We start from the raw sequence: 55207 nt of genomic DNA, 5'->3' as shown, positions 1-55207 counted from the left end.
AATTAATTTTTTTTGAGAGTGCCTTCAGGTATAAGCAACCTTTTTAGCAGCGCTTGTTCTCGTGTATGTTACGCGAACAAATAATTCTTTACTCCACTACCTATTTTCCCTTAACCGAGCAGTATTGGGACAAATCTGGTAGATATACTCAGCAATTTGTTCAGCATGAGCATTTTTACTTTTTACAATTTGATACAAATATTTTTAGCTTCCAAAGTGACCTAAAAGAGGTTAAATCTGCATAAATTGGTAAATTTACATCTTGCACGTAATAAGGTGAAGCGACTATAATTCACGCTTATTACCATCCATTCTCCAACCTCCTTGAAGTCCAAACCCTCCGAAACTTCCTCCAAATTGGGGAGAAAGCATCTTAGTTTTCTTAAACAGGGAAACTATGGAGGATTCAGGACAAAATCTGCTCATCTCCTCAAAGGAGAGTTATGCAAAGCAAAAAGGAGTCAAGAAGTAGTTATATTTATCCAAGACCAAACAGAGAATATTTTCCGGAATATGGCTCGGCTGACTTGGGTAGTATATCAGTAGGATTAGGTGCAAGATATCAGAGCAGAAAAAGTCCACACTTCGGATGTGGGCAATATGTCAAACACTTGTTATCTTTCGTAATACGGAGGAACAAATGTTGGACAGATATAAGTCCAATTATTATCCCATTTGGACTTCTGTGAGCGATATCACCTTTACGCGTTCTTTTTTCGGAGTTAATTATGAACCAGCCAATGAAACTATCCTTGGAACAGCAATTCAGTATCTGCTCATTTGCTACTCAGGTGCAAAATATGAGCCACGATCAAGCTAAAGACTTTTTGGTCAAGCTCTATGAGCAAATGGTCGTGCGTGAGGCAACTTATCAAGAGCTTCTTAAGCACCAGTGGGGCTTAGATTCCGGTTCCACTATGGCATAGAGTCGTTCTACTGTCGCAGTGGACGACCTCCTTCTCTTGCTTGGTTCCAAGGAGGAAAAGAGCTGGGGATGTCGGGGCGTCAACTTCGATAACCAATTCTGCAAAAGTTGGGCAAAAATTCAATTCAAAAAACTAACAATCAATGAGTAAGCTTTTCGACGACACATCTGCTAGAGTCTAGACTTACTTTACTTTGTAGTACAAATCTACTGTTTGCTTTAGCCAGACTTCCTTTTGATTCGTCTAGTGTGGAAATTAACCTGCGTAAATTTACAATCTCCCGGAATATATCAGGAAGACTGAGAGAGAATTTAGATAACCGTGATTTGGCAGCTAGTTTTTTCACTCTTTATACATATAACTAGAACTTACATCTTTATATATATTTTGTTTATAAAAGTTTACATTCTTCAAAAAACTACCCCTTAGTTACATCTAATACATGTAATATGAATAAATTATTCCTAGCTGGAAAGATCGTATGGAGAATCTGTATCAATACTTTGCAGTTTTGCGAGAATTTGAGGCTTAATCTTTTCGTACTCACTTTTGAGTAAGCTTTTACTAATTTGCGGGTCGGCAGAAGAGATCAATGTGTTGCTCATTGCGACCCACTCTTGCAGCCGTTGGCGCTGGGCAGAAGCGACACTGGAAAGTAAGATATGGGTACAGCGATTTGGTGTCTCTCGCGCAAAGAACAACAGACGGTAGTAACCTGTGTGCTGTAGTAACCGGGTAATCTCTTGACCAAGACTGGTTTTGAGATCAAGGTAATAAGGTAACCATTTAGCGCCATGTTTGCGGTTGTAGATGACAGTAATCCATAGCAGCATGGGATGGGGAATAGAGATAAAAAGAAATTGGTTATAGCGGGTACAGAGTAAGCGCTTTTGAATTTCCTCTTGCGGTAGCATCACCCACAGAGCTGGTAAAAGCTCCCCATTGCTATGAATCGGCTGGGGAAACACAATATCGGCAACTGGTTTATTTTGGGGCCAGGAAATGACACGAGCAATTTCATCGTTTGACCAGGATACACGCAAATCGCCTTTTGTCTTTTGTTCAACCTCATTGCTCACTGTAATAGCAGGAACTAGGGCATGGCTGTCTTGCTTAATTTTGCGTGAATGCTCAGGCTTTTCTAGAGATGCTAAAACTCTGAGGATTTCAGTGATACTTTGGGGGCGATCGCGTGGTACTTTAGCTAGACAACTCATCACCAAATTTTCGATTTCTTTTGGTAATTCTAATCCGGGCACAACCTCAGCAAAAGAACGTGGCTTTTGATAGTGATGTGTTTTATACCATGCTCCAAAAGAGTGAGTTGGTGCCACCAGTGGCATTTTGCCTGTGAGCATCTCAAACATCATGACACCCAAACTATAAATATCAGCACGATTGTCTAATTCTTTACCCTCCATCTGTTCGGGAGAAGAATAAGCCAATGTCCCCAAATAGAATTTTGTATGGTCGCCATCTGACTGTAATAATTTAGCAATACCAAAATCTAGAACCTTGACCAATTCTCCGAAACTGGGATCTTGAATCACCAACATATTACTTGGCTTGATATCGCGATGGATAATTGGGCAAATATTGCCCTCAACTGGGATGCCATCATGAGCGCACTGTAACCCCAGGCTGAGTTGACGCGCCATACTCAGGAATCTTGGTAAAGGCAGTCGTTGCTTGCGAATAATATTGTTCAGGCTTTGTCCCTGTAGGTATTCCATGACATAGAACGGAGTGTTATTGTCATCTACGCCATAGTCCATGACTCGGACAATGTGGATGCTTTTTTGCCCTAGTAAAGCACAGGTTTTTGCTTCTCGCTCAAAGCGGTCTTGCAATCGCATCTTTTCATTTTGAATTGATAGCGCCAGAAACTTAACCGCAACAGGTACACCTCCCAACAAAGTATCTTTAGCACGATAAACCCGACCCATTGCTCCAGTACCGATTAACTCCTGGAGTTGGTAGCGTTTGCTAAGTAAGCGACCAATGTTGTGGTCTGACATAGAGAATTTGAATCCAAAAGCAGGTTGTAAGTGTTTAGGAGGAAAAGTGCATTGAAAAAGAGGCAAGGGAGCAGTTCTTGCTGGGAGCTAGGGGGATAGAACAGGAAAGGGATTCGACACTTCGACGTTGCTCAGTGACCACCCCGCGTGTTGCGTTAGCTTCCCGCTCTTTACGAGAACCACGCTTGGTTGTTGTGGGGACTCAAACCTATGTGCCCCCTTCATTCCACAGACAGAAGAAGAATTGGGTCATTTCCCCCTGCCTTTTCGTTCAAACTGATATCTTATTGCGCCCAAAAATGACTTTTCAGGCTCATACCGCAAGGCAGAAATGGAAGCCAAAAGCTAAAAAGCTTATATACTAGCCTTTTTGGCGATTTCCAATCGTTGGTCTTTTTACGGGCTGCTGTAGTAGTACAGCGCGGCGGAAATCAAGCTACCATTTTAAATAAGCAAAAGCCTTGATATACAAAACTTTTGACTTTTTACTTCCGCCTTGCGGTACTAGCTTTTTTCAGTCCTCTTTTAGAAGATTGAAAGCATGATCTAGCGGTTTGCAACCGAGATGGTTGTTACAACTGGTGCAACATGTCAGATCAAACAAGCAGAAAGGGTAGATTTATAATGAGATTTTGTACCATTTTGCACTTTCATTGTGGTCTAATTTTAGTTTGCCCAATTTTGACTAAATAGATAACTCTAGGAGCTGCCAAAAACCTTAATTAGGTAGTACCATACTCACCACAGAGTTCTAATAACTGAGTAATGAGTGCGGAGTTTTGAATATCATTGAAGAAGGCAACTATGCTGAGGGCAGAGGGCAGAAGGCAGAAGGTTCTATTCACTTATAGGATTCAGACCCCTCCTGAATAGAGCCACCAAATTTTTAATTTGGTGGGGGTCTTAAACCCTTGTTCCCTACGGTCACGGGCTTCAGTGCTGGAATCAGAATTCCATAAAAGCCTTCAGCAAGAACTGCCCTCTGCCTTTCTCGATAAAGCCTGAGGAGGCGACATGAAGCCGTGCAGGTCAGATTTTTTAAGGGTCGGGTTCAGTACCTACTCAAGCAAGAACCGCTATACTACCCAAAACCGTCCCTCTCCGAGTGGGAGAAGGACGACTTGAACTAAAATTCAAGGCAGGGAGAGGTTCGTCACACTCAGGTTATTTTAATTTTAGTGAGCAATGGTCTACAACTAAGGTTTTGCTTAATTAGTACTTTCCTCTTACCTCCAGCAAGGCTATCCCCTACGTTTATTTTGTAAGTAGGGATAATTAAAGATACTTATTGCCTTACCACGTTTTTAACCTTCAGGCTCATTCTGACTACGTAAGAATGGATTATTTATTGAGAAAAATGTGATAGTACTAATTGGTAGTTTTGCGTTCTCTCTGGATGTTATAAGAAATGTCAAAAACTGATTTATTACCCATCACATAGTATTGAATTCGACGTTCGATAATATTGTTCAATCTGGAAATAAAATCATAAAAGAAGTATGGGTTTTTGCCCATTTCTGTCAATGCTGTTAACCATTTTCCTTCCTTTAGAGGCTCTACAACTTTAAGGTAAGCTAGATGTTTTTTATAGACTGAATTATTATAAGACAAAGCACGCATTAAAGCTGGATTTTTTTTCACAACTTCTTGTTGCATGAAAGAATTACTAGCATTCAAGTATTGATTTAGACGTGACAATTGGCTTTTATGTACAAGAGATCCGGGGCGTGAGCGGTAGAAATAATAGGGTTTTGGCTCAAGGAAAAAGCGAGCTCCTTTGATTAAGCATTTCATATCAATCCAAAAATCTTGACCCATCCTGATGGCATCATCATACTCGATGCCGTGCCTAACCAGAAACTCTCGTTTGAATAGAGGCTTGCTTATACCAAGATGCAATCCTGGTTGTCCATAGACATCAGTTTCTACAAAATAAACGATATCAATTTGGAGAATTTTATCTATACGTTCTTCACTTTCTTGAATCAATGTGCTCCAAGGAGATGTTTCGCCATCTTCGATTAAATAAAGATCGTCAGCAATCATGTCTGCATTTCTTTCGTTTGCCAGTGACACAAGCTTGGACAATCTTTCGGGAGCATACCAATCATCTGAATCAAGCACAGCAATCCATTCTCCTTGGGCTGCTCTAAGGGCACGATTACGGGCAGCAGCAGCCCCAAGGTTTTGTTGATTAACTATTACTTTGAGACGTGGGTCAGTAAAACTTTTAGCGACTTCTACAGTTTTATCACTTGAAGCATCATCGACTATGATAACTTCAATATCTGTGAGCGTTTGCTCTAAAACTGACTCTATTGCCTTCGCAATATAAGCTTCAGTATTGTAAGCAGGGATAATGACAGAGACTTTAAGATTCATGAAACTGGACTCCAGACTACACGGTTCGGTAAAAATACTAAAAGTCTAACGATAATTTGATAATTTCTTATTTAGTATACAACTCAGTAGGTCAGTGAGAATAAACGATGACTCTTTAAGATCAGGCATGAGAGATTGGACGTTAGAAAGCAGTGCCTTGCCAGAGTTGTTTGAGCCAGAGGCTTCCAGCCTAGAGGCATAGCAGTGAGGCAGCGCTACCCTTAGGTTGACTGACGCTCTAGGCTAGCTTCCATTGTGTTAGTTAAAAAATGACCAGCCAACATGCCACTGCTGAGGTAATATCTATCTTCCGAAATTCGGTGCAGGGTTTCAAAGCCACTACGACGTTGACGATCGCCTATTACCCAATAACGCTGCACAATAGTATCTAAACCAATCCAGCCTTCACCTTCAATCTGCCCCAAAATATTATGCTGGAGTAAAAAAGTGTACTGACGCTCTCCCTCATGCAGCCGCCCCTTGTATTGCAGAGAGATTTCTGAGCGATCGCTACCAGGAAATATCAGTTTTGTAGCCATAGTGAACCAGTTATCTCGATTCCAAGCTACCAAGGTCATACCCTTGACGCTGATTGGCATACCATTACGTTCCAGCCAATTTCCTTGCATTGTCCAGCGTCCTGGTTCCAATAAAAAAGTATGAGCCACCTTCTATATTCCCTGTCTTGATCGAGTGCCGCCAAGACTATAGTTATAGCAGTGCTAAGTTGCGTTAGCGATAGCGGGGCGTTGAATCAGTGCTGAATGAAGAAATTTTTATCTTGTTTATTGTTCCTGTCTCAGCACTGAGTACTGATTTTGGTGAATTTCTCCCAAAAGCACTTCAAGAGGTGCCCCAGTCGCAGTAGGTAGGTTGCCAGGAATACCCAAAAGTCGCCAGTAGGCTAAAACTGCAAAGGCGATCGCTTCTTTAAAATCTGCACTCAAACCAACTTCATCTGTAGTCAAGACTGGTATTGATGGCAACAACAACTCTAATCGACTTTTCAAATACAGATTGCGACTACCACCGCCACATAATAGTACTCGTTGTGGCATTTCCGGCAAAAAAGTGCGGTAACTATGAACAATTGAACCAGCTGTAAGTTCCGTGAGAGTTGCCAGTATGTCGGCAGGGTTGAGTTGGTATGCTTGGGCATCTTCTAAACACTCATGCAGGTAAGTCACACCAAATAACTCTCGACCAGTGGATTTGGGCGGCGGCAGATGAAAATAGTCTTGGTTGAGCCATTGTTCTACCAATGGATGGCAAGGAGTACCACTGGCTGCCCAATTGCCATCTTCATCGTAAGTTTTAGCACCAGCGCTTAAATGCTCCACCGCTAGATCCAACAGACTATTTCCTGGGCCAGTATCCCAAGCGCGAATTTTTGAGAGCCAGTCGCCATGCCGAGACGGAACATAAGCAACATTACCAATACCACCAATGTTTTGAATACAACGCCCTTCTTCAGGATGACTGAGTAAATAGGCATCTACTCTAGGCACGAGAGGCGCACCATGACCACCAATAGCGATATCAGCAACGCGAAAGTTGCTCACCGTTGTAATGCTCGTAAGATGGGCAATTAATGCACCGCGCCCTAGTTGGAGACTGTAGCCTAGTGGGGAGTGGGCAGAGACGCGATTAATTGCGTTTGTACTAGGGAGTGGGCTTGCCGTGAGCGTAGCCGAACGGGAGTAGGGAGTGGTTTTGTTTTCCATTTCCCTATCCGCAGGTGGTCGATGATAAACTGTCTGACCGTGGGAGCCAATGAGAGTAGCTGGCTGATGACCAATTTGAATATTTTGGGCGGCTTGGGCAAAGACAATAGCGATCGCATCATCTATTTCTGCCAATTCTGCCATTGAGATGGCAACGCCTGCACCAACTGCCAATATTCTTTCTCTGAGTTCATCTGGATAAGGATATGTTGCCCCAGCTACCAACTCAACTTTGAGATCCAATTCTGTACCGGAAATCTCTACCAACGCAGCGTCTATGCCATCTACGGATGTGCCACTAATTAAACCAATAACGCGAGTAGGAACAGCAGCTTCTTCAGTCGGATGCATTGATAAAGATTCTTTTGTTGATTGCAAGAGGTAGTTTAATTCATGTTACTACCGATGTCAAAAAAACTCAGGTGGCATAGTTGACTGGAGAAACAGGAGTAGGCAGAGCAAGGGAAGAATGTCAAAACCAATAGCAATGACCACGTATCTATTTCTATTGAGCAGGAAACAGCCTTCTCCAAGACTGTCCGTGATCTTTATTAGTCCTTAATAATCACAACATCCGAAGATACAAATTCTTAATATATATAATCTAAATTTACAACTTTTTTATCTTCAGATAAAGAACAGATAGTTTATCCATTCTTTTGCCAAGTGAAATTACTTATTTAGATCCTAAAACACAGCAAAATATTTGCCAGATATATGAATTAACGAGTAAGTGAAAATCCAGTGATTTCATCATGTTGTTTCTTATGTAAGGCATTCCATAATGAATTCAAGTCGCAAACGAATTGATCAACAAATAGAAATACAGAATCTCAAAATTATGTCTTTTAAAAAAATTGCTTGCATTGCTGCTCTATCTTTATCTGCAATCTCTTCATTTATGTATGCAGGTTCTGCCCAGGCTATTTCCTTCCAGATAACTACAGGGATTGCAGGCCCTAATGGAGAAACTAACCAAGGTGCTTTTTCTGAGTTTACTAAGCTTCCCGGTACGACAACTGTTAACTTCAATGATGGTCAAGCGCCAACCACTGGTTTCGCTAAGTACTCATTTGAAACTGGTCAAAACAGCAGTGTTAAGTTAGATCAATGGGCACCAGCTGGGGCAAACGGTGAAGTCAATAATAATGGTAATTATTTGGCAGTTTTCAACGGTGATAAAGTCACAATTAACCTTGACAATTACCTCAATTATTTTGGTATTGACTGGGGAGCTATCAGTTCTGGTAACGTTTTTTCCTTCTACAATCGCAATACTCTGATCAAATCATTTACAACTGCGGATGTGAACCCAGTTGCTCCAATTAAGGTTTCACAGCATAACGGTGAAGGAAATGGCTACCTTCACTTCTACTCAGATAGTAGCAGCGATATTTTCAACAAGATTGTCATTACCCAAGCAGGTGGTGGAGGATTTGAAAGCGACAACCATTCTTTCCATCTAGGAACTGACAGATTTACAGGTTTTGACCCTAAAGCTGTTCCTGAGCCTAGTGTTATCTTGGGTATGCTGACTGTAGGTGGTATGTTTCTTCGCAAGCGCAAGAACGAGAAGTTGCAAAGCGTCAGCCAATCTCATTAAATCTTGGCTCAGTAAGATTTTCCTGATTTTATCTATACCCTAACTCCAGGCTCCACATTCGCGTAGTGTGCCGTAAGCTGGATTTAAAAACTTCCGACGACAATTTAATCTTAAATACAAATTAGGGCGAGCTTACTTAGGTAAACTCGCCCTAATCCTTTTGCAATTGATGATCAGATTTTCTCCTACGGACAACGTAACCCACAGCAAGCTTTCAGAGTAGGACTGACACAAAGCCCACATCCTAAGAATCGATATGATAGAAAAGTAGATAAAACTTAAAAAATATTTATCGAATGGTGCTTCAATCATCTGGCTTGTCCAAGGTCAAAGACTCATTAACACAAAAAATCTTCTTGGGTAATGAACCTAATGCAGAGTTAATTGCAATTCTCACCGTTTATTTTGTCCAAGGAATTTTAGGATTATCCCGTCTAGCCGTTAGCTTTTTCCTCAAAGATGAACTGCTGCTGAGTCCAGTCCAGGTGTCAGCGCTGTTGGGAATTGTCTTCCTACCTTGGATGATAAAGCCGGTGTTTGGTTTCATCTCTGATGGCTTACCTATATTTGGCTATCGTCGGCGTCCTTATTTGATTTTATCCGGGATACTGGGAACTGCTTCTTGGGCGAGTCTGGCCACAATAGTTCATACTAGCTGGGCAGCTACATTAGCGATCGCTCTTGGTTCTCTTAGTGTCGCCATGAGTGATGTCATAGTTGACTCGCTGGTTGTGGAACGAGCTAGAGGCGAATCCCAAGCAAAAGCCGGTTCATTACAATCTCTGTGCTGGGGTGCTTCTGCGATCGGAGGTTTGATAACAGCATACTTTAGCGGTCTGCTGCTCCAATACTTTACTACCCGTACTGTCTTTGGAATTACCGCCTTATTCCCTCTCATCGTTTCAGGGGTAGCTTGGTTAATTGCTGAGTCCCCCGTTAGCAAAGATTCTCAAGATAGTAATCAGACCAACTCTTTACCAATCAAACATCAACTGGGGCAGCTACGCCAAGCCATTACCCAAAAAAGAATTTGGCTACCAACGGCGTTTATCTTCATCTGGCAAGCTACCCCAAATGCTGACTCAGCCTTTTTCTACTTCGCTACCAACGAACTCCACTTTGAACCAGAATTTTTGGGGCGAGTCCACTTGGTGACAAGTTTCGCTTCTTTAGCAGGTGTTTGGATTTTTCAACGTTTCCTCAAAAACATCCCTTTTCGCGTGATTTTTGCTTGGAGTACTGTCCTTTCGTCAATTTTGGGGATGACGATGCTGTTGTTAGTGACTCACGCAAACAGGCGGTTAGGTATAGATGACCACTGGTTTAGTTTGGGTGATAGCCTTATTCTCACTGTGATGGGGAAAATTGCTTTTATGCAAGTGATGGTTTTAGCAGCAAGGCTTTGTCCCTCTGGTGTGGAAGCGACATTATTTGCCTTGTTAATGTCGGTGTTTAATTCAGCAGGAACGGTTTCCCACGCATTCGGGGCATTAATCACCTATTGGCTGGGGATTACCGCAACGAACTTTGAATCACTTTGGCTATTGGTAGTAATTACTAACCTCAGCACGCTGTTACCCCTACCATTTATCAACTGGCTACCTGCTGCTGAAGAAGAAACTGAAACATCCATTGATGGGGAACAAGCGTTTTTGCCAGATTTGATGTCTGAGTTGATACTGAGAGAACCAGAGTCGGAAAAAAATTCTTTTTAGCGGCTAAATATTTTCGTGCAAAGTAACAATAATAGGACTAGTACAGCGCGGCGTAAATCAAGCTACCATTTTAAAACTTGCAAAAGCCTTAATATACAAAATTTTTGACTTTTGAGAGCCAGTTGCTAAAGAGCGGGAACGCTAAGAGCGTAGCTAGCTTCCCCGTAGGGGTACAAATCGGCAGAGCCGACGCCAGTCGCTCATGGGGGAAACCCCTTAGCGCTGCCTTGTAAATAGTCTTTTGTCGGGTAAGGGGGACACGTCGCCGTGTTCCCTTAGCCAAGAGGAAAAGTATCCTTGAATCTGCCTTGTGATGTCAGGACTTTCTTAAGTTGACAACGTTCTTATACCAAACTGACTTCTAGGGTATAAGAAAGATCAGGTATAGAGGTGCTACCAGAGAAAATTCCGCCATTTTCAGGCAAGAAACCAAATTTACTCACTGAAATGGAGTACGTACCTGCACCCAGGAAACTAGTGATTAATGATCCCTGGTCTAAGCCACTATCGTCGTCACTTTGTAATAAAGTTCCAGTACTGTCAAACAGACCGAGAACTGTATCTCCCGATGTCACCGTACTAATAGTGACAGTTCCTGGATTTGCTAAAGAAAATGTAAAAAAGTCGAAATCAGAATTATCCCCTGGTTGAACTGTTGTTAACTGGGCCAAGAGATTAACGTCTGAGCCTGATGATAAGGAACCTAAACCTTCAGCGCTGTCTAGTGAGTTGTTTGTAGCTTCTCCAGCATTTTCCCGCTCATAGAAAAGGAAGTCATCACTATCAAGTCTAAGATTGGTTTTCCCTTGCAGAATACCTATGATTTCATCTTGCTCTGCTCCCGATTTGTCTAACAATATTCGTGTGTTGCTTCCAACAACTTGCAGGCGGTAGTCTTGTAGAGGTCCTTTGAGTTCAATTTGATCTTGGCTAGAGTCGAAGTCAATAATAGTAGCCAAGTCCCCAAAACCAGGACTGGTAGTGTTGTTATCGTCGTAGAAAACATTTACAGCGTCCCCCAGGATAAATCTATCTACCCCAGCCCCGCCAGTGAAGTTATCAGTTTCCCCTATTCCAGGTGGAAGCGGACTACCAGGGAAAACACCGATGAGGATGTCGTCTCCAGACCCGCCATTGAGTACGTCATTGCCGGGTCCGCCTTGTAGACTATCATTGCCATCACCACCATTGAGGATATCATTGCCATTATTACCATCTAGAGTGTCATTGCCTCCTACGCCATTCAAAGTGTTGTTAGAAGTATTACCAAAAAGGAAGTTGCTAACACTGTTACCTGTGCCGTTGATGTCGCTACCTTCCCTCAACCTCAAGTTTTCCAAATTGGAGCCTAGTGCGTAGGTGACAGAAGACCGGACGCTATCTGTGCCTGAATTCGCAGCCTCTGTAATCCTATCAAGAGTAGTGTCAACGAAGTAAGTGTCGTCGCCTGCACCACCTATTAGAGTGTCAGTACCCAAGCCCCCATCAAGTGTGTCATCGCCATTATTACCGGATAATCGGTTATCTTGCGTGTCGCCAACAATGCTGTCATTTCCATTTGTGCCGATGATATTATCAAAGTTGACTGCTGTAAATGACAATGTTCCCAAGCCAGGAACGTTATTGGCAACCAAACTTTGGGTTCGCAGGTTAACGGTGATAGCTACCCCAGCCAAAGATTGGGATGTATCTATGGTGTTGTTGGCAACATTAGCATTAGCAATAACCTTTTCTACTCTAAAGAGTTGGTCTTGCCCAAATCCGCCAGCTTTTTCAATGGTTCCAACACCTGACAAGGTAATGCTCTGACCTAGTTGACTGTAGTCTACGGTATCTATGCCATCTCCGCCATTAATGCTGTCGTTACCCTGACTGCCTCTAAAGGTGTCACTGCCTGCACCACCTAGTAGAGTGTCAGTACCCAAGCCCCCATCAAGTGTGTCATTGCCATCCCCACCGATTAGACTGTCGTTTGCCGTCCCACCTGCGAGGGAATCGTTACCAGCCAAACCATTTAAAGTGTCGTTACCGGAGGGACTATTGGCATTACCACCACTAGCCCAACCAACTATCGTGTCATTTCCCGAAGTCCCAGAAAGATTGTCAGCAGTTGTTTTGCCGAAAATAAATGCCATGTTATTTCTCCTGAATTTCTCACTAATACGTAAGTTCAGCCTCAGTCAAAAAACTATTCATCAGTTCAATGTAGATTACTTGCCATTTGTGTAATCTAAATTAAAAACCACTAAATTATTTGGTTAATAACTTCTAAAGAAAAAAATATCCAGCTATTTATTGTAGGGTGACCCTAAAAGCCCGCCTTTGCTTGTGCACGAGCGAGACGCCTACTCTAAAAAATTAGATAATTTCTTTTTTAAAAGTCCCTTAATTTATGACCCAAATAGTAAGTAATTTGAGCAAATATTTTGGTTCTTTTTCCAAACTTTTTTTTAACCGACGCTGTAATTATTTCATTATAATGAAGTACGAGGTTACATCAACTACTTTATCAAAACTTTAAGATTTCAATAAGTATGATTAATAAGACATTTATATATAAATGTAAATTTTAATTAATTATTGTTTGAATATACTGATTTATCAAGAAAGGCAGAGGGCAGGAGGCAGGAGGCTCAGTTGGAATACTGCCTCCTGCCCGTGACCGTAGCGAACTTGGGTTTAAAACCCAATACGCTTGGGTTAAGGCTAAAACCCTTTGTGAAATCAAATTTTTTAACGAACCTTATTAGGCGCAGAGAAGCCAGTGCGTTGGGCGGGTTCCCCGACTTGTTCGCGCAGCGTCTCCCCTTGGGAGAAGCAACTGGCGCGACACAGAGAGAAGGAAAAAATGCTTAACTGAACTGTATTGGTTTAAAACCCCCACCAAATTTTCAATTTTGCAATAACTATGGGAATCATAATTAATTACCCGGACATGATATAAGACTTAGAAAAAGCATCTACTCAATCTTCAAGTTGAAAGGTAAGCGGGCGTAAACCCCTTGTGGATCGTTCATCTTTTGCAGAATTCCGATTTCCTGTTGCAACTTTTGGAATTCATGGGTAAGGGGATTGGATTGTTTGAGTTGCGTCTCCTCAATTCCTAAAGCAGTCCGCACCTCTTCAGTTGCACGTCCAAAAAATCGTTCTCCGAAACTGCTAGTGCGAGGATATTCTTGCACTTCCCAGTCTTCTCCTAGTTTCGCCTGCTTGGCAGCATACGCGATCGCAGTATTCAAACCGCCAATTTCATCCACCAAACCAATTTCCTTCGCTGCCACACCAGACCAAACCCGCCCTTGGGCAATTTCTGCCACTTTTTGTTCTGGGAGTTTGCGACCTTGAGAAACTTTATTCAGAAACATATTATAAATTCGGTTAACACTGCGTTGATAAAGTGCCAACTCTTGGGGCGATTTCGGACGCGAAACTGTTTGACTATCAGCATAGGTTCCAGTTTTTACCGAATCCCAGGTGATGCCATTATCATTAGCCAGCTTTTCACCATTGAACAACACCCCAAACACACCTATTGAACCTGTAATGGTATTTGGTTCGGCAAAAATGCGATTAGAGTCGCTAGCAATCCAGTAACCACCAGAGGCGGCTACATCACCCATTGACACTACAACCGGTTTTGCCTCACGAGTTAATTTCACTTCTCGCTGCATGACTTCAGATGCGGTAGCGCTACCACCAGGACTATTAATCCGTAGTACAACAGCTTTCACATCTTTATCTTGTCGTAGTTTGTTGAAGATTTTGGCAAAGCGATCGCCTCCTACTTGCCCATCTTCTCCTTTACCATCGACAATCTCGCCCTCAGCATAAACAATGGCAATTTGATTTTTTGAGCTACGTTCTACACCCAAAGATTTGCCAGAAACTTCTGCATAGCTATTCAGGCTAATTTGTCGGAATGTTTTGTCGTCTTTATCGCTATCTGTCAACTTTTTCAGGTCAGTTACCACTTCATCGGGGTATGCTACTCGATCGACTAAACGGGTGGTTTTGGCTTGCCTGGCTTCCAGTAGTGCCTGATTATCTGCGATCGCTTGCAACTGGTTAGGTTCAATTTTCCGACTTGCGCCTACAGTAGTGCGCCACTCTCCCCAAACATCATCCAACAATTTCTGAGTTTGTTCGCGGTTTTCTGGACTCAATTTTGTGAGGATAAACGGTTCAACTGCCCCCTTAAACTTCCCCACCCGCACGACTTGAATACCAATGCCATATTTCTGCAATGCTCCCGCTAAGAACATCGGTTGCGAACTCAAACCGTTGATTTCCATCATTCCTAGAGGATTCAGTACAATGGAATCTGCCACTGAACTAAGGTAATATTCCTTTTCACTCCAATCACTGCCATAAGCGACAATCTTTTTCCCCGCAGCGCGAAACTCTTCCAGCGCTTTCCGAATTTCTTTCAGGGAGGCATAGCCAACGTTACCACCTTGGCTTGTGCTTGTTGCATCCAAGTAGATTCCGACAATTCGCGGATCGCGCCGCGCCTTTTCCAAAGTTTCCACAATTTTGCGGAGTGCCATCCTTTCGTCATCCACACCTGATATTGTGTTTTGAAACAGTTCGTCTGAACTAGGTTTGTTATCAGTAATTTTCATCGACAAGTCAAAAACCAACACTGACTTATCTTTCACATTTGGCCCAGTATCTTTAGAGGAGCTAGCAGCCAATATCAGCAAGAACAATCCAGTGGTTCCCAGACCACCAAAAATAATTAGTCCTAGTAAGGTGCCAATTAAACTAGCAAAAGTTTGTTTGATAAAATTACGCATTAGTTATTAGTTATTGGGCATTGGGCATTGGGCATGGGGCATTGGGCATTGGGCATTGGGCATTGGGCATGGGTATTGGAAAAACAACTAACTAATGACTAATGACTAATGACTAATGACCTATTTACCTATTCTATGCGCTGTAAACTACCAGAGTGTTTTAACTGAGACAAGGTGGCGTTGCCAGTGCAAAATAAAACTGTGGTGATTTCAGCGATTAATACTTCAGCGAGTTCGGCTACTGCTGTCTCTGATGTTGCTGCTGCTTGCAAAAAAGGCATTGCTAAACCAGCTATATCTGCTCCCAAGGCGATCGCTGCTGCAATATCCAATCCATGACGCAAACCTCCCGAAGCAATTAAGGGCACATCTGGAGCGATCGCTCTAATAGTTGTAATACACTCTGCCGTCGGTAAACCCCAATCGGCAAACGTCCTCCCTAAGCGACGTTGTAAGGGATTTTCTGCCCGTTCACTTTCTACTTTTGCCCAAGAAGTACCCCCCGCACCAGCTACATCAATTGCTGCTACCCCGGCGGCAATGAGTTTGTTAGCGATCGCTGCTGAAATGCCGTTACCAACTTCCTTCGCAATTACTGGCACTGGCAGTTTACTGCACAATTTAGATATTTTGTCAAGCAAACCCCGGAAGTTAGTATCACCTTTGGGTTGAATGCACTCTTGTAGAGGGTTAATGTGTAAAATCAGGGCATCAGCTTCTAGGATATCAACTACGCGCAAACATTCATCTAAGCCGTACTTATAGTTAAGTTGCACAGCGCCCAAGTTCGCAAATAGCAGAACATCGGGGGCATACTTGCGGACAGCAAAAGTATCAGCTACCTGGGGTTTTTCTACTGCTACGCGCTGGGAACCGACACCCATTGCAATTTTGTAGTGTTGCGCGACTTGGGCCAAACGTTGGTTAATGATTGCGGCTTGTTCCGTTCCGCCAGTCATGGAAGAAATTAACAAAGGTGCGCCAAGGTGTTTCCCCAGGAAAGTTGTACTGATATCAATATCGTTGTGGTTGAGTTCGGGTAAGCAAGAATGGGTAAAGCGATAACGTTCCAGTCCATTGGTGATTTGATGAGACTGAACATCTTCCTCTAAACAGATGCGAATGTGATCGGCTTTGCGATTTTGAGTTTGTGCAGAGATGTTGGTAGGGGCGTTCACTGGTAGGTATGGCTAAAAGTATTGGCTTGCGATCGCTATTGTTACATTGTCTGCAACCGACTTTTGATAACAAAAATATTTATTTTCGCTATCTTTAGGGTACGTTAGGCTATTGATAACATACCCATTCCCTCATTTTGTGAGTTAATTAATATGGTTTTACAAACAGAAAAGCGCTACTACACCCCAGAAGAATATTTGGAATTAGAAGAGAAGGCTGAATATAAAAATGAATACAAAGATGGAGAAATTATACCAATCATAGGAGAGACAACTAATCACAATAAAATTGCCGGAAATTTTTGTCGAAAATTCCCTTTCACAGTGCAAGGACAAGATTATGACATCTACATAGGCCATATTAAAGTATGGATACCTTTGTATCGTCTCTATACTTATCCTGATGTTATAGTCATCAAAGGTAAGCCTATTTATGAGGGAACAGGTACAACAACTATTACTAATCCCTTGTTAATTATTGAAGTCTTATCAAATTCAACTAAAAATTCTGACAAAACAGATAAGTTTAAATACTATCGTTCAATTCCTGGTTTTCAAGAATATATTATGATTGACCAGTATAGTTTTGCTGTGGAACAATTTGCCAAGCAAGCAGAAGGTCAATGGATTTTTAAGGAATATGAAGGTGAAGAAGCAGTTTTAGTCTTAGATTCTATCGATTTTCAAATTGCCTTGCGTGATATTTACGAACGGGTTAATTTTGAGTTGATTGAGGAATAATCTCATGTCTGGTTGATTGCTTATTAAATCCGAAGAACCCCACCCCGCCAAAGCTATTCTTTGTCTCCCCTCCTGCTTGCGGGGAGGGGTTGGGGGTGCAATACTGTTCGGTTAAGCTTAAAAATAACTCCAATGTAGTAGCGTGTCAAGGCTAAAGTTGTGCATTATAAAATGGGCTTTGAACTTTTAAATTCAATGTTTTTAGCGCTAATTTATTGCAACATTTTAGCCTTGACACGCTAGTAGTAGCGTGGCAAGCTTAAAATAGTGCATTAAACGTAGACGTAGGTTGGGTGGAGCGGAGCGCAACCCAACATATATCAGGATGTTGGGTTACGCAAAGCCTCCACCCAACCTACATTATTTTTGCAACATTTTAGCCTTGCCACGCCAGTAGGTTGGGTTGAGGAACGAAACCCAACATTTTCAGAGCTTTGTTGGGTTTCACGACCTTCAACGTAAATTATGATCGATCAGAAGCTTCATGCTTGCGATTCAAGCTTAGTTCGTTCTGCTCGAAGCTTTGCTCGAATTGCTTCTGTACCTGGTCTTGGAGGTTTTGCAGCAATGCGAGCAATCAGCTCGCGATTTTGCTCCTCGTAATATTGCCGCAGCTCCTCAGTTTCCTTAAGAACTAATTGATACTCTGCTTCAATTTCGGCACGATGTGCATCAATGTAAGATAGCGCACAATGTACTTGTTCATCTGTGAGGTTGAGCATGGCACGGATAAACTTGGGCGGGTACTGCTCTGTCACATAGTCCATCACGTCATACAAAGTGATGCGTGTGCCTGAAATCGTTAGTCCACGCTCGGTACGAATAATTGAAACTTGCCCATTTGATCCTGGAGTCATATTTGTACTCCTTAAGAATCTAGCAGTCCGCCAAGTCAACAATGCTTGGTTTGTAGTGAGCGCTTCAGCGCTCAAATCAAGGACTAAAGTCCTTACTACGAACTTATTCACCTATCAAAGTTAGTGTGGTGGACTACTAGCTTTATGGTATCTCACAGACAAGTGCAATTGCCAAACATGGGCATCATTCACGGTGAATGATGCCTACTTGTTGCTCATTACGCCGTCTGTGTAGAAGCCGCTTTTAACTCTGCGGTGGATTTTATCCGCGTAATGCTGGCTTTACGAATGCGATCGCTTTTGCGTACCCCGCCTGTCATCTCGTATTCCCGGCTATCTTTACCATACTTCAATGCTACACCACTGACTAAGCGTTCTGAAGTTTCCCGAATGGTCTTTTCAAGGGTTTCTATTTTTGCCCTTGCTGAGTCAATGGCAGTTAGCATCATATTATACTCGTCGATCTGGTTGCGGAGTTGCCCGATTAACTGGGTTAAATGGTTTAAACTGATGGAATCACCAAAGTCGAGGCTGGAATTAATCGATTTAAATCCGATTACTCTCTGTTCGGTTTTTTCTAGCACGGGAGAGGTTCTTTTTTGGCGTGGCATCAATGCATACTTTTTACTAAACTTATCTTTCTAGAGTGTCTCAATGGGACAGTATAGTGGTTCAGTAAAACTTGCAAAAAAAGGTGTTTTTTGTAAGAAGATTGGATTGTTAGCTCAGTAATTACACGACAATAGACTTGTGTTCTGAACGAATGGACTTGTGTTCTGAACGAATGGACTTGTGTTCTGAACGAATGGACTTGTGTTCTGGACGAATGGACTTGTGTTCTGGACGAATGGACTTGTGTTCTGGACGAATGGACTTGTGTTCTGGACGAATGGACTTGTGTTCTGGACGAATGGACTTGTGTTCTGGACGAATGGACTTGTGTTCTGAACGCACCTTAGAGAATGTTTGAAAAGTCCCCTGATTGCTAGCAAAACGTTTTAGATCCCCCTAAATCCCCCTTAAAAAGGGGGACTTTGAAAGGTTTTGCCCCCCTTAAAAAGGGGGACTTTGAAAGGTTTTGCCCCCCTTAAAAAGGGGGGTTGGGGGGATCTAAAGCCCGTGGGGCAACTCTAGAAGACTTGTGTGTACATCGTAAGCTTGCAAAGAGGGGCTTGTGATATTATTGATCCTCAGAACGGCGATGTTTGGGTAACAGGCTCTTTTTCTGTTTTTCTTGGAAACTGCTGGCTTGTTTCAGGACTGGAATACACTGGTTAATCATCCACATTAAAACCTCGATTGGTGAGTCTCCTTGCTGAATACGGTTTTCGGCATTTACGCCAATTAGCATTGTTTGCAGAATTAGTAAGAAAGCGATCGCTCTTTGACTTACACTTTTATCAGGTTTTTTAGCAGACATCTCATTCACCTTGTTTTTTGGTTGACAAGATGAATTATTTTTTTGGGTATTTCCCCAGACACATCCCCCACGCAACGTCTATAATGCTTGTATCGTCAGCTTTTGCGGTTTGGGGAAGCGTGTTTGTTTGGGTAACTCAAATTTCTTAAGATTTTCTTGATATTTAACTGATGCCGAGGCATATTCGTTGGGATAAATTAACTTTAGAGAATGTATTAAGTCTGGTAGAAGCATTGCTGCAACTGTCGGAAAAGCCAGACTGTGAGTCAAAACTTCCACTTTGCGTTGTCTGGAATGCTGATAAGCTGCGAATCACAGGATATGAAATCAAAAAGACAACAGGAAACAGAACTAAAACAACTGAAGTTGGTACAAAGAAGGAAGATTTACTCCAACAGATTAAAAATGCTGGCAAAACTGTAAAACTTCTCCGGCAAAAAGCAGAATCTAGCGTTTCTCACAAAGAAAGAGAATTACAAGAACTTCAAGCTGCACTCGACTGCTTGAAAGAGTTGGGAGTGCGAGAAGACGAACCAGCTAGAAAGAATCAAGGTTATTGGAAATTTACCTTGACGCTAAAACATCAGACAGCGACGATAAAAGAAAATCTCGAAGTTGTTAACCAGAAGTGGAACCAACACCCAAAGACAAATTCTTCAACAGTATCTCAGATACAAACAGCAGATAAAAGCATTGACTGGCAAGAAATCTGCGGCACTATGCTGGAAAAGCACAAGCGTCTCACCACAAATGAGTTGCTGTTTGCTGATGATGACAATAAATTTGATGATTTTAAGGCAATTCATGTACCTTTAGCATTGGTGGAGCGTAACAAACCGAAGAAGTGCAGCGAGGATATTTCCCCAGAACAAGGTTCGCGGCTTTACGAACCGAGTTATGAAGAGAAGCAGCGATTTGAACATGAGGCTTTTTTAGAGAAAATTATCCGTGATGGTGTTGGTAAAACTCAAGGACACCGCATTGCTCTAATTGGAGAACCGGGTGCGGGAAAAACTACTCAGTTGCAAACTATAGCTTTCTGGATATTAAACAGCAATCTGGGTTTACCAATTTGGATTTCTTTGGCAGACTTGCAAGGAAAGAGTGTAGAAAATTATCTGCTGCAAGATTGGCTGAAGAATGCTTTAGAAGTGGTGCGTGTAGAAGAACAGGAAAACGCTTTCGCAGATTTATTCAAGAATAATCGTGTGTGGTTGTTGTTGGATGCAGCAGATGAAATGTCTTCACTCCAACCATTAACTGAGATTTCCCAGCAGTTGACGGGATGGGTGAAAAATGCGCGGGTTGTGCTGACTTGTCGGGTGAATGTTTGGGAAGCAAACGCCAACGCTTTAGAAAATTTTGAGACGTATCGGTTACTCAATTTTGAATATCCGCAACAAAGAGTTTATTGGGCGTTGGTTTCACAACAAGGATGCAGACAAAGGGGAAAAATTATGGCAGGAATTAGATAAAGCAGAACGTCAGCGCATCCAAGATTTAGTTAAAAATCCTTTGCGGTTAGCGCTGTTGTGTAGCACTTGGCAAGGTTCCGACAAAGGTTTACCGGAAACTAAAGCCGGACTTTATCAGCAGTTTGTGGAAGAGTTTTACAAATGGAAAGAAAATGGCAACCAAAAAGCGATCGCTGCCTTGGTGGAGTTAATCGGCAAACCACAACTGAATAATTATACCCGAAGGCGAGCGGCAATTAGCTTAAAGGAAATTGGCTCTGGCAACCAAAAAGCGATTGATGCTTTGGTGGAGTTAATCGGCAATCCACAACTGGATGATGATACCCGAAGCCAAGCGGCAGATAGCTTAGAGAAAATTATGTTAGAGGAACAGATGCCGAGTGTTGTCACCGTGTTGAAGGATTACTTATCACCTGAAACTTACAAAAATGACTTTAAGCGATTTGATAATTGCTACAAAGTTATCTGGAAGTGCGCCCAAAGTATGCCCTACCCCGTTTTTTATCAAGCTTGGCATCAACAAGAGAAAGTGAAAGATGGAGAGTAGGAAAGAAAAATACTTCCTCCAGCCAAAACATAAGCGAAATGTAGAAGCAGCAATCCCTTGTAAAGACGCGATTCATCGCATCTCGTAAACGTCTCGTAAATCTATCGCGTCCGATATTTCCGCAATCCAGGGAATGCGTAGGCGTAGCCCGTCGCAGACATCGCCCCTAATAAAACAGATATTGTACACAGAATGGGAATGCGATCGTTTTTGCGATCGCCCCTTGTAGAGACGCGATTCATCGCGTCTTCTTCCTTTCCGTCATTTACATAGCGGGAATAATTCCGAGTTTTTTGGGTTGGCAATTACATCAATACAAAGCAATAATTGCATAAATTTTTGTATCAATCAAAGATGTAATCATGAATCATTACGATCCTCAACCAGAAAACAACAAACCCAAATACAAAGGTAAATATCGAATTGACTCAACCCGTTTGCCAGCATGGAGTTATGCCAGTAATGCTGGATATTTCGTTACTATTTGCACCGACGGGAAGAAATGCTTTTTTGGTGAGGTTGTGCAGGGTGGAATGCAGCTATCACCAATTGGAGAAATTGCTCATAAATTGTGGTACGAGATTCCTAATCATTTTTCTAATTGCCAGATAGATTCGTTTTGCGTCATGCCTAATCATATTCATGGGATTTTGATTATTAATCAAATACGAGAAGAAGGCGTGATGAATCAAACACAGGAAGAAGACGCGATGAATCAAATACGAGAAGAAGGCGTGATGAATCAAACACAGGAAGAAGACGCGATGAATCGCGTCTCTACAAGGGGGGATGGGCAACGGGGTGGGGTTACTGGGTTGTTTAACCCAATGTTGTCTAAAAATTCTCTTTCTAAAATTGTTAGGTGGTACAAAGGACGATGTACATTTGAAATTAATCAAATCTATCAAGGTTTTAGATGGCAAGGAAGGTTCCATGACAACATAATTCGTAATGAATTCGCCCTCGATAAAATTAGACAATATATTATCAATAACCCAATCAATTGGGAACGCGATCGCAAACAACCACCCCATTCCCCCTTGTAGAGACGCGATTCATCGCGTCTTATACTTGTGCATTTTGTAAATTTATCCAAATCCAAGAAATACGATCGCCCCTAGTAAAACAGATATTGTAAACAGAATGGGAATGCCTATTGACGGGTATAACGATGTTTCACCCCAATAGGGAAATATTCAAAATCACCCATTGGCGCTAATGTAACCTGTGGTATTTGATATTCTACCGGAACATAATTAGCAAACTCGCTATTTAGGCGTAGCAGTTGTGAAAGAATAGAAGATGCGATCGCTTCTCTTCGATCTTCACTACCCTCTACCCCTGCTCCTAATTCCACAACCACAGATAAAAATCGGTTTTTGTCAGCATCTTCCTTCACTTGCAACACAAATTTACCTGTCACCCATTCTTGAATTACTGGTTGTTCTAATCCCACCGTCACATTTTCGGGATAGATATTTGCACCAAAGTAAGAAACTGTAAAGTTAGAACGCCCAAAGACATAAACAAAAGGTAGCTGATGAATACCTCTAGGGGAGTGGGGAGTGGGGAGTGGGGAGTGGGGAGTGCTGTTAGCGATAGCGGGGCGTTGAGCCAGTGCTGAGTTCTCTAACGCTGCAACAGGATTAAATCCCCATTCAGCTAAAAATTGCAGCATGGCATCATAACTAATTATCCCGCCAGTATCCAAGATGTCATAACGCACTAAGGGAATACCGTTATCTCCCGAAAACAGCAATCCGCCATCTTCAACTTCAAAAAAGCGACTGCAAGGATCATACTGTACTAACGTGGGTAAACGCGATTCCCCCAATAAAGCTCTAGCTGCATCAGGATTTTCTGCCAAAAAACGGCGAATACAGATACTTAACGGTGTTTCATTACCCAAAACTCCGGCATCCGCAGTGCCGTAAAGTGATGCAAAATCATAGCAAGGATTTTGTGAACCAACTCTTTCGCCAACCAAACTCCGCCATTCTTCACTAAATACTTCTCCCGCCATCACTAATTTAATCTGATATTGCTGCCACTCCACCCCACGAGCGATACCAGTATCAATCACATCTTTTAAAAATGGCGGGTATCCCAATAACACCACTTGCTCAAATTCTGAACCTAATTCCTGAACAACTCGCAAGATTTCTTCTTTGTTGTTACCAGGAGTAATTACAGTGATGGGATAACCTTTGCTAGCAAGATAACGACAGCAATTGGTGGTAAAGATTCCACCTACCCAAGTGCCTAAAGTGAAACAAATCACTGCTAGGGTACGTCTGGTATCTGTATAGAAACTATCGTGAAAAATCTGTTCAAAACGTGTGGCGATTTGGAGTTCATCTGTGAAAAAACGAGGCCAAAATGTCGGTTTACCACTGGAACCTGAAGAAGCAGCTATCATATCGCACCCTTGGAGTTGCCCATTGCGGCACAAGTCAGCCAAAGGATAACGCAGTATATAATTTTGTTTAGCGATCGCTGGTAGTTTTTGAAATTCCTCTAAGGTTTGAATAGTCGCGGGATTAATTTCCCTTTCTGCTAAAAAAGCCTTGTAGGCAGGTACATTAGCCGCCACATCGTGAAATAAACTCAAAGCTGCCGAAGTTTGAGTGTTGAGATGCCGTTGCAGTATCGTTTCTAGGGGGGTAGACAAAAAATCTTCAAATGCTTTAATTACTTGCTGCTGTCTTGATTTCCAGTTCATGATAATTCGTAATTCGTAATTCGTAATTCGTAATTCGTAATGACGCTCTCTACGAGACTCTGCGCGTAGCAAGATCCCTGCAAGAGTACGCGGATACGAGAAAGCGCGTCGCTAACGTAATTCGTAGGATATCCGAAAATGAGGGTATGCGCGTTGTAGTCATTCAATAAAACCTTAATTTATCCTTGGGCACCATGCAGCTCTATTGCAGTAAACAACACACAAATAATGGTGGGAACCGCTTTTGCACCCATTGTGGTGAACCATTACCTCTTGCTGTGGGACAGATGGTGGATAATCGCTATCAAATTATCCGTCAATTAGGACAAGGGGGCTTTGGACGCACCTATTTGGCGGAGGATAGAACTAAATCTCATCAAACCTGTGTGCTGAAGGAATTTGCACCCCAAGTAGAAGAAAAGCAAGATTTACAAAAAGCTAAAGAGTTGTTTGAACGAGAAGCAAATGTCCTGAAAACACTCCAGCATTCACAAATTCCCCGTTTTCACGCCTCGCTACAAGTGAAGATAGGCACTAAAGATTTTTTCTTTCTAGTGCAAGATTATGTGGATGGTGATAATTATTACCAATTATTAGAACAGCGTCAGAGTCAAGGAAAAACCTTTAGTGAAGAGGAAGTAATCACCTTACTGCAACAGATTTTACCGGTGTTATCTTACATCCACTCACGAGATGTAGTTCATCGTGATATCTCTCCTGATAATCTAATTTGGCGGCGTTCTGATAATCTCCCAGTGCTGATTGATTTTGGTGGTGTCAAGCAATTGCCGGCTTCTCAAGGTTTTTGGCGGACTAAGTTGGTTGGAAATAACACTTTGCTAGGTAAAAAAGGCTACGCACCAGAAGAACAGTTACGGCAAGGAAAAGCATTTTTTAGTAGTGATTTATATTCTTTAGCGGTGACATCACTGGTGTTGCTCACAGGGAAAGAGCCGCAAAAATTATACGACAGCTATCAGGGAATTTGGGGATGGGGAAAGGAAATCCGAGTTAGTCCGCAACTGGAAGCGGTGTTAAAAAAGATGTTGGCTTATAAACCGAGCGATCGCTATCAACAAGCCGAGCAAATCCTCAAAGATTTACCATCGCCAACTGCGACTAAATCCCCAGGTAATTATATTACCACCAAGATTAAGACGATGGTAGTTGCTCCGGGAAGACAACGCGCCAGTGCTGTTGTGAGTAGATTCCAGAACAAAACGCAAGCAATAGCGAAACCGATATCTTGGCCTGTATGGATTCGCCCTTTTGTCATGAGTTTAGGGGGAACAGCTTTAATTGTTTTAACTGGTGCAGGTACTTTGGCGGTGGTAAATGCAGTTATTCGGAGCGTAACTTCAATCACCATTCCATCAATTTCATTACCGCAAATTCCACAATTACCAAATCCAATCGGTAAACCAGTCAGCGACAAAGGAAAAAATCGCAATCTTCAGGAAATTATCAGTCGTCGTCAACAGCTAGAAATTACCGAAGGATTTTTTACTCCTTTTGTAGATGATTTATTTTATACAAAAAAACCAGAACTAAAGGGACGTAGCCTAACATCTAAATCTGAAGACGCTGGTTTACGAGATGAATGGTCTGGTATTGCTGACGATTTGTTGGATAAACTAGAACAGGCTGACCTCAGTACAACAGCTCGTCGGAAATTGGGTAAATATAGTCAAAAAGATTATGTAACATGGAGACGACTTGCGCGATCGCGGCAATTTGGGAACTATACAATTGATCAGTTGACCAAAGACGCAAATGAAAAATTTGATCGGTTGTTTCCCGATCAGGATCGTGGGAAACTCAATCAACAGACTTTCGGTCAAATTTGGTATGCGATCGCAGCCGATCAAGTCAGTAAAGTACAATCTGGCAATTAAGGGGACTGGGGATTGGGGACTGGGGACTGGGGAAGAGTCACTAATAACAAATGACAAATGACAAATGACAAATGACAAATAACTAATGACTAAAATATATTGTTCTCAAGGACATGAAAATTCCCCAGGTAGTCGCTTTTGTCTCCAGTGTGGTGAAAAATTGTTGGATACGCCCATGAATTATAGTATCCAACCGGGACTAACTTTAGGCGATCGCTATGTGATTGTGCGTCAAATTGGCCAGGGTGGTTTCGGACGCACTTATTTAGCTGAAGATGTCAACCGTTTCCGCGAACTTTGTGTTTTAAAAGAATTTTCCCCCCAAGTTCAAACCGCCTACGTTGTCCAAAAAGCTGAAGAACTGTTTGAGAGAGAAGCCAGTGTTCTTTATAAACTGCAACATCCCCAAATTCCCCGCTTCCGGGAACTGCTTCGGATGAACTTAGGGGGGAAAGAATATCTGTTTTTGGTGCAAGATTATGTAGAAGGGGAAACTTACAATTCTTTGTTAAATACCCGCTTACAACAGGGTTTGCGCTTTACAGAGGCGGAAGTGCGCCAATTGTTGCTTTCAATTTTGCCAGTATTGGAGTATATCCACTCCATAGGCGTTATTCATCGAGATATATCTCCAGATAACTTAATGCTTCGCACTGTTGACAAACTGCCAGTGTTAATTGATTTTGGCGGTGTCAAACAAGTAGTAGCAACCGTTGCTTCCCAATATTATCAACCCGGCATAGTTGCATCTTCCCCATCACCAACCCTATTGGGTAAGGTAGGATTTGCACCCCCAGAACAGATGCAAACTGGGTTAGTATCTCCCCACAGCGACTTGTATGCAATGGGCGCAACAATGTTGGTTTTACTGACAGGGAAACAACCCCAAGAATTAATTGATACCTACAACCTTACCTGGCAATGGCGACGGGAAGTAAGCCTGAGTCCAATTTTGGCCCAGGTATTAGATAAAATGTTATCTGCCAGACCAAGCGATCGCTATCAATCAGCCAGTCAAGTACTCCAAGCTATCAACCCGCCCCCAGCTAATCCCCCAACTCAATACCCCGCCCCACCACAACCCACATCCGCCACCGTCGCCGTCTCTCCACCTCCCCCATCGGAAGCTAAAGCTACATACCCCTCATCTCCCCCATACCCTCAGCCCACAAGCTGGTGGACACCAACAAAAACCTTCCTAGTGGCGGCGGTAGTAGCTGGTACTGTTGGATTACTTTGGTGGGGAGTGAATAGCAGCCGAGATATAGGGGACAAACCTAATCCTACAGCCAGCCCAACCCCAACCAGTGATCAAGCAACCGATCCTTTAGCGCAATATTCACCAGCTGAACGGCAGCGTAAAGAAAGATTAAGCGATCGCCGTCAACAGTTGGGTATTAATTCTAACTTTTACGTGAACTTGGTGAATCAAGTTTTTTGGGACAGAAATCCCAGTTTACGAGGACGCACTCTCAGCGATGGCCCTCTTGATGAGGGTTTGCGGGCAGAATGGGATAAAACAGCTTCAGAATTGTTGGAAAAGCTAGCGCCACTGAGTTATAATACACGCCGACAACTGGGAACTTATACAACAGCTGAACGCGATCGCTGGAAAGTGGAAGTCAACAAAATCAACGTTGGTAGTCGTTCTTTGTATGATTTGGGAGATGCCGCTTTTTTAAGTGTATTCCCCCAACAGCGTGGTAAAGATTTTCAAGATCAGCCCATTGGACAAGTTTGGTATGGATTTGTTAGCGATCAACTCAGTGCTATCCTCGCCGGTAGCGCTTTCCAAAAACTTGTCTTTGATCCGGGCGCTATCAGCAAAACAGTCAGTGGTACTCTCCAACCTGGTGATGGTAAAGTATTCATTGCTGGACTTGCCAAAGAGCAATCTCTGGAATTGAAGTTACAAGCAAATTCCCAAGTTTTGTTATCAGTCTATTCACCCTCTGGCAAAATCAAATTTTTAGAAGATTCTAAAGAGCGAAGTTTGTCAACTAAATTACCAGAAAACGGATTTTACGAGTTTGTTGTGGTTTCCACAGCATCGAAACCAGTAGATTATCAACTCAGCATCACAGCAGAAAATCCCACCCCTCCCCCATCGCCAACACCAACGCCCACGGAAACACCAACGCCCACGGAAACACCCACGCCAACTCCTACACCAACTCCCACAGAAACCCCCACTCCTACACCGACACCAACGCAGCAGACAGAACCTCAGTAGGAAACGAACGTAGAGATGCAGAGTTGCAATTGTTTATATAATTTAGACGCATATCAGCTTATCCAGAACCCAATACTCTTGGGTTAAGGATTTTTTTCTCTTCTCTCTGTTTCGCGCCAGTTGCTTCAAGTCGGGGAACCCGCCCAACGCACTGGCTTCTCTGCGCCTCTGCGGTTCGTTAAAAATTTGACTTTGATAAAGAGTTTTAGCCTTAACCCAAGCGTATTGATCCAGAACCTTTGTAGAGATGTAGCAGTACTACGCCTCTACATTCTTTTTCACCCATATCTCTAATGAAATAGCCCTTGATAAGCTGTTCCACATTTAACTTGCATATATTGGGCGGGCGAGACGCCCACCCCACAGGAAATGTACAATTTCAAATTATACAAACTAGATGTGGTTTAGCTTATCATGTCCGCATAAATAGTTATGCTAACCACAGCCATTACACCCCACCCCCAGCCCCTCCCCGCCTGCGGGGAGGGGAGACAAAGCGTAGCTTTGGCGGGGTGGGGTTCTTCGGGTTTAATAAGCAATCAAGCGGACATTATATGAGAGCGATGATTTCAAATTTTTCGGTTAATACTGTACTAATGGCTTGATTAGCAAAGCGAATTTTTGCTTCTTCTAGGCTACCAATGGCACTTAATATAAACCCTGCTTTGATGTCTTTGTGTTTGACAAAATTTTTAAGCTTTATCTTAAATCGTCATGGGGTTTTAATCTGATAGCAAAAATTTTCATTAGTCAATAGTCATTAATTAGCCGTTTAAGTAATATACAGCAAATCAACAAGATTAATTTTATCAGTGATTTTTCTGAGCCATATCCACAATAAATATTACTAATATATACAAAAATATTATCAGGATGCTGAATATGTCAGATTTACCCCTTCAGTGCAAAAATTTGAAAGAGCAGGTTGAGTCTATATTACAACTTTTACAGCAAGAGCCAACACTACGTTTCCAAGATATTACACTTGTACAAACTTCTCTAAGTAAGGCGATTTCTCCAAAGTTTGAGATTGTGTTTGCGGGTGCGTTTAGCGCTGGTAAATCAATGCTAATCAATGCACTATTGGAGAGGGAATTACTCTACAGTGCAGAGGGACACGCTACAGGTACAGAATGCAAAATCGAGTATGCAGAAGTAGATAAAGAACGTGTTGTTTTGACATTTTTAAGTGAAGTAGAGATTCGGGAACAAGCAGTTTCTTTGTGTCAGCAGCTAGGATTTAAGACAGTAGCGAATATTAACCAAGCTGATGTAATTAACTTACTACGCCAAGGTTCTGAAGCGATTATTCAGCAGGAGGGTGGTGAGAATAAATCAGAACGTGCAAAACAGGCGAAGGCGTTAATGTTGTTGCTAGAGGGATATATAGCAAACCGCGATCGCATCAGCACGGTTAATAATGCTACATATTCAATGGAGCAATTTAACTTTTCCAATCTCAAGGAAGCGGCTGGATATGCCCGTCGTGGTAGAAACAGTGCAGTATTGAAGCGAATAGAATATTACTGTAATCATCCTTTGCTACAAGATGGTAATGTAATTATTGACACGCCGGGTATAGATGCACCAGTAGAGAAAGATGCACAGCTAACTTATGCAAAAATTCAACATCCTGATACTTCGGCGGTGGTGTGTGTGCTAAAACCTGCTTCGGCAGGTGAGATGACAAAAGAAGAAACAGAACTTTTGGAATTAATGCGGGAGAATGGGGGAGTACGCGATCGCGTTTTCTATATCTTCAACCGCATCGATGAAACTTGGTATAATACTCAGCTACGGCAACGATTAGATGATTTAATTAGTGGGCAATTTGGCAATTCAAGCAAGGTTTATAAAACAAGTGGATTATTAGGATTTTACGGCAGTCAGATTAAACAGACAAACCACCAAGATAGATTTGGTTTAGATTCTGTTTTTGCAGAAAGTATTAAAGGTTTAGATGGTAAAGAAGAAACACCACAATTTGTCTATGCTTTTAACAACTACTGTGTAAATTCAAGAAAGCTGTCTTCCAGTAAATTTCGTGTCTCTGTTAACGGCTTTGAAACCCCAAATCAAAATTATGTGCGGATTCTGGGAGATTGGGGAAATGAAATTATAGAACAGCTAATTAAAGATAGTGGAACTGAAGAATTTCGCACAGCAATTACTCGCTATCTTACAGAAGAAAAGCGTCCCCAATTATTTAAAAATCTTGCTGATGATTTGGAAAATGTTTGTATTAAGCTGAAAAAACATTATCAGAGTGTACAACGGAATTTAGATAGTCAGCCCCAAGAAATTGAGACGATGAAGGCGCAAGAGTTGCAACACCTAAATCAGCAACTCCAGCAAATTGGTAGAGACTTTCATGAGCATATCACAGAAGAAGTTAACCAAATAATTAATAATTCCTGTGATGCTTTTGAAGCAGATTTTAAGCAATTGCAATCACGAATGATTCGCCGTTTAGATGAATTGCTAGATACTTTTTCTGTAGCTTATGCTTACCGACGTGCAACCATTAGCCATCCTCGCAACGCTACCGCACCTTTAATTGCTATTTTAGTAGAGGCGTTTTATTACTTAGCAAATCAATTAGAAGATATTTTGGTTGAATCTTCTCAGCAAGTAGTGGCGAATTATTTTCAGAGGTTGATTGAAAAGATTCGCAAGTCAGAATATTATCGCCAGTTGTATCGTTTGTTAGATAATGATGGTGGTATTGAACAAGAGATGAGAATTTTAGAAAAAGGAGTTGCTCAAGCATTATTTAGTGCAGCTAGTGTAGAGTGCGATCGCTTCGTGCGAGAAAGTCCGAGATTTTACGATGAAGGCACTTTTTCTATATATCAATTTCGCCAAACTTTATCACAAACTTCTCAAGGTTACGACGCTGAAAGTATTGTGGAAGCGGAACCAGCAATTAGGCAATTATTGAAGTTAGATTTTGAACCAAAAGTTTCCCACACTATTCGTAAATCTTTCCGTCAAACCATCAACCAAACCCTTAAAACTCACTTATTACCAATGGCAAATCAGCAAGCAGATGAAATTTTGCAGCAATATCCACAGGCGCGTGCTTATTTAGAGAAAACATTGGAACAAGAAGCTGAAGAAAAAATTGCGAATAATCGACGATTATTAAATGTTGTTGAAGAAAATATTGCCGCATATAATTCAGCAGCTTCTAGTATTAATACTTGTTTACAGGCAATGCAATTATATGACAATTTTTTGCCTGTAATTGGTGAATCATTTGATACTTTAGGTAAGTTTGCTAATAAGGAGTTTTTGGTTTCAGAGATGGTATAAAAGGTTTAATTTTAATCTCAAAGATGATTTGAGATAATTGTAGCTTTTAGTGAGTGCTAAAACACTCACTAATTACAGTTTTGCCTAAAGTATAAATTTAAAAAATTGAGGTTGATATGCAAGATGAATTCAAGCCAATACAGTGTAACGATGGTGATGTTTTGGACTTCGGAGGCAACACATATAAAATTGCTAAATTTAAACAAGCAATGGATACCTCATTTAACTCCACGTTAGAATCTATATTGAATCAAGAATTAAGTAGGCAAGGAATAAATAGAAAACAGTCTCCGAATGGGAATTGGTTTCAGAAAGGCACAGATTGCGAAATTTTAACACTAGGTTCTCCAAGCTGGAAAAAGGGGAAAGTTAAAATTAAAATAAGCGTTGAATTTTATATTGAAGAGGAAGATATACAAATAACTAACAGCAACAATTCAGAAATCACCGAACCAGAGTCGCCTCTTGATGATCTTCGCCGCATGATTCACGAGTAAAATTAGTCAATCAAAATTTACATATAGCAATCTTATTTGATTTGTGAAAATTCGCGGTGTCCAGATCCCCGATTTCTTTTAGAAGTCGGGGATCTAACTTTTTATGAATGATTTAGGCGTTGCTATAACCTATTACAATTCGTCATACCATTTCACTTTAATAATGATACAAATACGCTGCTGTTTGGGCATGGCATTGCCCATTGGTGTCAACTTAACGTAAAAGTTATGTCCCGCAAGGAACTGAAGTTCCTTGCTAATAGAAAAATTGTAGGTTGGGTTAAGCAAAGCGCAACCCAACAAAGCCCCGCAAATGTTGGGTTTCGTTCCTCAACCCAACCTACGCAGTTTAAGATTTTTGGCGCTAACTGAACTGTATTGTGCTATAACTACTTTTTACAAAACTGGGTACTAGGTATTAGAAAAACAGTCTCTAGTCCCCAACTAAATGGTTATGAATATCAAACGTCGGGAATTTATCACAACCTGTGGACTAGCTACCTTAGCCACCCAGATACCATCATTTACCGCCCAAGGTAAGCCATCTCTCAACACCAGCAGCAAGCCGCCCCACCTGAAAGCTGGCGATACCGTAGGATTGATTTCCCCTGCGGGTATCGTTGACGCTAAAGACATCGAAGCAGCGCAGCAATCGGTTTCACAGTTAGGGTTAAAAGTCAAGCTGGGGAAGCATATTTTAGACCGTTATGGCTATTTAGCGGGTAAAGATGCCGATCGCGCCCAGGATGTAAACTTGATGTTTAGCGATCGCTCCATAAAAGCAATCATTCCCATGCGTGGTGGTTGGGGTTGTAATCGCATTTTACCCCTACTCAACTACTCGCTAATCCGCTCCCATCCGAAAATTATCATCGGTTACAGCGATATTACGACGCTATTGTTGGCAATTAATGCCCGTAGTCAAGTAATTACTTTTCATGGGCCAGTTGCTACGTCTACCTGGAATCAATTTACAGTCGATTACTTCAAGCGCATCCTATTTAATGCTGAAGCTGTGACTATGCAAAATCTCAACCCTAGCGAAGTGCGGATGGAGATAATAGCACCAGGAAAGGCGAGGGGTAAACTTGTGGGTGGAAACTTGTCAGTGTTATCAGCGATGGTAGGTTCACCTTACCTACCTTCTTGGAACAAAAATATTTTGTTTGTGGAAGAAGTTGGCGAGGATGTTTATCGTATAGATAGGATGCTGACGCAGTTAAAAACTGCTGGGATACTTAATCAAATTGCTGGCTTTATCTTTGGGCAATGCACTAAATGTAGTCTTGGAGATGAACCGCCATTTACATTAATGCAAGTATTACAACAACACATACTTCCTTTAGGTATTCCTGCTTGGTACGGTTCAATGATTGGTCATATTAAGGATAAATTTACTTTGCCAATCGGTGTGGAAGTGGAAATAAATGCTGAACTTGGGACAATACGAATGTTACAGGCGGCTGTTAGTCTTGTTTGAGCCACGAAAATCAGCCGCGTCATAGTGATTTTGATTACAGGACTTACGCAACTGGCACATACTTTCTAAAAAAGTGAAGGCTAAACCAGTACAAAATTACTGTTATACAGATGAGACTAGTGCTCTTCCATCACTCTAGTCAAAGAAAAATCTCAGTCAACTTTTAAACAAGAGACAGAAACTGGGTTTCGAGCTTTATTTTCTAACATTATGGCTAGAATCATGTGTTTTGCCTGAAAGTCTTGTGTAGCAAGGATTATTGTTTTTTTATCTGGAGAGAGTGATGGAAGAGCGCTAGGCTGAGAGCAAAAAGGTACATTCCTCAAGTAAAAGGAATTTATTTAAGAAAGAAAGCGTCTGGATGAGAAATCCGGGAATAATGGTTTTTTATCTAGCAATGAAGTTTACTAAGCTTGACTATTGTCAATATTTATTGAGTAGTCAAATTAATTACACAATTACAAATCTAGCTGAACATCTAACTCAAATAAGTCACGATAAAATCAATCGTTATTTAAAAAATGAAAAGTTGGCATCACATATACTCTGGGAGAATGTTAAAGATTCAATTGAGATTGCTGATGATTCAAGCTCATGTTGGGGTAATGCAGCGTACAGGCGATTTTACCCAAGCGCTGGGTAGTATAAAGAACATTTGCATGGTTTAACTAATATCATCCTCTTAGTAAGGATTATGAACGTCTTCCCGTGCAGGAGTGAAGCTGCCATATTGTTATGACTCGTATTATGTTGCGTCGTTTTGTTTTCTAAAGATTTACTTTATAAATGGTCTCTTAGCTTTTATTTACAAATTCGCTTTAAAGCGCAATTGTATTGATGGTATTATTATTTTATTTTGAATGCCTATGTAAAAACTCGGCGTTATATATTTCACAATTATGATTTAAAAGATGATATCTCTGTTGTACTCAAAGTTGCAGTACAGCAAGGCTATTGATCAAAGTCTGATGATACCAATGCCGTAGCCCAAAAATTCAGCATCCCAAACTATACAGCTAAGAAAACCAGTATGTTTCTCAACTCACCAAATCCTTTCTTCCCTGGAGATAGTGTCCCATCAGAAAAATTTATAGGTAGAAACTCTATCATTCAAACAGCTTTTGACCAGATATATAACCGCGGTCATTTAGCAGTGTGGGGTGGGCTGGGAACAGGAAAAACGTCGCTATTAGCAAAACTAGCTGCTGCTCAAACGTGGGAACAGAACAGGCAAGATATATCATTCGCAGTGATAGTTCGTTTTAGTTGTGAAGAGATAAGCCCTTTTACTGACTCTGGTTTTTGGACAAAATTACTGTGTTTAGTAAGAAATAATCTAGATACTGAAGCAGAATTACAAGAGCAAGTAAATACTCTGATAGAAGAAGGTAGGGCATCTCAAGACAGTTTACGCCAAATATTAAGGGAACTAGACACCAAAGGCAAATACTTGGTATTGCTGATAGATGATTACGATTTCGCTCTTTCACCCAATCAGCAATACTCTGAGGAGAATATGCAGCAATTTTTGGGTGAATTTCGCAGCTTGGCTGTTTATACTGGTACTGGGCAAAGGCGAAATTTATCTGTGATTGTCACTTCACAAAAACGTCTAAATGATATTAGACCAAGTACCAATCCTAATCAGTCACCCTGGTATAACCATTATTTATTTCGACAATTAAAACCTTTTGACAATAATGAAGTTGATCAGTTACTACAATTCTTTAATCGAGCAATTACACCGCAATTAAGAGAAGCACTAGAACAAATTGCTGGTGGGCATCCAAAGCTGCTACAAACTGCTTGTTTTTTACTATATCAAGAACTCAGGAATGAAAACCAACCTTCTATTGAAGAGTATGTTAAAAATTTTATTAGAGAATTTGAAAGCAGCACTGATCCATTTTTCGATAGTCTTTGGAGAAGATGTGATAAGAAAGAGCAATATTTATTAATGTTGATGGTTTTGTCAAAATTGAGGGGTCGCCTGAGTCAAGATAGACAATATGATATCACAAACATTGAATCAATTTTTAGCCAATACGACAAAATACTAAGAAATTTACAAGAACAGTGCATCATTAAAAATTCTGCAAATACCGGAGATAATTCTTTTATTTTTATCTCTTCAATAATGGAGAACTGGGTAATTCAAGAAATTTGGAATTCTAATGACGAATCACTGCAAGAAAGACAGAAAGCATTTTTGAATTTGATGAGTCATCAACAAATAGAGGATGTGAAAGGTGCTATTGTTTGGGTAAAAAGAAATCAACCATCTATTACTTTGTCTTTTAAGTTTGTTTATCCTATTGTTGAGAGAATCATCAGATTTTTACTCGGTAGCTAATTGTTAAATATTTAATGGCAATGAAAGTGGTATGAGTTTTAACACTATAATGAATCCTTATATCATTGGTACTCCGATCGAAAATCCAGAGATGCTTTTTGGTAGAGATTCTCTATTTGAAAACATAAGAGATCATTTACAAAATAATGAAAAATTTATTCTTTTGCATGGTCAAAGACGTATAGGTAAATCTTCTGTCTTAAGAATTCTCCCCTATATTGTAGCTAGAGATGACTTTTTATTTGTTTCTTATGATTTACAAAGAGACATTCATTCTCAAAATAATAAAATTTTATATAACATTATCAGTAGAATACTGCATGAGATTGGCACGGAGAGAGACATAGACATCAGCTATTTGTTAGAGTCAGATAGTAATTTAGAAGATGTAAGAATACGGAGAAATATCTATAATATTAGTTATGAGTTAGATACTAGAGGGTTAAAATTAATTCTATTATTAGATGAGTTTGATGTAATTGAAACTGATAGTGATATAAACAGAGCTGTTAATTTTTTAGAATATTTAAATAATTTAATTATAGAGGTAAAAGAAATATATCTGATTGCAGTAGTTGGCAGATATATTAATTACATGCCAAATTTACTAAGAATATTTAGACAAGCGCCATTTGTAGAAATTGGTTTCTTGAATAGTGAGAGTGCTAAAAAATTAATTAGACAACCTGCTATTAATAGCCTGCAATACAGAGACGAAACTATAGAAAGAATTTTAAATTTTTCATCAGGACATCCTTTATATACGCAGGTTTTATGTTATGAAATTTTTAATTTTGCTAAAAATAATAACTACAGAGCTAGGAATTTCCCTATTATACCTGATGATGTAGATGGAGTTATACAAGAAGCTCTGCAAACTTCTCAAGGTGGATGTGCTTGCTTTTGGGATGGATTGAGTCTTCATGAGAGAGTAGTGGTTTCAGCTATAGCTCAAGCTCAACAAGAAAATCTCACAGGTGATCCTGCTCAAATTTTTCAAGAATATGGATTAGTATTCACAGATGCTTTAAAAGATGCAATTGATGAATTAATTAGAAGGGGGTTTATAGATAGTAATCCCATTAAAATAAGAGTAGAGCTAGTCAGATTATGGCTTATAGAACATCATAAATTAAAAGATGAAATCGCTATTTTAGAAACAATAGAAGCAGAACAATTTAATATAGTATTAATAAACATTGCTCGTAGTTTATGGAAACAAGAAGATAGAAAAAATAATGCTTTAAATCAATATGAACTAGTTTTAAATTTAAATCCAAACCACTTCAGTACTATAGTAGAATTAACTGGAAAATATTGTGAATTAAAGGATTTTAATAAAGCTTTACCACTTTATGAAAAAGCTTTGAAATTAGAGAAATTAGGTTATCAAAAAATATTGATAGAAGATTTACATAAATACAGAAATTACTTATACGAACAAAGAGATTTTGAACAAGCAAAACAACAAGATGAAAAAAATTTGCAAATCGACCATGAAAATAGTTCAACACAAGAAGAAAGCCCGGAGCTAATACATCCTCATAATCATAATAATGAAAGCGCTAATAATACTGAAACTTCAAATAGTTATGGAAGTAATTTTGGAGGATGGTTACAAATAATCATCCAACAAAAACTCTTGAAAATATTAGGAGTGTCAGGTCTAATTGCTGGATTTATAGCTGTTGCTATTATCATTGCTTTTAACAACCAAAAGGATTGTCCTACTAATCAACAAAAAAATTCACAGGGTGTATGCGTCACTAATCCTCAGACGAGTCCAAGTATTACTGAAGGTGTTAATTCAGAAAGTCTTAGTAGTGGCGATGGCTCTTTATTTTCTAAGATAAAAACTAACAAACCCCAAGATATTGATAAATTTAAAGAAAGTAGACAAAAAGGGATTACCAACTTCCAACAAAAAAAATATCCAGAGGCAGCAGAAGACTTTGAACAAGCGGTCAAATATAACTCTAACGATCCAGAGGTATTGATTTATCGAAACAATTCCTTGGCTCGTCAAAAGGGTGAGCCTTTTGTTTTAGCTGTAGTAGTGCCAGCCACACATCAGTCAAACTACGTTTTGGCTTGGGAAATATTACGTGGAATCGCACAAGCGCAAAATGAATTTAATAAAAATCAAGGATTAAACGGTCGCTTACTGGAAATTCTCATCGCTGATGATCGTGACTCACCAGCCCAAGCCCAAAAAGTTGCCCAGCAAATAGTAGATAATAGCTCAGTTTTGGGCGTAATTGGACACAATGCTAGTGGCGTTACTACCAAAGCTTTACCAATATATGAAAAAGCGAAAATTCCGATTATTTCATCTACAAGTACTAGCATAGATTTAACTTCTTCTGTATTTTTCAGAACCCTTCCATCAGATAGAGAGACTGGTAAGAAGTTGGCTCAATATGCTATCAAGAAAGGTTTAAAACAAGTGTTAGTTCTCTGTAATCCTGATGAGTCTTATAGCAGAAGTATAAAAGAAGAATTTAAAACAAATCTTGTCTCCAGTGGCGGAAAAGTTATTGATGATGGGTGTATCAATATAGCTAAGGACAATGTAGACTCAGAAATTGTCAATAACTTGCCTAATGTTAAAGAAAAAGTACAAGCGATCGCTCTATTTCCAGATACGCAGCACCTATATAAAGCTATTGATATAGCTAAAAAATACAAAAACAATATTTCCGGAATCAGTCTATTAGGAGGTGATTCTGTTTATGTAGATGATATTTTTTATAAAGGTGGTGGCGACATCGAAGGTCTGGTTTTAGCGGTTCCTTGGTTTCGTCAGACAAAAAAATCACAAACGTTTGCTGAAAAAGCTAAAAAGCAGTGGGGAGGTGATGTTAGTTGGCGGACAGCAATTAGCTACGACGCGGTTAAGGCTTTTCTTGATTCCATAGATAAGTCTATTAAATCATCCCAGATTCTCTCTAGGGATACAGTTCTCGACAATTTAAAAAAGGTAGAAGTTCCAGAAACATCTTTCGGAGAAACACTTAAGTTCAATGAAAGCCGGGAAAGCCAGAGAGAAGTTATTTTACTCAAGGTGACAAATAGCCAATTTAGGCCTGAGGAGGAACAGATAAAAAAATAAAAAATTTTCAATTAGTTTGGTTTGTGATCTGTTAGACAGACATCATTATCGGGAATACTTAATATGGCACTGTCAGCTAGTTAGCCATAAGTGAAATGTATAGTTTTATTTTACCAGATGAGATTGGTTTTCCAGGTCTTATAAATAAAGACTGCTGATGGAATCTCATCCTGAGAATAGAGGTTATTATAGAAATAGTGACCAATGATAAAACAAAGATTTGGGAAAACTAGCTGAAAAATTAACGATCGCTTAGTAGTCCTATCGCCAGTAATTATCTATGGTATCCTTAAAGTCTCAAAGAAACCCTTATGTAATTGGTCGTCCCATAAGTGAACGAGAACTATTCTATGGAAGAGATAAGGAATTGTTCTTTGTGTGGCAAAATTTCCGAAAAGGCGAGAAAGTAGTATTTCTGCACGGAGAAAGAAGAATTGGTAAGTCATCTCTGCTTCAGAATATACGGGAATTTTTGGACGAAAATGAATATAAGGGCTACGCTTGTGTCAGCTTTGACTTAGAATCTCATGGTCAAAATACGCTAGAGTCGCTGTTAGAAAGATTAGCAGAAACTATTGTCAACCAATTAGATATAAAGCCTTACCAAGCTGAGATACCAACTGCCGAAGAAATAAAAGTGCAGAAGGATATTTTCTGCAATAAATTCTTACCGCAGATATACGCAAAACTAAAAGATACTAAATTGGTCTTGTTATTAGATGAGTTCGATGCCTTAGAGCCTACCTATATAGGTGCAACACTCGAATCACTATTTGGACAGATCAAAAAGGTTGTCGAAAGCAAGAGCAATCAACAATTATTTGCAGTGATTTTTGCTGGGAGAAAGTCTACAGATATATCAAATTTATTAAAAATATTTAAGAAAGTACCAATTCAAGAAATTGGTTTTATAGATGACAAAAGTGCCACGGAGTTAATAACTGAACCTGCTGCTAGTTTTTTGCAGTACGAACAAAAATCGATTGAAGCTATTATTAAGTTTTCTTCAGGACATCCTTATTTTATTCAGATTATATGCTTTACGCTTTTTAGTAGGGCCAGAGAATTAGAAAAATGGGAAGTTACTGAAGAAGATGTAGAACTGATTATAGAACGAGCAGTCGAGTTAGCAGAAGCTGGTCTGGCATGGTATTGGGAAGCTTTATCTGTACCAGAAAAGCTAGTATTTTCGGCTGTGGCTGAAGGCCAAAAAATAGCTGTTGAAAAACAAGACCAACGTCTAAAGCAAGACCCACTAAAGATACTAGAAATTTATAATTTTCCTCACTTATCACAAGATAAACTACAAAAAATTGTCACAGAACTGATATATAGAGGATTTCTAAATAAACAAGGCAATCAAGTAAAAATAGAATTAGTTAGGCGTTGGTTGGTGCAACGTCACCCCTTGTGGCAGGAGATAAGAGAATTTGAAAAAGGAGATAAACAAGAAATTGAGCAAGCTTATCAAATCATTGATCAGTTGAATCAGGAAAAAAGTACAGTAGATATAGCTGAATCTCCAAAACACCAGAGTGTGTTAAAACATGAAAACCTTGAAGAATATTCAAAAAATCCAAATTATAATGTTTACGACTTTAAGACCAGAAAAAATACTCGGTCTTTAAAGAGTACAATAAATCAGCATGAATTTCTTGCCAGGGGTTTAGGAAATAGAAAATCTTTAGCAGATAAAATTACTCTCAATAGAGAAGAAAAAGGGCGACTTTGTATAGCTTGTATTGTGGCTCTTGTAACAGTCATTTTTCTTGCTTTTACTACCTCAAACGGTAAGAATGATCAAAATAATCATATTAATCCACAACCATACATAAGCCCTTAGAGGGTATTGAGTTAGGTCGAGGGGGAGTATCATCTCTCGCCCCTCCCAATTAGAACCGGACGTAAGTCCTGGATTAATATTTTGATAGACAGTATGCATTTCTCCTCGCTATGTTACGACTAACAGAAGTAAAGCTCCCGCTTGATCATCCTGAAGATGAGATCAAGACTGCCATCCTCAAAAAGCTGCAAATCACGGACGAAGATTTGATCAGCTATTCCATCTTCAAGCGTAGCTATGATGCCCGTAAGAAAGGAGAGATTACCCTTGTTTATATTCTGGATGTAGAAACGACTCAGGAAACTCATCTACTCAAGCGCCTGAAAAAAGATCCTCATCTGATTGCCACGCCAGACATGAGCTATCGCCCTGTGGCACAAGCACCGAGCAATTTGGCGATTCGCCCCATCGTGATTGGTACTGGGCCTTGTGGCTTGTTTGCGGGTTTGATGCTCGCGCAAATGGGCTTTTGCCCAATCATTTTAGAACGTGGGAAAAAAGTCCGCGATCGCACTGCTGATACTTTTGGCTTTTGGAAGAAAAAATCAGACTTCAACCCCGAATCTAATGCCCAGTTTGGTGAAGGTGGGGCGGGTACATTTTCTGATGGCAAACTCTACAGTCAAGTCAAAGATCCTCAGCATTATGGGCGCAAAGTACTAACCGAACTCGTCAATGCGGGAGCCTCACCGGAAATTCTCTATATCAACAAACCGCATATCGGCACTTTTAAACTGGTGGGAATCGTCCAAAGTATGCGTGCCAAAATCGAATCCCTCGGTGGTGAAATTCGCTTTCAAAGTCGGGTGGAAGATATTAACATCGAAAATGGACAGGTGCGGGGAGTTACCCTCGCCAGTGGGGAATATATCGCCAGCGATCATGTAGTTCTGGCAGTAGGTCATAGCGCCCGTGATACCTTCCAAATGCTATTTGATCGTGGAGTTTACATAGAGCCTAAAGCTTTTTCCATCGGCTTTCGGGTCGAACATCCCCAGACTCTCATCGACCAATGCCGTTTCGGCGCTCAAGCTGGTCATAAGCTTTTAGGTGCTGCCGATTACAAACTGGTTCACCACTGCCAAAATGGTCGTTCCGTCTATAGTTTTTGTATGTGTCCGGGGGGCTTGGTAGTTGCAGCTGCATCAGAACCGGGGCGAGTCGTCACCAATGGGATGAGCCAATACTCTCGCAATGAACGCAATGCCAATAGTGCGATCGTTGTGGGCATCACCCCCGAAGATTATCCGGGCAACGCCTTAGCGGGAATTGACTTCCAACGGCGCTTGGAAGAACGGGCTTTTGAGTTGGGCGGTGGAACTTATGAAGCGCCAGGGCAGTTGGTGGGAGACTTTCTCAACCATCGCCCTTCTACAGCATTGGGCACTGTTAAGCCGTCTTATACACCTGGGATACATTTGGGTGATTTGAGTCAGAGTTTACCAGATTATGCGATCGCCGCCATCCGTGAAGCACTTCCCGCTTTTGACAAACAAATCAAAGGATTTGCAATGGACGATGCCGTGTTGACTGGGGTGGAAACCCGCACTTCATCACCGATTCGGATTAAACGCAAAGAGGATTATCAGAGTTTAAATACAGTCGGTCTTTATCCGGCTGGTGAAGGCGCGGGATACGCAGGGGGAATCCTCTCGGCTGGTATTGATGGTATTAAGGTGGCAGAGGCGGTTGCTTTAAGTATTTTGAGGAATTGAGTAGTTTAGCGCCGTAGGCATCGTCAAATCTGAAGTAGTGAATGGGATACCTACGGTAAGCTGCCCCAGCACGAAGTACAAACAGTTGAGAGCAATCGGCTAGGTTATTACTGGATTTTAATCATTGCTGGTATCTTGTTGTGCCGTTTATGTAAAGTTACAAAGTTTTTACTGACGATATAATCACTACTTTATCAGGAGATTAAATAAGTGACGTTTGTTTAAATCTCTGATAAAAATGACACAAGATTAAAGACAAGTAAAAAGAAATACGCATAAGATTCAAAGTATCGGAGTAGGGACTATTATTCCAAAGTAAATATTTAGTAACTACCTGTATTAATAACAATCCATATCGAGCAGAGTTTAAAACAGAGCCAAAAATGAAAAAAAACTTTTCTTTCATATCAACTTCAGTTTTATTAGTTACTGGAATTGCTTGTGCTTCAATTGCTGCACCAGTATATGCTGCACCCGGTGGCGGTCAAACTTCTTCAGCAATATGTAGCCTTGCCGATATTTCACTTGGAGGAGTTTCAGCTACAGCTTGTAACGGCCCAAATGCTGGTAATGACACAGGGGCACAAGGTACTTTGCTCCCTGACCTAAATAATGGTCTGTTTAGCAGCTTTGTTGGTACTGGTGTGCAATGGACTTTAGCTGGCAAATCTGATGACCCGAATCCCTTTGCGATTACAGCAGCCAATAACTTTAATTCTGGCACATGGGGTTTGGGAACAGCATTGTCCAGTAACACGTTTGTAGTTAGCCTCAAAACAAGTACTGCTTACAGTGCTTATCTATTCAAAGATTATGATTTCTCTAAAGGTTTAACGGGAGTATTCAATACCATTGGTGTTGCTTTAGATGGCAGTGGAAACGCAGGCAAAGATTTATCTCACGCTTCATTATTCGTTTCTAATATAGGGAAAAATCCTCCTCCTACTTCCGTTCCTGAACCTGCTTCTTTGTTAGGTCTTGGTTTAGTAGCAAGTGGAATGGTAATGGTTCGCCGCCGTCGCGCTATCTGATTACACGTTCTTAGGGTTTCATAGAATACAAGACTGAAACTACTTCAGAAGTTGAAGTAGTTTCAGTCTTGATCATCAAAAAATCGCAAAATCTGATCTGTTCTGGTCTTAGGAACGTGAATTAAATAAAATGCAAAACTTCATCCTCTTTCATCCTCTATCTAGTACAGCACGGCGTAAATAAACCACCCATTCCAAATCAACGAAACTCTTACGCTGTATTCATTTTGACTTTTGACTTTTGACACTTCGACTCCGCTCAGTGTTAACTTTTGACTTCCGCCTTGCGGTACTAGGTTCCCTCTTCTTTATAAGGAGAGGGATTGAGGGTGAGGTAAGCCAGGGACATAAATTGTATGTTATTTAATTCTTATTCCTTAGTACAGCTCATATTTCATTAACTGACAAGGCAGCGCTCCGTTATACACTGCAATTCGCTGGGATGATTTTAGTCCAATCGATTGAGACAGTTCCTTGTTGCCACTCAGCACAAAGGCAGTCCAGCCTTTGAAGCGTTGTTTCAGCACATCGCCCAAAAGTTTATAGAACGCCCCTAAATCACTATCTCGCCCCAGCCGTTCGCCATAAGGTGGATTGCAGAATAAAACCCCACTCTCTGCGGGGGCGACAACATCTGCAAGCTCCATTTGAGAAAACCATACATGGTTATCAACGCCGCAGTTTTGAGCATTGTTAATCGCCTGCTCAATTATATTTTCATCGCGATCGCTTCCCCAAATAGGTGCGGTCAGGGTATCCAGTTGGCTATCCTTAGCTTCTTGGAGCAGCTTTTCTAAAAGGGATAAATCAAAATCGAGCCAATTTTCAAATCCAAAGGAATCCCGAAACAGTCCTGGTGCTATGTTCAGTGCCTTTAAGCTAGCTTCCAAGGGTAAAGTGCCAGATCCACAAAGAGGGTCATAGAACATCTGGTCTGGTTGCCAGCCCGAAAGCTGAATCAGGGCAGCAGCCAGAGATTCCTTTAGAGGGGCTGCTCCAACCGCAGGACGGTAGCCTCGGCGATGCAGACTATTTCCAGAACTGTCGAGTTTAACGGTACAAAAGTCGCGTTCAATATGAACATTGATCCGCACATCTGGATCATGAAGCTCTACATTTGAACGCTCACCCAGATTTTCTTTCTGCTGGTCAACGATCGCATTTTTGATCTGGAGAGATGTGAAGTGGGTGTGATTGAGGCGATCGTTTTTGCCCGTAGTATTCACCGCCAGCGTCATGTCTGGCGTGAGATACTTTTGCCAATCGATGGTCTGGATGCCGCGATAGAGATCCTTGGCATCAAGGCATGTAAACTCATGGATATTCACCAAGATTCGGAACGGCAGCCTAGCCCAGATGTTGACGCGATAAAGTAGGGTGCGATCGCCCTCAAAGGCTACACCGCAAAACCCAGGCTCCACTGAATGAGCACCCAGTTGCTCTAACTCCTGAGCCGCGAGGGTTTCTAATCCACGAGCAACCGTTGCAAAATAATTCATAATTCGTAATTCGTAATTCGTAATTAATGCCTACTAGTAACTTAATTTACTGATGAAGATAAAAAACATTATTCCTTTTTTGTCAGAGCAAGCGACTTTTTGAACTAAGATTAGTCTAGAAATTTCTAAAATCAATCATTGTCTGACGATAAGCATCTGGCAATCCTGTATCAAAGCACTTGCCTTTAACAACATATCCTGTCATTCCCTCTTCCTGACGCAATCTCTCAAGACAGGATGTTAACTGAAATTCGCCTCGTTCTCGGAAATTTTGGTTGATGTGTTCTGCTAAAAAGTCAAAAATTTTCGGCGTTAGTAAATACAAACCAAATATACATAAAAACTCGTTTTCTGCCATTCCCTCTACACACAAATGTTGTTGTGCATACTCAATGGTAGGCTTTTCATAAAGTTGTGTAACTTTCAGAATCGAGTTTAACTCTTGCCAAACTCCTGTTACACACCCAGATGTATGAAGAATTTCTGCTGGCGTTGTAGTTAAGCTAACAACGCTTTGATTAACTTGTTCATAAACATCTAAAAGTTGACTAGCACAAGATTTTTGAATATCAGATGCATAAATATGATCGCCCAACATTAGCAAAAACGGTTCATCTTGTACCCAATCTTTGGCACAAAATACTGCATGACCATAACCTAATTGCTCCTCTTGCAATAAAAACGTAATTTTGCTACCTAAATCTTCGAGATATCGGCTATATTCTTGATTTTGCGGTAAAAGTTTATCTAAAAGTTCTTTTTTCGGTGGTTTTTTCAAAAAATCCTCAAATATTTCTTTGTCATCCGGCTGTACCACAATCCCCACTTCTGTAATTCCAGCACTAATTGCCTCTTCAATAATTGCTAAAATCACAGGTTTTGCCCTACCATCTCGATCAATAATCGGAAAAAGTTCTTTTTTCACAACTTTAGTAGCTGGAAACAACCGAGTTCCAAAACCAGCTACCGGAATCACAGCTTTTCTAACTTTATTTTTCTGCATCAATCCTCAATCCTCATCAGCTTAAAATCTCCCCTCCTCTCTCTGTGCCGCGCCAGTTGCTTCTCCCAAGGGGAGACGCGCAAGGGACAAGTCTCTTAACCGCAAGGGCGCACTGGCAACTCTATTGCCTCTGCGGTTCGTCACCCCAACTTCTCAAACAACTCCGCTAACACCACATTAGAAAACAAAAACCCTTGGGGATCAATCAAACGCAACCTTCCCTCTGCAACTTCCACCCAACCTTTATCAAAATACTCTTGTAAACACCAGCAAATCTCCTCCACCTTCTCTTTCCCAAACCCCTCCACCAACGCCGCCAAACTCAAACCCTCCGCCAAACGCAACCCCAACATTAACGTTTCTAACAATACTTCCTTTGGGGGAGTCACATCACAATCAATCACACCGCCAGCTTGTACCCACTGGTAATAATCCCTAGTTTTACGCAAACGAGTGAAGCGTTTCCCGTCAATATAACTCGCCGCACCCATACCAAAGCCATAGTAAGGACGGTTTTCCCAATAGACTCGATTATGCCGACACTGATGACCAGGTTGAGCATAATTAGAAATTTCATAATGCTCATAACCTGCACTAGTCAAAACCTGCTGCCCCATCTGGTACATTTTGACTGTGGCTTCATCCGTAGGCATTGGAGTATCGCCAGGTTTATAGTAACGACCAAAGGCTGTACCTGGCTCGATGGTAAGATCGTAGATGGAAATGTGAGTGGGTACAAGCGCTACCGCTTTTTCTAGGGAATCCTGCCATTGATCCAAAGACTGATGCGGCAACCCCGAAATTAAGTCTAAGCTAAATTCGGGAATCTCGACTTGGTGGATTAGTTCCACAGCTGCAAAAATATCTTCAACTGAGTGCGATCGCCCCGCCCTTTGCAATAATTCTGATTGAAAGGCTTGTACACCTAAACTTACCCGGTTCACGCCGACATTGCGATAGCCTGCTATATGGGCTAAATCAAAGGTAGCTGGGTCAATTTCCATAGAAATTTCTGCCCCAGACGCAATCCCAAAATGCTTCTCTAGTTCTGTTACTATCCGTTGTAACTGCTCTATTGATAGCAGCGAAGGAGTACCACCACCGAAGAAAATTGTCTTCAGGGGTTGACCAAATGCTGGTGTAATGGCAATTTCTTGACATAGCACCTCAACATATTGGGAGATAGTACCAGATGTTTCGCCCCGCAAGCGATCGCCCACAACAGACACCGGGAAATCACAATAAAAACACCGCCGTCTGCAAAAGGGAATATGCACATACGCAGAACTCGCAATTCCAGAAATACTAAATTTTTGACTCATTTTGCGAAAAGATTAAGTTAAGCCAACTGCGAATTAGAGACAATAAAAATGAAGTAAGAATTCAGTCCTTCTGGAGTCAGGAACCAGAATATTTGTAAAATCAAGCGTGCAATAACTTCTTGATTTTATTAAAATTATTAAGTTTGGGTATCAAAGTCTTCTTAATTCTGACTTCTGGATTCTGGATTCTGAATTCTTACAAAATGAGTAGTTTTTTTACAAGTTTTTGTCGTTTTACAACGAAACAATGAAAAATATGAAGATAAAAGCCTTTGGTTATAATAATTGCAGATATTGCCCTACTAAACCCTTAGTGTAAGTCAATATTGATGAGTTTATCTTACCGATGAAATAAAAAATACTTAACTTTATCGGTTACCACAGTTGCAGGAAAACAAGACAACCATGCTTGACGCCATTATTATTTTTTCATTCATCCTGGCAGCGTCGGGAATAGGGTTCTACAGCATTGAACTACTGCCCAATGGCACACTAGATCAGGTAACAAATCTTGAAGCTTTACGCTTAGTTGTTGCCGTCTTTGCCGCTATTATTGGTGGTGCGATCGGGCTGAGTTTCCAGACGACATATCGTCGCCTAGAATCACAAATCAAAGAAATGCCTCTGGAAGTTATCTTAACTCGTGCGATCGGCTTAGTGATTGGGCTATTACTAGCTAACCTGATGCTAGCCCCACTATTTTTGTTACCCATCCCGGCAGATTTTGGATTTATTAAGCCACTGGTGGCAGTTGTCGGTAGTATTATCCTCTCCGTCACTGGCATGAATTTGGCAGACACCCACGGGCGAGGTTTATTGCGGTTTATTAATCCCAATACCGTCGAATCGATGGTTGTGGAAGGAACGCTAAAACCCGCCAATACCAAAGTTTTAGATACCAGTTGCATTATTGATGGTCGCATTGAAGCATTACTAGAAACAGGGTTTTTAGAAGGGCAAATTCTCGTACCGCAGTTTGTCTTGCAAGAACTCCAACAAGTAGCCGATGCTAGTAAAGACCAAAAGCGGGTGCGGGGAAGACGAGGACTAGAAATTCTCAACCGTATTAAAGAAGAATATCCCGATCGCATCGTGATTAATGCAGTTGACTACGAAGATATTCCCACAGTGGATGCCAAGTTAGTGCGCTTTGCCCAAGAAATTAGTGGCACATTGCTAACCAACGACTACAACTTGTCTAAAGTCGCTAGCGTTCAGAAAGTCCCTGTTTTAAATGTGAATGATTTAGTGAACGCCGTCCGTCCCAGTTATTTACCTGGCGACAACCTTGATTTGAAAATTCTCAAGGAAGGCAAAGAACCGAGTCAAGGTATTGGCTACCTAGATGACGGCACAATGGTAGTCGTTGAGGAAGGTAGTAGTTATGTCGGTGGTGAATTGCGAGTGGTAGTCACCAGTGCTTTACAAACCACAGCAGGACGGATGATTTTTGCCAAACCCCAAGCTTCAGCATTGGCGTGAAACAATGGGATGTTTAATTCGAGTGAGACTTAGTAATCGGTGCAGGTTGACTGTACCGATTATTTATTGATTGAACTCACCAGACTCACTTGCCTGTAAATACTGTAACTAGAATTTTCATAAATCTCTAATGGCAAATTATCTGGGTATTTAAAGAAATTAACTCATCCCACGGTTTTTAGCCGTGGGATTTTGAGTCATTAGTCATTTCCCATCATTGAAAGCTCAAGCTAAGGTTAAGCTTTAACCTTTTTATTTGATGTTAACTTTCTTTTCATGAGCCAGCCAATGCTGCAAGCAATGAAAGTGCCACCTAAAGTTGCAGGCTCAGGAACTTGTCTATAAGTAACTTTACCTGAGCCAATTTGGATATCATCGGCAGAAGCGATCGCAAAATCATATCCATCAATTGTGTATGTGATGGAGCTTAAAGGATTAGCTTTATCGAAGAACACATATTGCAATCCAACAGATTCCGTACCTGTTAAAAATGTGGTTGAAAATACAATCGGATATCCTGGATATTCAGTATCATCCTTTTCGGTGTAAATATTAGAGTCATTGTTGAATTGAAAACTTAGTGATTCAACTAGTGCTACCGGAATATTATCCTCACTGAAAGTTGAATCATCGAAACTAAAAAAACCTTCTCCTTTAGTTACAGGACTATCGACGCTAAAAGCGTAATTAATCAGTGCGGCAGATACCGATTTTGCACCTACGGCAGCAAAAATTAAGGCACAACTAGTAGCAAGCGTTAATTGCCAGACCAATTTCATATCAATTTCCCTCAAGATAAATTCACGAAAACTATGTAAATAGACTTGATTAAGTAGTCATTAGTCATTGGTCATTGGTCATTGGTCATTGGTCATTGGTCATTGGTAAAGAAGCTATGCAGATGCATACCCCGCCTCTTGTGGCGTCCAAAAAATTTCTTATCAATGACTAATTCAAACCACGTTCACTCTTTGGACGTGGTATTCAAGGACTAATGACTAATGACTAATGACTAATAACTAATAACTAATGACTCTGTTGTTTTGATTAGTTTGCTTGAGCAGAGAGGTTATCTGTACTCAAACTCCATTTTTTGAGAAGTTGGGCGCGATTTTGGCCAAGGTCGGCATGGCTGCGCTCTGTTGGATAAGGCACATTGTCGCCTTGAATCCCAGCCCAAAGTACGCGGTTGAATTTCTCAGGATCTAACTTATCTTCGACTTCAAAGTAGAAGTCCTTGGTTGCTTGCGTCCACCACTGTTTGTTACGCAGGGGAGGAATAGCTGCTGTCTTTTCGACATTCTTGTCTTGGCAAGCTGGCACTAGTTTGGGATCTACAGGATCAGCACACAAGTTACCTGGGACGACAGCTTTATAAGCAGTAAAGTTTGGTTCTCTAGTGAATGCATCCGACATTGGTTTGGTATTGGCGTCATTCATTCCTAAATAACCAATGTTCAGTAAATCTTCCATTGTTCGCACCAGGCTAACAGTGTTGTAGTTAGTGCTGATTACGACATTTCGCTTAGTGTAAGGCGAAATAATGTAGACTACTGAGCGATGACTATCAACATGGTCAGGGCCATTCTGGCAATCATCTTCTACCACAACGATCGCAGTTTCTTTCCACAGAAGAGACTTGGAGATTTTCTCTACCAGCAAGCCGACGGCATAATCATTATCAGCCATTTGCAGTGGGGCAGTATTCAAACCAGCTATGGCGTTACCAAAATCACCAAAGTGGTCGTGAGGCAAACGCACTAGTGACAAGTTGGGCAATTCATTCCTTGCCAGATAGCTATCAATATCCCGTGCCCATTCGTTGTAGAGATAGATGTCAGAATTCTTTTGGTCGTATCCGCGGAAATAGATGTCAGTTTTATCCAACAATACAGTTTTAGCAGCTACAGCTTGGGGAATATTATTAGCAGCAGGATTTGGGGAGATAGGGATGTAAAGCGGGTTGGTGGGATCTGGTTTTGTGGGATCTGCTTGGGCACTACTGTAGTTGCCGTCAACGAAGAAACCGTAATTGCGTACAGTCTTACCAGCACGCAATGCTGCATCCCAAAGATAGCCGCCGATAGCGTTTGAATTCAGTTCGCCATCGCCTACGGGGGCATTTACATCTTGATCTCCAGGCAAAATAGAAGATTGACCAGAGGGATCTAACACTCCCGTTACTCGTGTATTTAATTGGGAAGGATTAGAGGAAGTTTGCGGTAGGGCAAGGTTAATGTTACGGTTAGTACCTTCGTAGTCGTATGTCAAACCGCTAAACCCAGCGTTGCCATAAAGTACTGACTGAGTTTTTTCAGTGTAATCGGTAGTCCGTCCGTATGTAGACCAGTTCCAGCCCACACCGCTTGACTCACCAGAATCATAGAAGTTATCAAAAGTCACAAAGTCAAGGGCTAACTTGTGATGGTTGGGTGAAATCGATTGCGGGAATAAAGTCAGCGCGGGGTCACCGTTACCAACAGGTAAATCACCGAGTACCTGGTCGTAGGTGCGATTTTCTTTAACGATGTAGATAACGTGCTTAATTTTATTCTGGAGAAACCTCATTGTCCGGTCAGGACGGCGATTGTAGAAACCGTTGTTTCTATCTACCTGTTCCGAAAGGCTAGCTAAAGCCCCACCTTTGGGAACTGGAATAACTGAGATTCCAGCTTTTTCCAAAGCCCAGTTGTAGTCGTTTCTAAAAGTTGTGTTGCGTGCTAGTCCTGCTGGTGTTGTTCGGTTATTGGAGGGGTTGGGGCCAGAATTGCTTTTGGCATTGACAACGTAAAGCTTTTGACCATCTTTACTGACGCTTACAGAATTGGGATACCAGCCAGTAGGGATACGTCCAATCACCCGACCAGATGATTGCAAGTCCACAACAGCAACAGCGTTCTCACCGCCTAGAGTCACGTAAAGCTGACGTTCATCTGGACTCAGAGCTACAGAGTTGGGATTTGCTCCTTTGTACTGATCACTCGGTCGTGACAGAGAGATCGTTTGGACAACGCTATTGGTATTTGTGTCAAGGACTGAAACCGAGTCACTATTCCCGTTAGCTACATACAGTCGCTTTTGGTCTGTTGATAACAGCACCTTGTTTGGTTGGCTACCTACAGGTATACGGGTAATTTGCCCGGAAGCAATGCTAACAGCAACCACCTCGTTATCGCGTTGGCTAGTAACAAAGACTTTAGCCGCCGCACCGTTTTCTGCACTCTTAATAGCTACATCAAAAGGAAATTCTCCTGTTGCTATTCGATCGCCTGGTCTAAAGAACTTAATTTCCTTGAGTACCTGACGGGTAGTAGTATCAACAATTGATATTGAGTCGTTTTCAAAATTAGCAGCTACTAAAGTTTTGCCATCTTTGCTGACAGCAAGACCTGCGACAACTGCTCCTGTGGATGCAAGTTTAGCTGGCGTGTCTTTCAACAAACCACCATCGTAGCTAGGGAAGGGCGCAGTTTGTTCGGAATTGTGTCCTAGCAAAATGAAGGGAGCATTTGGCAAATACTGGCTACCATTAGAGGCATAAGCATAAACACGATCATCAATGCCGCCTGATACATAAAAGCCTTTGCCGTCTTTTGCCCAAGCTAGGCCATTATACGTATTGGGAATGTTAATCTGCTGCCGTTTAACTAACTTACCGTTGCTGACATCATAGACAAAAACCCATTCGGCTTTTCGAGTTGTTGTAGCACTCGGTTTGCCAGTTAAGGGGTCTAAGACAGGATAAGTGAGATTAGCACCAGTATTTTCATCCTTAAAGTTCTGGTTATAGCCACTGGTAAGCACCAGTAGAGTTTTACCATCAGGGCTGAGGGCTGTGGTTACAGCTTCGGCAGCATCAGCATTATTATCTGTACGCAAACCAGTCGCCAAAGGTGCGAAAGTTGAGCCTGGTGCTGCTGCGGGTGTGATTATCTGACCTGTGGGTAATAATGCCCCACCTTCGGCAAGGTCGCCAACCGGGCTAGTCGTCAGCACGGCGCTGACTACCTGGATACCACTTACTACTATTACTGCTGCTACCAGCAGGCTGAGTAGGAGATATCGCTGACGCTTGAAATTTAGCATTTGCTGTGTTAAACCATCAAAGTTGTTACCTATACAGCAAATACTGGTTTTATTTGGTTAAGGCAAAGGTAAGGTGAGGTTACTAAAAAATTCAGATAAAAAGCAATACGCTTGGGTTAGGCATGAAAACCTTAACCTGTGTAGGTTGGGGAGCCACTGCGTTGGGCGGGCAATGCCCGACTTGAAGCAAGTGGCGTTTGAGGAACGAAACCCAACATCAAGCGTTAATTGTTGGGTAACACGAATGTTCAACCCAACCTACAATTCTAAAAAATTCAGATAAAAAGTTGTTTTACTAGTGGCTCAAAATCGGCACTCAACAGCCCGACAGTATGAGTATTAGCTCTAAGCAACAGTGCAGGGAATAAGGATGCGATCGCCCACCTTAAACTAAAGTTTAACTTGACAAATATCCCTAGAACAAATTAAAATCTTCCCGTTCGTCCTGTCAGACTAGCAATCACCGTCGCTAACTCCGCTGCTTCTACGGGTTTGGGAAGATGCATCTGAAAGCCTGCTAACAAAGCCTGTTTGCGATCGTCGCTTCTTGCATACGCCGTTAGTGCAACGGCTGGCATCCGACCGCCACGCTGTGCTTCAAGTTGCCGCAGTTTCCGAATTAGGGAGTAGCCATCCTCATTCGGCATCCCAATATCGCTCACTAAAACATCTAACCTCTGACTTGTCGCGTTTTCGATGATTTCCAATGCTTCACTGACAGAGGCAACGGAAATGACTTGGGCACCATACTCTTGCAAAATTGTACTTAGCAATTCTAGCGAATCTGCCTCGTCCTCCACAACCAATATCTGTAAGCCTGACAATGTAAGCGGAGCATCAATCTTGCCATCAACTTCAGCGATCGAGTCTAATGCCTCTGGCTCACTTGATGGTTTGTGGATAATCATGACGGGCAGCTTGACAATAAAGGTTGTCCCCTGTCCGATTCCTGGACTTGCCACGGTTATTGTCCCGCCATGTAATTCAATTAGTTGACGAGCAATTGCTAACCCTAAACCTAGTCCACCATAACTTCGGGTGGTGGTACTGTCGTGTTGGCGGAAGCGATCGAAGACATAGGGTAGAAAATCCGGGCTGATGCCAACTCCTGTATCGCTAACGGTAATTTCGACATGGGAATTGACCCGTTCCAAGCGGATCTGTAATCGCCCTCCTTTGGGTGTGAATTTGATGGCGTTTGAAAGCAGGTTCCAAAGGACTTGCTGTAAACGGTCGGCATCACCAGATATAGGATTTTTTGAAGAATCTAAGAGGCTTTGAATGCGAATTGACTTTGCCTCAGCTGCCAGCCGCACAGACTCAATCGCTGCCTCAATTACTGTAACTAGGTTGACTGGACGGACTTGCAAACGTAGCTTGCCTGTGATCATCCCAGAGATATCCAGGATATCTTCAACAATCTTTGTTTGAGACCTTGCGTTCCGCTCGATCGTCTCCAAGGCACGCATTATTCTATCCTGACTCAGATGTTGCTTGCGTAACATCTGCGACCACCCCAAGATGGCATTGAGCGGTGTTCTCAATTCATGAGAGAGAACTGAGAGAAACTCGTCTTTAGCGCGATTAGCTGCCTCAGCCTCAGCTCGGATGACTTGTTCGCGGATTAACAATTCATCTTTGGCGCGATTGGACGCTTCTAGTTGTGCTGTGCGTTCTTTGACCCGTTGCTCCAGCTCCACATTGATCGATTGGATACGGCTTCGGCTATCTAACAGTTCCTGGTTGGTGATGGCTAGCTGGGCTGGACTTGGTGCATCTAGAGCAATTGGAATTAACGGAATCAATAAAAAGGTGAACGCATAGGATGACCATAGAGCATTGAAGGCTTTCAGCAGCCCTGTAAACCAATAAATGGGATACCAGAGTGTAACTACTCCCATTATATGGGTGGTGCCACACAGGGCAAAGACAAAAAAGTACCCAGTGAGGAGGGTTACAGTGTTGGCTGGCAAATCTTTGCGCTGATTTCTAAAGTAAATAATTGCTATGGCGACTGAGTAATAAGCGATCGCAGTCAATGCATCTGAAGTTAAATGTAGCCAGACTAAACCCGGCTTCCAGAGGTAACAATGCCCGTGGGGAATGAAGGAAGTTGAAAGGAAGTTGCTGAGGAAGTCAGGCATATTGGTTCTTATTTTCGGCTCTTGGATGTTGCTTACACTTCTGTTCTGACTGTTAGAGCTGCATCAATTCTTATTGTGCCGCTTCAACAAACA

38 protein-coding genes and 1 pseudogene are annotated in these 55207 nt (G+C 41.4%); 19 read left to right on the top strand and 20 right to left on the bottom strand.

Annotated elements, in window-relative coordinates; genetic code table 11:
* Nucleotides 1–728 precede the first annotated feature (728 nt).
* On the top strand, nucleotides 729–926 hold the full coding sequence (locus tag LC653_RS16005; RefSeq protein ID WP_041565841.1) for an NblA/ycf18 family protein: 198 nt from the start codon (nucleotides 729–731) through the stop codon (nucleotides 924–926).
* Between the two features lie 464 nt (nucleotides 927–1390).
* Here the strand turns inward: LC653_RS16005 and LC653_RS16000 are convergent, their stop codons facing one another.
* The 4 genes from LC653_RS16000 to LC653_RS15985 form a co-directional block, all read right to left on the bottom strand.
* Nucleotides 1391–2944, bottom strand: coding sequence for a serine/threonine-protein kinase (locus LC653_RS16000; protein WP_229495404.1), 1554 nt, complete (start codon nucleotides 2942–2944; stop codon nucleotides 1391–1393).
* 1368 nt (nucleotides 2945–4312) lie between these two features.
* Nucleotides 4313–5326, bottom strand: coding sequence for a glycosyltransferase family 2 protein (locus LC653_RS15995; RefSeq protein ID WP_229495403.1), 1014 nt, complete (start codon nucleotides 5324–5326; stop codon nucleotides 4313–4315).
* A gap of 221 nt (nucleotides 5327–5547) precedes the next feature.
* Nucleotides 5548–5994, bottom strand: coding sequence for a hypothetical protein (locus tag LC653_RS15990; RefSeq protein ID WP_229486663.1), 447 nt, complete (start codon nucleotides 5992–5994; stop codon nucleotides 5548–5550).
* Between the two features lie 117 nt (nucleotides 5995–6111).
* Entirely contained in the window at nucleotides 6112–7401 is a 1290-nt protein-coding gene (locus LC653_RS15985) for an anhydro-N-acetylmuramic acid kinase (protein ID WP_229495402.1), read from the bottom strand.
* Between the two features lie 433 nt (nucleotides 7402–7834).
* On the opposite strand from LC653_RS15985, the gene LC653_RS15980 reads away from it, so the two are divergent.
* The gene (locus LC653_RS15980) at nucleotides 7835–8653 is read left to right on the top strand and encodes an Npun_F0296 family exosortase-dependent surface protein (protein ID WP_229495401.1); all 819 of its coding nucleotides are present in this window, start codon (nucleotides 7835–7837) and stop codon (nucleotides 8651–8653) included.
* A gap of 296 nt (nucleotides 8654–8949) precedes the next feature.
* Nucleotides 8950–10368 carry a folate/biopterin family MFS transporter gene (locus LC653_RS15975; RefSeq protein WP_229495400.1) on the top strand — a complete coding sequence of 473 codons (1419 nt, stop codon included), beginning with the start codon at nucleotides 8950–8952 and terminating at the stop codon, nucleotides 10366–10368.
* Between the two features lie 344 nt (nucleotides 10369–10712).
* Here the strand turns inward: LC653_RS15975 and LC653_RS15970 are convergent, their stop codons facing one another.
* From LC653_RS15970 to fni, 3 genes are all read right to left on the bottom strand, one after another.
* On the bottom strand, nucleotides 10713–12503 hold the full coding sequence (locus LC653_RS15970) for a pre-peptidase C-terminal domain-containing protein (RefSeq protein WP_229495399.1): 1791 nt from the start codon (nucleotides 12501–12503) through the stop codon (nucleotides 10713–10715).
* An 825-nt stretch (nucleotides 12504–13328) separates the two neighbouring features.
* On the bottom strand, nucleotides 13329–15164 hold the full coding sequence (gene sppA / locus LC653_RS15965; protein WP_229495398.1) for a signal peptide peptidase SppA: 1836 nt from the start codon (nucleotides 15162–15164) through the stop codon (nucleotides 13329–13331).
* Nucleotides 15165–15292: 128 nt separating this feature from the next.
* Entirely contained in the window at nucleotides 15293–16342 is a 1050-nt protein-coding gene (fni, locus tag LC653_RS15960; protein ID WP_229495397.1) for a type 2 isopentenyl-diphosphate Delta-isomerase, read from the bottom strand.
* Between the two features lie 153 nt (nucleotides 16343–16495).
* On the opposite strand from fni, the gene LC653_RS15955 reads away from it, so the two are divergent.
* Nucleotides 16496–17083 carry a Uma2 family endonuclease gene (locus LC653_RS15955; RefSeq protein ID WP_229495396.1) on the top strand — a complete coding sequence of 196 codons (588 nt, stop codon included), beginning with the start codon at nucleotides 16496–16498 and terminating at the stop codon, nucleotides 17081–17083.
* A 482-nt stretch (nucleotides 17084–17565) separates the two neighbouring features.
* Here LC653_RS15955 and LC653_RS15950 read toward each other — a convergent pair whose 3' ends face one another.
* The 4 genes from LC653_RS15950 to LC653_RS15935 form a co-directional block, all read right to left on the bottom strand.
* A complete protein-coding gene (locus tag LC653_RS15950) occupies nucleotides 17566–17940 on the bottom strand; it encodes a DUF433 domain-containing protein (RefSeq protein ID WP_229495395.1) in 375 nt (124 codons plus the stop codon).
* 218 nt (nucleotides 17941–18158) lie between these two features.
* Nucleotides 18159–18551 carry a hypothetical protein gene (locus LC653_RS15945; RefSeq protein ID WP_229495394.1) on the bottom strand — a complete coding sequence of 131 codons (393 nt, stop codon included), beginning with the start codon at nucleotides 18549–18551 and terminating at the stop codon, nucleotides 18159–18161.
* A 121-nt stretch (nucleotides 18552–18672) separates the two neighbouring features.
* Nucleotides 18673–18894, bottom strand: coding sequence for a hypothetical protein (locus tag LC653_RS15940; protein ID WP_229495393.1), 222 nt, complete (start codon nucleotides 18892–18894; stop codon nucleotides 18673–18675).
* A gap of 226 nt (nucleotides 18895–19120) precedes the next feature.
* Nucleotides 19121–19360: a hypothetical protein gene (locus LC653_RS15935; protein ID WP_229495392.1), complete on the bottom strand. Its 240-nt coding sequence runs from the start codon at nucleotides 19358–19360 to the stop codon at nucleotides 19121–19123.
* Nucleotides 19361–19530: 170 nt separating this feature from the next.
* Here LC653_RS15935 and LC653_RS15930 point away from each other — a divergent pair, with 170 nt between their 5' ends.
* Both LC653_RS15930 and LC653_RS15925 read left to right on the top strand, forming a co-directional pair.
* Nucleotides 19531–20835 (top strand): NACHT domain-containing protein, encoded by a 1305-nt coding sequence (locus LC653_RS15930; protein ID WP_229495391.1) that lies wholly within the window; start codon nucleotides 19531–19533, stop codon nucleotides 20833–20835.
* Nucleotides 20747–21382 (top strand): HEAT repeat domain-containing protein, encoded by a 636-nt coding sequence (locus LC653_RS15925; RefSeq protein ID WP_229495390.1) that lies wholly within the window; start codon nucleotides 20747–20749, stop codon nucleotides 21380–21382. The genes LC653_RS15930 and LC653_RS15925 overlap by 89 nt, the downstream gene beginning before the upstream one ends.
* Before the next feature lie 101 nt (nucleotides 21383–21483).
* Here the strand turns inward: LC653_RS15925 and LC653_RS15920 are convergent, their stop codons facing one another.
* Nucleotides 21484–21687, bottom strand: a complete 204-nt coding sequence (locus tag LC653_RS15920; protein WP_229495389.1) for a hypothetical protein — start codon at nucleotides 21685–21687, stop codon at nucleotides 21484–21486.
* A gap of 57 nt (nucleotides 21688–21744) precedes the next feature.
* On the opposite strand from LC653_RS15920, the gene LC653_RS15915 reads away from it, so the two are divergent.
* Nucleotides 21745–22428, top strand: a complete 684-nt coding sequence (locus LC653_RS15915) for a transposase (RefSeq protein ID WP_229495388.1) — start codon at nucleotides 21745–21747, stop codon at nucleotides 22426–22428.
* A 107-nt stretch (nucleotides 22429–22535) separates the two neighbouring features.
* On the opposite strand, the gene LC653_RS15910 is transcribed toward LC653_RS15915, so the two are convergent.
* Nucleotides 22536–24104 (bottom strand): phenylacetate--CoA ligase family protein, encoded by a 1569-nt coding sequence (locus LC653_RS15910; protein ID WP_229495387.1) that lies wholly within the window; start codon nucleotides 24102–24104, stop codon nucleotides 22536–22538.
* A gap of 194 nt (nucleotides 24105–24298) precedes the next feature.
* Between LC653_RS15910 and LC653_RS15905 the strand changes: the two genes are divergently transcribed.
* The gene (locus LC653_RS15905; protein ID WP_229495386.1) at nucleotides 24299–25999 is read left to right on the top strand and encodes a serine/threonine-protein kinase; all 1701 of its coding nucleotides are present in this window, start codon (nucleotides 24299–24301) and stop codon (nucleotides 25997–25999) included.
* An 85-nt stretch (nucleotides 26000–26084) separates the two neighbouring features.
* Nucleotides 26085–28232 (top strand): serine/threonine-protein kinase, encoded by a 2148-nt coding sequence (locus LC653_RS15900; protein ID WP_229495385.1) that lies wholly within the window; start codon nucleotides 26085–26087, stop codon nucleotides 28230–28232.
* A gap of 550 nt (nucleotides 28233–28782) precedes the next feature.
* Here LC653_RS15900 and LC653_RS15895 read toward each other — a convergent pair.
* The gene (locus LC653_RS15895) at nucleotides 28783–28875 is read right to left on the bottom strand and encodes a hypothetical protein (protein ID WP_229495407.1); all 93 of its coding nucleotides are present in this window, start codon (nucleotides 28873–28875) and stop codon (nucleotides 28783–28785) included.
* A 239-nt stretch (nucleotides 28876–29114) separates the two neighbouring features.
* Here LC653_RS15895 and LC653_RS15890 point away from each other — a divergent pair, with 239 nt between their 5' ends.
* The 9 genes and pseudogenes from LC653_RS15890 to LC653_RS15855 all read left to right on the top strand — a co-directional run bounded on the left by LC653_RS15890 (nucleotide 29115) and on the right by LC653_RS15855 (nucleotide 43578).
* Nucleotides 29115–31547, top strand: coding sequence for a dynamin family protein (locus LC653_RS15890; protein ID WP_229495384.1), 2433 nt, complete (start codon nucleotides 29115–29117; stop codon nucleotides 31545–31547).
* A 116-nt stretch (nucleotides 31548–31663) separates the two neighbouring features.
* Nucleotides 31664–32044, top strand: a complete 381-nt coding sequence (locus tag LC653_RS15885; protein ID WP_229495383.1) for a KGK domain-containing protein — start codon at nucleotides 31664–31666, stop codon at nucleotides 32042–32044.
* Nucleotides 32045–32498: 454 nt separating this feature from the next.
* Nucleotides 32499–33524: a S66 peptidase family protein gene (locus tag LC653_RS15880; protein ID WP_229495382.1), complete on the top strand. Its 1026-nt coding sequence runs from the start codon at nucleotides 32499–32501 to the stop codon at nucleotides 33522–33524.
* A 397-nt stretch (nucleotides 33525–33921) separates the two neighbouring features.
* Nucleotides 33922–34098: pseudogene (locus LC653_RS47900) on the top strand (IS701 family transposase); the annotation flags it as partial.
* Between the two features lie 456 nt (nucleotides 34099–34554).
* Nucleotides 34555–35877, top strand: a complete 1323-nt coding sequence (locus LC653_RS15875; protein WP_229495381.1) for an AAA-like domain-containing protein — start codon at nucleotides 34555–34557, stop codon at nucleotides 35875–35877.
* A gap of 31 nt (nucleotides 35878–35908) precedes the next feature.
* Nucleotides 35909–38989: an ABC transporter substrate-binding protein gene (locus tag LC653_RS15870; RefSeq protein WP_229495380.1), complete on the top strand. Its 3081-nt coding sequence runs from the start codon at nucleotides 35909–35911 to the stop codon at nucleotides 38987–38989.
* 280 nt (nucleotides 38990–39269) lie between these two features.
* A complete protein-coding gene (locus tag LC653_RS15865; RefSeq protein ID WP_229495379.1) occupies nucleotides 39270–40832 on the top strand; it encodes an AAA family ATPase in 1563 nt (520 codons plus the stop codon).
* Nucleotides 40833–40942: 110 nt separating this feature from the next.
* Nucleotides 40943–42547: an NAD(P)/FAD-dependent oxidoreductase gene (locus tag LC653_RS15860; protein WP_229495378.1), complete on the top strand. Its 1605-nt coding sequence runs from the start codon at nucleotides 40943–40945 to the stop codon at nucleotides 42545–42547.
* 383 nt (nucleotides 42548–42930) lie between these two features.
* Nucleotides 42931–43578 carry a PEP-CTERM sorting domain-containing protein gene (locus tag LC653_RS15855; RefSeq protein ID WP_229495377.1) on the top strand — a complete coding sequence of 216 codons (648 nt, stop codon included), beginning with the start codon at nucleotides 42931–42933 and terminating at the stop codon, nucleotides 43576–43578.
* Between the two features lie 377 nt (nucleotides 43579–43955).
* On the opposite strand, the gene LC653_RS15850 is transcribed toward LC653_RS15855, so the two are convergent.
* The 3 genes from LC653_RS15850 to hemW form a co-directional block, all read right to left on the bottom strand.
* Complete coding sequence (locus LC653_RS15850; protein WP_229495376.1) at nucleotides 43956–45077, bottom strand: THUMP domain-containing class I SAM-dependent RNA methyltransferase; 1122 nt, start codon at nucleotides 45075–45077, stop codon at nucleotides 43956–43958.
* A 115-nt stretch (nucleotides 45078–45192) separates the two neighbouring features.
* Nucleotides 45193–46080: a UTP--glucose-1-phosphate uridylyltransferase gene (locus LC653_RS15845; RefSeq protein WP_229495375.1), complete on the bottom strand. Its 888-nt coding sequence runs from the start codon at nucleotides 46078–46080 to the stop codon at nucleotides 45193–45195.
* A gap of 140 nt (nucleotides 46081–46220) precedes the next feature.
* A complete protein-coding gene (gene hemW / locus LC653_RS15840; RefSeq protein ID WP_229495374.1) occupies nucleotides 46221–47402 on the bottom strand; it encodes a radical SAM family heme chaperone HemW in 1182 nt (393 codons plus the stop codon).
* 405 nt (nucleotides 47403–47807) lie between these two features.
* Here hemW and LC653_RS15835 point away from each other — a divergent pair, with 405 nt between their 5' ends.
* On the top strand, nucleotides 47808–48884 hold the full coding sequence (locus LC653_RS15835) for a PIN/TRAM domain-containing protein (protein WP_229495373.1): 1077 nt from the start codon (nucleotides 47808–47810) through the stop codon (nucleotides 48882–48884).
* 236 nt (nucleotides 48885–49120) lie between these two features.
* On the opposite strand, the gene LC653_RS15830 is transcribed toward LC653_RS15835, so the two are convergent.
* The 3 genes from LC653_RS15830 to LC653_RS15820 all read right to left on the bottom strand — a co-directional run bounded on the left by LC653_RS15830 (nucleotide 49121) and on the right by LC653_RS15820 (nucleotide 55114).
* A complete protein-coding gene (locus LC653_RS15830; protein ID WP_229495372.1) occupies nucleotides 49121–49663 on the bottom strand; it encodes a PEP-CTERM sorting domain-containing protein in 543 nt (180 codons plus the stop codon).
* 268 nt (nucleotides 49664–49931) lie between these two features.
* Nucleotides 49932–52970, bottom strand: a complete 3039-nt coding sequence (locus tag LC653_RS15825) for a beta-propeller fold lactonase family protein (protein ID WP_229495371.1) — start codon at nucleotides 52968–52970, stop codon at nucleotides 49932–49934.
* 425 nt (nucleotides 52971–53395) lie between these two features.
* On the bottom strand, nucleotides 53396–55114 hold the full coding sequence (locus tag LC653_RS15820; RefSeq protein WP_229495370.1) for a hybrid sensor histidine kinase/response regulator: 1719 nt from the start codon (nucleotides 55112–55114) through the stop codon (nucleotides 53396–53398).
* Nucleotides 55115–55207 lie beyond the last annotated feature (93 nt).

It is taken from the genome of Nostoc mirabile CHAB5784, assembly GCF_020829645.1.
GTDB classification, from domain to species: domain Bacteria; phylum Cyanobacteriota; class Cyanobacteriia; order Cyanobacteriales; family Nostocaceae; genus Nostoc; species Nostoc mirabile.
Note: the sequence above shows the minus strand (reverse complement) of the source record. Positions and strands in the feature narration are given on the sequence as shown.

Coding starts and splice junctions, on each gene's coding strand:
- LC653_RS15820 (WP_229495370.1), bottom strand. CDS start 55,114: ATGCCTGACTTCCTCAGCAACTTCCTTTCAACTTCCTTCATTCCCCAC.
- LC653_RS15995 (WP_229495403.1), bottom strand. CDS start 5,326: ATGAATCTTAAAGTCTCTGTCATTATCCCTGCTTACAATACTGAAGCT.
- LC653_RS15835 (WP_229495373.1), top strand. CDS start 47,808: ATGCTTGACGCCATTATTATTTTTTCATTCATCCTGGCAGCGTCGGGA.
- LC653_RS15950 (WP_229495395.1), bottom strand. CDS start 17,940: ATGACTCCAGGATCAAATGGGCAAGTTTCAATTATTCGTACCGAGCGT.
- LC653_RS15870 (WP_229495380.1), top strand. CDS start 35,909: ATGAGTTTTAACACTATAATGAATCCTTATATCATTGGTACTCCGATC.
- LC653_RS15945 (WP_229495394.1), bottom strand. CDS start 18,551: ATGCCACGCCAAAAAAGAACCTCTCCCGTGCTAGAAAAAACCGAACAG.
- LC653_RS15845 (WP_229495375.1), bottom strand. CDS start 46,080: ATGCAGAAAAATAAAGTTAGAAAAGCTGTGATTCCGGTAGCTGGTTTT.
- sppA (WP_229495398.1), bottom strand. CDS start 15,164: ATGCGTAATTTTATCAAACAAACTTTTGCTAGTTTAATTGGCACCTTA.
- LC653_RS15915 (WP_229495388.1), top strand. CDS start 21,745: ATGAATCATTACGATCCTCAACCAGAAAACAACAAACCCAAATACAAA.
- LC653_RS15855 (WP_229495377.1), top strand. CDS start 42,931: ATGAAAAAAAACTTTTCTTTCATATCAACTTCAGTTTTATTAGTTACT.
- LC653_RS16005 (WP_041565841.1), top strand. CDS start 729: ATGAACCAGCCAATGAAACTATCCTTGGAACAGCAATTCAGTATCTGC.
- hemW (WP_229495374.1), bottom strand. CDS start 47,402: ATGAGTCAAAAATTTAGTATTTCTGGAATTGCGAGTTCTGCGTATGTG.
- LC653_RS15825 (WP_229495371.1), bottom strand. CDS start 52,970: ATGCTAAATTTCAAGCGTCAGCGATATCTCCTACTCAGCCTGCTGGTA.
- LC653_RS15955 (WP_229495396.1), top strand. CDS start 16,496: ATGGTTTTACAAACAGAAAAGCGCTACTACACCCCAGAAGAATATTTG.
- LC653_RS15905 (WP_229495386.1), top strand. CDS start 24,299: ATGCAGCTCTATTGCAGTAAACAACACACAAATAATGGTGGGAACCGC.
- LC653_RS15890 (WP_229495384.1), top strand. CDS start 29,115: ATGTCAGATTTACCCCTTCAGTGCAAAAATTTGAAAGAGCAGGTTGAG.
- LC653_RS16000 (WP_229495404.1), bottom strand. CDS start 2,944: ATGTCAGACCACAACATTGGTCGCTTACTTAGCAAACGCTACCAACTC.
- LC653_RS15865 (WP_229495379.1), top strand. CDS start 39,270: ATGGTATCCTTAAAGTCTCAAAGAAACCCTTATGTAATTGGTCGTCCC.
- LC653_RS15830 (WP_229495372.1), bottom strand. CDS start 49,663: ATGAAATTGGTCTGGCAATTAACGCTTGCTACTAGTTGTGCCTTAATT.
- LC653_RS15860 (WP_229495378.1), top strand. CDS start 40,943: ATGTTACGACTAACAGAAGTAAAGCTCCCGCTTGATCATCCTGAAGAT.
- LC653_RS15875 (WP_229495381.1), top strand. CDS start 34,555: ATGTTTCTCAACTCACCAAATCCTTTCTTCCCTGGAGATAGTGTCCCA.
- LC653_RS15880 (WP_229495382.1), top strand. CDS start 32,499: ATGAATATCAAACGTCGGGAATTTATCACAACCTGTGGACTAGCTACC.
- LC653_RS15850 (WP_229495376.1), bottom strand. CDS start 45,077: ATGAATTATTTTGCAACGGTTGCTCGTGGATTAGAAACCCTCGCGGCT.
- LC653_RS15975 (WP_229495400.1), top strand. CDS start 8,950: ATGGTGCTTCAATCATCTGGCTTGTCCAAGGTCAAAGACTCATTAACA.
- LC653_RS15970 (WP_229495399.1), bottom strand. CDS start 12,503: ATGGCATTTATTTTCGGCAAAACAACTGCTGACAATCTTTCTGGGACT.
- LC653_RS15930 (WP_229495391.1), top strand. CDS start 19,531: ATGCCGAGGCATATTCGTTGGGATAAATTAACTTTAGAGAATGTATTA.
- LC653_RS15980 (WP_229495401.1), top strand. CDS start 7,835: ATGAATTCAAGTCGCAAACGAATTGATCAACAAATAGAAATACAGAAT.
- LC653_RS15885 (WP_229495383.1), top strand. CDS start 31,664: ATGCAAGATGAATTCAAGCCAATACAGTGTAACGATGGTGATGTTTTG.
- LC653_RS15985 (WP_229495402.1), bottom strand. CDS start 7,401: ATGCATCCGACTGAAGAAGCTGCTGTTCCTACTCGCGTTATTGGTTTA.
- LC653_RS15900 (WP_229495385.1), top strand. CDS start 26,085: ATGACTAAAATATATTGTTCTCAAGGACATGAAAATTCCCCAGGTAGT.
- LC653_RS15935 (WP_229495392.1), bottom strand. CDS start 19,360: ATGTCTGCTAAAAAACCTGATAAAAGTGTAAGTCAAAGAGCGATCGCT.
- LC653_RS15910 (WP_229495387.1), bottom strand. CDS start 24,104: ATGAACTGGAAATCAAGACAGCAGCAAGTAATTAAAGCATTTGAAGAT.